Below are 57,671 nucleotides of genomic sequence, written 5' to 3'. Positions count from 1 at the left end.
TCTAGCAGTACTGGGCTTAGCCCCACGTACCTATCTTTTTTGCCCTTTGCACGTTCTATAAATATTTGCATTCTATCGCTATCTATATGTTTTATCTGTAAGGCAGCCACTTCGCTTACACGCAGGCCTGCACTGTAGGCGGTAAACAACATGGCTTTGTGCTTTTTATTGTCTAGCGCATTAAACAATTTTCCCAATTCATCTTCCCCTAAAACTTTGGGTAGCTGTAAGTGCTTCTTTGGTCTTGGCACTTCCCAAAAAAAACGTTCTTTGTTTAATACTTGTTCGTAGTAGAATTTTAGGGCGTTCATACGGCTATGTAAGGTGTTTTCGCTTAGCTGTAATGTGGTGTAGCAGTATTGCAAGTAGTCTTTTAGGCGTTGTATGCTTAGGGTATCGGCGGGGGTACTTTTTAGGGTATATAGCAGTTGCGCCATTTCGTTGGTATAGGTTTTTATGGTGCTTGTGCTATAGGCTTTTAATTGTAGGTGTTGCTGCATTTGGGGCAGTACGTGGGCATTTTTGGCATGTATTTTTAGTAGCACTGTGCTAGTAGCGGCTGGCTTTTGCTGTATTGGCTCTATGCTATTGGGGGCTGGTGATAGTGTGGTAAGTAAGCTAGCATCTATGGTTGCAATGGTTTTTACCGCTAGTTGTAGTGCATGGTAGGCTTGGTTGGTACAAGGTAAATACCAGCATTTGTGTGTTTGTGTCCATTTAGCCTCGGGCAATTGTTTTATAATGCTATTTAGTTGGGTATTTTTTGCGAAATAAATACCTATTACCATTTGTTCCTTATGCCATAATGGTTGCAATACAATGTGTAGCATACTTACTTTATTTAAAAACGAAAGCTATCATTTTTTAGCTGTCACTTCTTCCCCATCAATCCAATAGCCCTTTCCAATGCCGCTATTTCTACTTTTAGTTTCTCGTTTTCGGCTTTTAGGGCGGCTAGTTCGGTGCTTTGGTCTATAGGGGCTTGTGGTGGTAGTTCGGGTGGTAAGGTATTGGCTATGTTACGCAAAAAATTGTATTCTAGTTGTTCGCACACTGCCATTAGTGTATCTACCCTCATGGTGGGCTGTTTTAAATATTGCGTTACTGTGGTAATATTTACATTAGCTCGCCTTGCCCATGCCGCTAACGACAAACGATTATCATCTATATATTGCCTAAGCATCTTCCCTATATGTAGTGGTGGGGGCATCATTGTAAGTTTTGTATTATAAAGCCATGTAAAAACTATATTTTCCAGGGTAATATACCCATTATATTAGGTGTATTAAATAGAATAAACCAGTGTAACTAACCTAAACAATAGGTGTATCACACTGGTTTAATAGGTGTATCTAACCCTTTTAATAGATATTTTACACTAATTAAAACGGTGTATTTAACCTGTTTAATACTTATTTTATACTATTAAAATAGGCTATATACACCTGTTTATTAGGTATATATAGCCTGTAAAATAGGTTTTAATACCCCTATTTTGCATCCTGTGGCCTACCACCGCCATTGCCTTTGTAGCGGGCTTTTAGGTAGTCGTACTTAGCTTGTGCGCCCGGTACGCCTGCATCGGCTAGGCTAGCATACATTTCGTAAATTTTATTGGCTACCGTATAGCTTTCGGCGGCAGCTAGGCGCTGACTGCGTTTTAGCTTGTCTAACACCCCTTGTAGCCATGCGATTTCTGCATGTAGCTGTTTGTAAAACGTGTAATCCTTCACCATTTCGGGTACTTGTGCAGCGATATTGGGCGGCAGCATCGCCACACCTTCGGCATCGCAGGTAGTAATGGTGTCGTTTACAAATACATAGTTGTCTACATCAATACTTGGTATACCCTTTAGTTCCTCATCTGTTAAGGTTACCATTTTGGGATTAATCACAGCCGAGTAAGCGGCATGCTGCGCCGTTAAAGCAGCTTCATCGGTAGTTGAAAACGTAGTGCTGATGCGGTTTTGCAAAACATTTGCCATACAAAAATTGATTTTTTAATGAATAATTAGCGACTAAAATATAAAAATTAGCATAATTATCTATTAAGATAGTGTATTTTTTAGTTATAAATTAACAAATAGTTATGAAAAGCTAAAACGGGTGGATTTTGACTCACATGATAGCAATCGCTTTAAAAAGGAATAACAATAACAACTTAAATTAGCGTCGTAAGCAAAATTTTAAAGCGGGCTGATGGCTAATATTGTACTTTGCGCCCTTTGAAAAACTATCAACTGTTAGTTTTAAACCGTAACATTGCGAATGGCAGTGCTGCTGTAAAAGCGCAACCACCAACTAAGTTTATTGGCGTGTAACACCATGAGTGTGGCATAGCGGTACTACGTTGGTTTCATAAAAAATTGATACTTGTATGACAAAACAGAACAACACCAAAAAGGAACAAGCTTTAGAATACCACGCTCAAGGCAGGCCGGGTAAAATAGAAGTAATACCTACCAAAGAAGCCAAAACCCAACGTGACTTAAGTCTTGCTTACAGCCCGGGTGTGGCTTGGCCTTGTTTGGCTATTAAAGACAACCCCGATGATGTGTATAAATACACGGCGAAAGGCAATTTGGTAGCGGTAATAAGCAATGGTACGGCGGTATTGGGATTGGGCGATATAGGGCCAGAAGCGGGCAAGCCCGTGATGGAAGGCAAGGGTGTATTGTTTAAAATATTTGCAGATATAGATGTATTTGACATAGAGATAAATGAGAAAGACCCAGAGAAATTTGTACAAATAGTAAAAGCGCTAGAACCTACGTTTGGCGGCATTAACTTAGAAGATATTAAAAGCCCTGAATGCTTTTACATAGAGCGCGAACTAAAAGAGCGGATGAAAATCCCCGTGATGCACGATGACCAACATGGTACCGCCATCATTAGTGGTGCGGCATTGCTGAACGCATTGGATATTCAGAAGAAGAAAATAGGCAGTGCCAAATTTGTGATTAATGGCGCTGGTGCAGCCGCTATGGCTTGCGTGCAAATGTATATAGCGCTTGGCGCTAAGTACGAGAACTTCATTATGCTAGATAAAGAGGGACCACTGCACAAAGGCCGCACCGACCTTGATGAAGTGAAGCAAAAATTTGCCACAGAAAAAAGTGATTGGACACTTACCACCGCCATAAAAAATGCGGATGTATTTGTAGGACTAAGTGTAGGTAATGTGGTAACGGGCGAGATGATAAAAACCATGGCCAAAAACCCCATTGTATTTGCTATGGCCAACCCTGACCCAGAAATTACCTACGAAGAAGCGATCGCTGCTCGCAAAGACCTCATTATGGCAACGGGTAGAAGCGATTATCCTAATCAGGTAAACAATGTGCTTGGCTTCCCTTATATATTTAGAGGCGCATTAGATGTACGTGCAACTAAGATAAACGAAGCCATGAAACTAGCGGCCGTAAAGGCTTTGGCCGAACTAGCAAGAACGCCTGTGCCAGATATTGTGAACATGGCGTATAACCAAAAGAACTTGTGTTACGGGCCTACCTATATTATTCCAAAGCCGGTAGACCCCCGCCTACTAAGCACTGTAGCGCCTGCTGTAGCAAAAGCAGCCATCGAAAGCGGCGTAGCCCAAAAGCCGATTACCAATTGGGATGAATATATTGTAGAATTGAACAAACGTTTGGGCCTAGATAATCAGCTATTGCGTGTGATAGCAAGTAAGGCAAAACGTGACCCTAAACGTTTGGTATTTGCCGAAGCAGACAATGTGAAGATTTTAAAAGCTGCCAGCATACTGTATGAAGATGGTGTGGCCTACCCTATTTTGCTAGGTGACGTAAACAAGATAAAACGCATTGCTGACGAGAATGACATAGACATTCACGAAATGCAAATAATAGACCCACGAGTAGATGAGCAAGAAGAGAAACGTACTGCTTATGGTGAGCTGTTTTTTGCGAAGCGCCAACGTAGAGGTTTTAATGCGTACGAAAGCTTTAAAATGATGCAAGAGCGTAACTACTACGGCTGTATGATGGTAGAAACAGGCGATGCAGATGCCATGATTAGTGGCCTTACAAGAAACTATGCTGAAGCAATAAGACCAGCCCTACACATAATAGGTACAGAAGAGGGTGTGAAAAAGATAGCAGGTATGTATTTATTGATTACCAAGAAAGGGCCTATCTTCTTAGCGGATACTACGGTAAACTTTAACCCCACTGCAGAAGAACTAGCAGATATTGCACAAATGGTAGCGAAGGAAGTACGCAGCTTTAATATTACGCCACGCATTGCCATGCTTAGCTATAGCAACTTTGGTAGTAGCGATGGTGCAGAAGCCAAACTTGTAGCCAAAGCAACCGCTATTTTAAAACAACGGAATCCATCGTTAATAGTAGATGGTGAGATGCAAGGTAGCCTTGCGTTTAACAACGATGTGCTGAAAGAAAACTATCCTTTTAGCGAGCTGGTAGACCAAGATGTGAACGTATTGATTTTCCCGAATTTGACAGCAGGTAACTTGGCGTATCACTTACTAAAAGAGCTTGGCGGTGCAGAAGCCATTGGCCCAATTTTGCTAGGCATGAAAAAGCCTGTACATGTATTGCAGCTAGGTAGTAGTGTGCGCAATATTGTAAACATGGCATTGGTAGCGGTGGTAGATGCACAATCTAAAACCAAGCTAGATACAGAAGTAGAAGTAGCCAAAACCAGTTGGTGGAAAAGCTTGAAAAAGAAGCATAAGATGTAGGGGTGATTTATGATTTGTGGTTTTGAAACACAGAGCAAGGAAGCAAAGAAGGAATTAGTTACTGTTAATTTAAACCACAGAGCAAAGAAGCAAGGAAGGAATTAATTGCTATTTACAAGTTGCAGGTTGCAAGAAATAAAATACAAAGGAAACAAGATTCAGGTTAATTTGCTTGAATCTTGTTCTTTTAAAAATAGCCTACACCAGTAACCAGTTACTGGTAACTTGAAACTAGTAACCTGCAACTTGAAACTTGCATCTGTTCTCTCTAAAACTCGTTTCTTTGTAGCAATAACTTTAGTACATGAAATTTTTTACCCATTTAGGTGCTTACTTTTTAATGTTGAAGGGCATGTTTACCAAGCCTGAAAATTTAAAAATGTACTGGAAAGAATTTATGCACCAATGCGTAGAAATTGGCGTAGGCGCATTGCCAATTGTGGTAATTATATCCTTGTTTTTAGGTGCGGTAACCACAGTACAAACGGCTTATCAATTAGTAACTCCACTAGTACCACTTTCAACCATCGCTCAAATTGTAAGAGATAGTATGATTTTAGAACTATCGCCTACGGTATTAAGTATTGTGCTAGCTGGTGTGGTAGGCAGTAAAATAGCAAGTGAACTAGGCAATATGCGTATAAGCGAACAAATAGATGCCTTAGAAATTATGGGTATTAATACCAAAAGTTATTTGGTACTGCCCAAGTTATTGGCTAGTTTGGTAGTAATACCAGCGTTGATAGTGATTTCAGCGGTGTTGGGTATTTGGGGCGGAAGAATGGCAGGTAATTTTACAGGTATTTTAGCCCCAGATATTTATGACATTGGATTGCGTCAAAACTTAAATCTTTTCAACATACAATTTGCCATGTACAAGGCTTATACATTTGCCTTTATCGTCAGCAGTATACCAGCTTATTATGGCTACCATGTAAAAGGCGGCTCCCTAGAAATTGGTCGCTCTAGTACAAGTGCAGTAGTGGTAAGTTGTATCTTAATTCTATTTGCTGATTACGTACTTGCTGCTTTATTGTTATAATTACAAGAATTATTTTGCTATAGAATGAGTGCTATCTAAACGCATAACCACATACTTCCCTAATACCTTTTCTCTTGTAGCTGGGTTTAAAAACTCTATGCTAAGTTGCGTTACGCCATAGCTTCTACCATTGTACAATATTTTGCTTGCAGGAAATTTAGCTGTAACTACTGCTACACTGTCTTTTGGAGTCAAAATAATATCGCTACTATCTAGCTGTGCAATACTTGTTTTTTGCTTAAAAATATGATTGCCATAAAAGTGTAGCGTATAATCGTTACCAGCACCATAAATGCTCACTTTATCTTTTGGTAATTGTTGTTTGGCAATGACATCAGCCACCGTATTACCAATTTGAAACTTGAGTAAGGTTGGGTAGAATGCTGAGTTTAAGAAGATATTGACACCAATAATGGTGAAAAATGCCACTTCAAGCAGTTTAGGAAAACCCGTTTTCTTCAAAGTTAGAATATACAGCATTGCTAGCAACCCAATTGCTGCCAAACAGCCTACATACTTTGGTATAGAGGCAAATGGGATAACCAATAATGCTACCAAAGCACCCCAAATAGCGGTGAAAATAACCACATGCAATACCGTTAATGCTTTACGCCAAATAACCAATTGGTCGGTATAAGTGAGTTTGTATAAAAACTTCGCCGTAATAATAGCAGCTAAAGGAAATACGATAAAAATATAGTGTGGCAACTGTGCCTGACTACGAGCTAGGATACAATAGGTAATTACAAAACCACCTGTACTTATCCATTCTTCATTGTGAGCGAGTTTAAAACGAGCTTGAACTAAACCAACCAAATCAAATACCAAGCCTATTAAAAAGAATAAAATCCAAGGTAAAAAACTCCACAGCATATTCTCAAACAAGAACGTGAAATACCCGTTTTCGTGGTAATAATTTTCACCTGTAAAGCGGCCAAAACTCTGCGTCCAATAGTAGAATTTCAAACCAGATTTGATAGGCACATTGTTAATCAATTTGCCCGGATGTAAATCAAATTGCTGGTACAAGCCCCAACTCATAGGCACTAAGGCCACAGCAACAATGAGTAAGCCCAATACATATTCAATTCTAAACATTTGCTTCCATTCTCTTCTTAAGATAAAATGTGGCACAAATGCAAAAGCAGGCACCATCAAAGCAATTGGCCCTTTGGTCATCATACCGCCTGCTATTGCTGCAAACGCTAAAAAGAAGTTTAACCAACTTTTTGTGCTGTACCATGCTGCCAATTGCCATAGGCTAAAAATTACCCAGCCCATTAACATGGTATCGGTTCTTACATCGTGGTTGATTAAAAACAAAGCCTGACAAGTAGCCAATACCAAGGCACTTAAAACGGCAATCTCTTCTTTGTAAAACAAGAACGCCAAACGATACGTACTATAAATAGCCAATACAGCAAACAAGAAAGATGGCAAACGATACGCCCAATCATGTATGCCAAATAGCTTCATGCTTAATGCAGATAGCCAAAATAACATCGGTGGTTTGTCTAAATAATCTTTACCCAAATCAAATACTTGCAAAAAGCTATGTCGCTCAAGCATTTCACGGCTAATAGAGGCGTATTGTGCAGCATCAATATTCATTAACGGCACGCAAAACATACCCAATAAATACGCAACAGCACACAGCGTTAATATAATAATTGACGAACGTTTTGCAATCATAAACTAGGTATTTGAGAACGCAGTTGCAAGCCACCTACGTTTCTATTAAACAATAATGCCACAAGATAACCAATGCCACAACCAAGCAAGCCACCACAGATAATATCCAACGGATAATGTACACCTACATATACCTGACCATAAGCAATGGTAGCGGCCCACACAAAAAATAGTTGGTGCCATTTGCCAATAAAAGGCTTGAGTGTTTGTGAGAAAAACATCGCGATAGCAAAATGATTGGTAGCGTGAGACGATGTGAAGCTATAACCGCCTGAACAACCATCTAGTAATAAACGCACTTGAAACTGCAATACCTCATCTCTACAAGGTCTTGGGCGTGCAAAAAAGCCTTTTACTAAAGTGCTACTTGTTTGGTCTGACACCAAAATCGTTAATACAGCAAACCACAACCAATACCAAGTTCGCTTACCGAAATTGACCATCATAAAAACGAGCATAAATACATAAAAAGGCACCCAAGTAATACTATCTCTGTACCAAGGATACACAAAATCTAAAAATGGGTTGGTAAATTTGGTATTGATTTTCAAGAAAAAATAGGTATCCCATTTTTTTATCCAATCGATAATGTTGAGTAAAATAGCATTGATTGATAACATCTTGTAAAAATAAAGTTTGCCTAACCACCTCGAATAAATTTTAAGCTTTTTTTTGCAGCACAAACACTTCAAATACTGTCATTTCTGTATATTAGCAAGATAAACCGCTTCTTATGAAATTTTTATTGTTGTCAGTACTAAGTTTTAGTTCAGTTATTGGCTTTGCACAGCAATCCCCCTCACTTAAATTAGCTAGAGAAAATCGCTTAAATAATTTATCGTTGAATAAACCGATTGATAATATGCCTTCGGCAAATATTGGGCCTAGTGGTCAGATGTTTTTATATAATAATGGCAATGGTTTAAACATTTACAAAAGCCAACCAGATGACATGCCTGTGGCAAAGCCCGATAGTAGCTATCTTGATAATATGATTGCAAAGCCAACAGCACCCAAAACAATGACAGACGTAATAAATAAGCTAAAAAACAATCGCTTTCAACCAAAAGGTAATGCTAAATACAACTTTGTATTACCAACATATAAAGACTCGCTTCCCTATATTGATTCTACCAATAAATTATTATTAAAACCTAAATTTTAATTATCCTATTTTCTTCGCCACGATAATCATTCGTGGCGATTTTTTCACATCGTAACTACCCAACTGGTAATCACCAAATACATGCTGTATTTGCATTTGCTGATATGCCAACATATCTGTGAAATCGCCTAAACTAAATTTGGCGACTTTCTCTGTAGAAATATGCTTTGGCGATAAATTAGTAGCATCGGTAACCTGTATTTGCTTAAAAAATTGGTGTTCGTCGTGCCACTTACTTACATGAAAAGTGATACCGTCTATTATTTTGGTGAAACTTTTTTGTAAATGATCTTCAGTGTAATGCACATTTAAATAATCAATTACAAATAAGCCTTCTGCTCGTAGGCTTTGTGCAATGGTTCTAAGTGCATTATTATGTTCACGCTCGGTTTTAAAATAACCAAAGCTCGTGAAGAAATTAAACGCAAAATCGAAATAGTTAATCCAAAAAGGCAAGCGCATGTCATGCTCATAAAAATGCAGATGTTCAGTTTCATCAAGCTTAGCAGCAGCAATTGAAGAGGCAGATAAATCAATACCTGTTACATCAAACCCCATATCGGCCAAAGCCTTGCTGTGCCTACCTTTACCGCAAGCCACATCAAGCATCTTCGCCCCTTTTTTAGGTTGTAAATATGCTATCAAGCGTTCTAAAAATGCTTGTGCTTCATCTTCATCTCTGTTATTATATAACAAATGATAATAAGGCGAATTGAACCAATCTTTATACCACGCATTTGCTCCCATAGCGCTAAGATAAGTGGTTATAAAATTAAGGGATCAATAATCCATTTTCTATTATGTTTGCATTCCCCTATCGTTGAATTTTAAATAGACTAACTATGGCATTAATTAAGAGTATTTCTGGTATCAGGGGCACTATTGGCGGCAAACCTGGCGATACGTTAAGCCCCCTCGATGTGGTACGTTTTACGGCAGCTTATGGTACTTGGTTGGCACAACAATCTAGCAATAAAACAGTGGTTATTGGGCGTGATGGCCGTATTAGCGGTGCATTAGTAGAGCGATTGGTAATTAGCATTTTAAATGCATTAGGTTTAAATGTTATCAATCTTGGTTTAAGTACTACACCTACGGTAGAAATGGCTGTTGTTTTTCATAAAGCCGCTGGCGGTATTATTTTAACTGCAAGCCATAACCCTAAAGAGTGGAATGCTTTAAAATTATTGAATCACAAAGGCGAGTTTATTAGTGGCGCGGAAGGCGCATTGATTTTGGAAACTGCTGCAAAAGACGATTACAATTTTGTTACAGTTGATAAATTAGGTACTTACACAGAAGATACCACCGCTTTAGATAAACATATTGAAGCTGTTATTAATTATCCATTGGTAGATGCGGCAGCCATAAAAGCAGCCAACTTCTCCGTAATTGTAGATGCGATTAATAGTAGTGGGGCTATTGCTGTTCCAGCTTTATTAAAGGCACTGGGCGTAGAAGCAATAACGGTTTTAAACGAGGCTATTACAGGCAATTTTGCGCACAATCCAGAACCTTTACCAGAAAACCTACGCGAACTATGCAACGAGGTAAACAAGCAAAAAGCCGATATTGGTATTGCTGTAGACCCCGATGTAGATAGATTGTGTTTTGTATGTGAAGATGGTAGTTTGTTTGGTGAAGAATATACGTTGGTAGCTGTGGCTGATTACGTTTTAAAACATCGCAAAGGCAATACAGTAAGCAATATGTCTTCTACAAGAGCCTTAAAAGATGTAACCATTAAACATGGTGGTGAATATACCCCAAGCGCGGTGGGCGAGGTAAATGTGGTAACCAAAATGAAGGCTGTAAATGCAGTAATTGGTGGTGAAGGCAACGGCGGCATTATCGTACCAGATTTACATTATGGTCGTGATGCTTTGATTGGTATTGCCTTGTTTTTAACCCACTTAGCCCATGAGAAAAAAAGTGTAAAGCAATTGCGTAATACTTATACCAATTACTTTATGAGTAAAAATAAAATTGAGCTAGAAGCTGGATTTGATATTAAAAAAATATTTACTCATATACAAAAGAAGTACAAAAACAATCCTATCAACACTGAAGATGGATTAAAGATTGAGTTTGATACCGATTGGGTGCACTTACGGACTAGCAATACAGAGCCAATAATTCGCATTTATGCCGAAAGCAATTTTGAAACTACAGCCGATAATATTGCTAAACGCATCATGCAGGATATTAGGGAAGCGATGTAATTAAATCACCATATAGGCACAAGGTCAATAGAAAATATTGGTAAGAAGTGTTTTAATGTAACCAACTTTAGTACTACTATTTAGCTTCGGTTGTGTCACTCACTTATACGCTTAGTTCGCTATTCAGCAATTAAAGCCCTATGAGTCTAGTGTGACTATCTGGTAGATTTATAACATACCTACGGTAAGTTTTTATATTTTTACTCACAATGCAACTGCATTACAAATTGGTTGTTATAAGTTGCGGTACATTTACCTAAAGTTTAAAAAACAGATGGCAATTCTAAAATTCAGGGCATATTTAGAGGAAGACGATTCGGTGTACAGAGACATAGTAATCAAGCACAAGCAAACTTTTGAAGACTTGCATTATGCCATTCTTAAAAGCTACGAATTCGACCATAAACACCAAGCTACGTTTTATCGCAGCAACGATAATTGGGTCCGTGGTCGCGAAATAAGCTTTGAAGTGTACAATAAAGAATATGTAGCGCCGCCACTCATCATGGCAGATACAATAATAAGTTCTGAAATTTTTGATACCAATCAAAAGTTCATATATGTATATGATTTTGCAAAAAACTGGACATTTCTGGTAGAACTCATTAATGTAAGCAAAGAAGAAAGCTCAAAAATTAGTTACCCAGCTTGTTCTAGAAAAGAAGGCATTGGCCCGCAACAGTACGGTACCAAGAGCTTGCTAGGCGATAAATTTGCCGATATTGAAGAAAAATACGATCTGAAAGATGGCCTTGATGATGGCTTTGGTACAGAAGGTGAGGAAAGTGATGCCTCAGAAGAAATAGATGAGGATAGCAGCCAAAGCACTGATAGCTTGTTTGAATAAAACAGCTACTTAAAATAGTAAAAGCGAAGCCAATGGCTTCGCTTTTTTTGGTTTATTTACCAGCAGTAGTGCTACTATTTAGCTTTTGTTGTGTCACTCACTTGTACGTTCATATCGCTTTGCAGCTTTTACCAAAGCGTATATTTAAAACCTACTGTGTGTTCTTTGTATCCTTAGTTGCTTTGTGTGAGATATTTACAATTTCCAATCTACAATTTCCTTTGCCCATTCTGTTCTGTAAGGTGTGGTTACACGAATATAATTATCGGTATAGCCTTCCATCATACCATTTTTATCAAAAGCTTCAAATAACACCTTACGTGTTTGACCAGCAAACTGTGCATTAAAATATTGTTGTTTCATGTAGCTCAAGTTGCGTAATGCTTTGTTACGGTCAAAACGCTTGTTATGCGGCACAATCGGTTTAATATCTAACGCAACTGTATTGGCGCGTTCAGAATACGTGAACACATGCAGATAAGTAATATCTAGACTATGCAAAAAGTCAAATGTCTCTTGAAAAGCAGCATCGGTTTCTCCAGGAAAACCCACAATCACATCTACTCCAATGGCACAATGTGGCATCAAAGTTTTAATTAGAGCCACACGTTCAGCGTACAATTCACGCTTGTAACGGCGGCGCATTAAGCCCAAAACGGTGTTACTACCGCTTTGTAAAGGAATATGAAAATGCGGCATAAACTTTTTGCTATCTGCCACAAAAGCAATCATCTCATTGGTCAATAAATTCGGCTCAATAGAGGATATTCTGTAGCGTTCTATACCTTCAACTTGATCTAGTGCTTTAATTAATTCGAAGAAATCTTCTTCGTGTTTGCCACCTTCTGGCCCCTTACCAAAGTCACCCAAATTAATGCCAGTCAATACAATTTCTTTAGTACCGCTAGCAGCAATTGCTTCTGCATTGTTAACTACATTGGCAATACTATCGCTGCGGCTTTTACCACGAGCCATAGGTATGGTGCAAAACGAGCAATTATAGTCGCAACCATCTTGAACTTTTAAAAAAGTTCTAGTTCTATCGTTCATAGAATAAGTAGCAGTAAAACCACTTACTTCTTCAATATCACAACTGCATATTTTAGCGCTGTCACCTTTTGTTAAATCTGCTAAATGCTGTACAATATTAAATTTCTCAGCAGCACCTAACACTAGGTCAACACCAGGTATTTCTGCTATTTCTTTAGGTTTTAATTGGGCATAACAACCTGTAATGACCACTAAACTTTCTGGCGATTTGCGTTGAATACGGCGCACCAAATGCCTACACTCTTTATCTGCATTATCGGTTACAGAACAAGTGTTAATCACATACACATCTGCCTGTTCTTCAAAAGATGTTTTTACGAACCCTTCAGTTTCTAACAAGCGAGAAATAGTGGATGTTTCAGAGAAATTTAGTTTGCAGCCCAATGTGTGAAAGGCTACCGTACGCTGCTTTTGCATTTGGCAAAGATAAATTGTCTGAACGAATGTCTGAACGGGGATTTTGTAGGATTATTTAGATTAAAGGGAACACAACCAAGGAGGTGACAAATTAATCTCAAAATTAGCTACATCCTACAAAATCTCCGTTCAGACGATAATCTACCTTGGCAATACATAACTTTTTACATCATCAGCAGTAATCGTTTTACCTGAAAGGATGATTAGGCGCTCTACCACATTGCGTAATTCACGAATATTACCTGTCCAATTGTGTTGCTGCAAAGCTTCCAAAGCGGGTTTTTCAATAACTTTTACTTGCTGACCATATTCAGTAGCAATGTCTTGTAAAAACTTATCTACTAATAAAGGTATATCTTCCCTGCGCTCATTTAAAGTAGGTACGTGAATTAAAATGACACCCAAGCGGTGGTACAAATCCATCCTGAAGTTTTTAGCTTCAACTTCTTCCAATAAGTTTTTATTGGTAGCAGCTACCACACGTACATCTACATTTATTTCTTTATCGCCACCTACGCGTGTAATTTTTGCTTCCTGTAAGGCACGTAACACTTTGGCTTGTGCAGAAAGGCTCATATCGCCTATTTCATCTAAAAACAAAGTGCCGCCATTAGCTTGCTCAAACTTACCAATACGCTGTTTTATAGCCGAAGTGAAAGAACCTTTTTCATGTCCAAACAATTCACTTTCAATGAGTTCGCTTGGTATGGCGGCGCAGTTTACTTCAACCAACGCATTACCACTTCTAGCACTTTTTTCGTGTAACCAACGAGCCACCAATTCTTTACCGCTACCATTCTCGCCTGTTACCAAAACCCTTGCTTCGGTTGGCGCCACTTTTTCTATTGTCGCTTTAATTTTTTTAATGACTTCGCTTTCGCCAATAATGTCTTGCACTTTACTCGCCTTGCGCTTCAACACTTTGGTTTCTTTTACCAAAGTATTTTTGTCCATTGCGTTGCGAATGGTAATTAATAAACGGTTTAAATCTGGTGGTTTTGAAATATAATCATATGCCCCTTTTTTAACAGCATCTACAGCAGTTTCAATATTACCATGACCGCTAATCATAATAATTGGTACATCAGGGTTGGCTTCCGTAGCTTTTTGCAAAAATTCAATGCCATCCAACTTAGGCATTTTAATATCGCACAACACCACATCAAAACTTGCGGCTAAAAACTTTTTCAAACCTTCTTCGCCGTCGGCCGCTTCTTCTACTTTATAGCCTTCATTACCTAAAATATCCTTTAATACATTACGTATTGCGCGTTCGTCATCTATAATTAAAATATTTGCCATAATTACCTTTGTATTTTGCTAAGATTAAAGAAGCTCTATTCTTTTATTTACCAATTAATGTTACACCCACCATAAAAATTGATAGCCGCTGCTGGATTGTAAAAGCGCTTGCCCACAGCATTAATATCGTTACCCAAACTATACAATTGATTTAGTAAATTATCACCACCGATATAAAACTGCATGGTTGCTTTTTTTAACTTCATATTAATGCCAGCTTTTGCTTGTAGCAAATTGTATGCCTCAGTGAAAACATCGTTCGCATCGGTAAGCGACAAAGCAGATGTGTAAGTGTCAGAAACATTAAAAAACAGGCCTTTTACCATGGCTATTTGTAAGCCATTTACCAAAATATGTTTGGGGACACCTGTTAATTGATTGCCAGAATAATTACTTGCCCCTTGCTGATAAGTTATAAACTTGTAAGGTTGATAGCTATAACTTTCGGTAAGTTGAATGGTTTTAAAAAAGTGAGCCCCATTACGCAGTAAATGATACTGCAACCACACTTCCACCCCATTTTGTTTGGTATCGCCTGCGTTTACAAAGTATTGTGTACCATCGGTATTATTCCGAGTAACTATGGCATTTTGTAGGCGAAAACGGTAATAATTAACATCAAATACTAATTTATTTTTTATAATACTACCTTTTAGACCTAATTCGACATTCCAGCCATCTTCGGGCTGTAAAGTGGTGTTGAATGAGCGACTAGAAGGTCTAATTTCGGCTAAAGAGGGCGGACTAAAGCCTTTAGACAAAGAAGCATACAAAGCAACTTGAGGCATGAACTGGTACAGAGCTGCCAAACGAGGCATCACCGCTACATCTGTGGTTTTCTTTGTGAAGGTTGGGTTAGCATCGGTTAAACGTTCATAGCGGTAGTTTTGGTTATTGGCACTAATACCTGCATTTACATTAAAATGTTTACCACTCATTTGAATTTGTGTAAAAGCAAACCATTGATTTATATAAACATTATCTTTAAACTGAACAGTATCTATTACACCACCACGATTTCCATAATCATCAATTTTAGAATGATTGGCCAATAATTCACCACCACTAAGCCACTGTAAGTTTAAATGGCCATACTGTTGTTGGTAAATCAACTTACCATTACCACCAAAATTGATTTCATTGCGTTTCTCATAATTCGTAATAAACGGATTTCTAAAATCTGTATGATGAAACACAATCCCCGCTTCGGTAGACCAATTTTGATTAATGGTATAAGTATAATGTAATCCAATAAAAAATGTATTATTATAGATGGTTGTTTGTTGCTGTACAGCACCTGGAATGCCATTGGCGGGCTGCCTTGCCAAGGTTGGGTCTTGCAGCATTTGAGCCAAAGTAATACCACCAGGTGTTTGATACATTTGCGCTGTATAAAAACTTATCAAGTCAAATTGTTGCTTATTTTTCTTAAAACTTGCTTCCCAAGTAATATTATCTTTTTGTGAGGCAGATTGCTGCCTATAACCATCACTTTGTTGATGACTTTGTATCAATTTAGAACTAAAATTTTGGCTTTGATATTCCCAGCTACTACCCTCTTGAAATAAACCAAAACTACCGCCTGTTGCATTTATGCAATAAGAATTTTTAGTCATACTAACAAAATCATTGTTTGACTGTAGTAAAACCACGCCACCTGTGTTTGCGCCATATAAGCTAGCAGCAGGCCCTTTAATAATTTCCAATGAAGATAATTGGGTGGCATCAATTAAATTAAAATAAGTATTGCCACTTCCATCTGTCATAGGCAATCCATTCCAATATATTTTTATATTTCTAACACCAAATGGTGATCTTAACAAACTTCCCCTAATACTTAATCGATAACTGCTAGGGCTACGTTCTTCCATTCGCACACCTGGGATGGTGTTGATTGCTGGCAAAAGATTAGTAGTACCAATATACGCCACTTCTTTTGTAGTAATTCTACCAACAGAAGCAGGTACATCTTTCCAATGTTTATTTAATCCAAAAGCATGAATACGTACTTCAGTTAATGTGTCTGTACTAATAACTAAGGAATCTGTTTGACTTTTACCAAATAAAACTTTAAATGATAAAAGCAAAATGAGTAAATATTTCTTCACTTTATAAATTTAACAAAGAATAAAAAAGGCAACAAATCACATGTACAAAAAAAATATTCGAATATTTATAAAATAATCTTGTGAAAAATTTGTTAACAACTGAAAAAAGTGTCTAAATTACAACACCAAGTCTAAATACCCCAAATTCATCATGACAACCCTAAACAAAACTGACATTTCTATCACAGAAGTTGTGTACGATTTGATGATGGTAAATGTAAACAGAGCATCGCTTTTAAAGAACTGCATCACTTATGTTATTAGAAATCAAGCGAACAAATTAATTAGAAAAGGTAACTTTTCGGGATACCACGTGCAATTGCGTATGACGCATCTTGAAGATGGCAAGTATGAGTTTGACATGTTTATTGAAGACAAACTTTACTTGAACATACCTTTTGAAAAAAGAACACTAGACAAAGGTCAGTTACTATTCAACTAAATTTCTACTCAGCTAGTCCAATAAAAAGCCCGAAATGTAATACACGTTTCGGGCTTTAAGACATTATTATATGGATGATTATTTACCAACCACCTCTTTTACTAATTTTACGGTTCTTGCAACATCTGGTATAGCTAATGCAGCTAGATTTGGTGCATAGTGCATTGGTGCATCTGCACTCGTAATTCTACGAATTGGTGCATCTAAATAATCAAACCCTTCTTTTTGAATACGGTAAGTAATTTCAGAACTTACAGAAGCGAAAGGCCATTGCTCTTCTACAATTACCAAACGATTGGTTTTCTTAACGCTTTCTAAAATACATTTCCAATCTAGAGGACGTATTGAACGTAGATCAATAACTTCAGCATTAATACCCTCTTTCTCTAATTCAGCAGCAGCTCCAAGTGCTACTTTCATCATTTTATTATACGATACGATAGTTACGTCTGTACCATATTTTTTGATATCAGCTTTACCAATTGGTATGTAGTATTCTTCTTCAGGTACTTCGCTTTTATCGCCATACATCACCTCACTTTCCATAAATATCACTGGATCTTTTTCGTAGCGAATAGCTTGCTTCAATAAACCTTTTGCGTCGTAACCATTTGATGGTGATACCACTTTAAGACCAGGAATATTTGCATATAATGCTTCAAAAGCAGTCGAGTGTTGTGCACCTAGTTGACCAGCACTACCATTAGGTCCTCGAAATACAATTGGGCAACCAATTTGTCCGCCGCTCATAGCAAGCATTTTAGAAGCTGTATTTAAGATTTGATCCAATGGCAACACGGCAAAATTCCATGTCATAAATTCAACAATTGGCAGTAAGCCATTTTGCGCAGCACCAACAGCAATAGCTGCAAAACCAAGTTCAGCAATTGGTGTATCTATCACACGTTTTGGACCAAATTCAGCTAGCATACCTTGACTTACCTTATAGGCGCCATTGTACTCAGCAACTTCTTCACCCATTAAAAACACTCTGTCATCTCTTCTCATCTCCTCACTCATGGCTTCTCGTAGAGCCTCTCTAAAAGCTATTGAACGCATGTATAGTCTTTTTAAAATTGAGTTGCAAAAATATAGGTTTGTGTAGTAAAAAAATCAACCAAAATTTTATTTATTACTGTATTTTCTACATTGGGTTATAACAAAATCCCCCAGATTTCTCCGAGGGATTTTAATATAACGTGTTTATAATCAGTTAAAACACATTGAAAGCGAAACTTGCATAATATAAACCACCTATTTGTGCATTACCAAAACCGTTGGTGTAATATCTGTTAAACATATTTGTTGCACCAATCTTTAAAATGGATTTTGTAGCAGGGAATTTATAGCTAATTTGACCATCGAAAGTAATAACTGATGGCAAATCACCTGCACCAAATGTACCTTCATAATAGAAGCTATCTTGCCATCTGTACACTAGGCTGAAACCTAAACGTTTGTCAGGGCCAAAACCAGTATTGCCAAAAGTAATATTAGTACGGTATTTTGGCGTGTTGAAGAAAGTAACAAAACCAGTTGGAATATCAGATATTTCATCGGAGTAGAAATTGGCGCCAATGGTGAAGTTTTGTGGCAATAAATAATCTAAAGACACCCCATAACCACGCGTTGTTACTTTACCAGTACTGTTAGTAGACACTTGGTATACTTTTGCAGCGCCGCCAACTATTTGATATACGTTTGTACCACCAATAAAGTTATCGTAGGAAGCTGTATAACCATATACATCTAATAGTAATTTTTTACCTATTAAGCCTTTATAACCAATTTCATATGAGGTAGCCGTTTCTGGTTTAAACTCCCCAAAAGTTGCTGGCGCATTGGTTCTTACATCATACACAGGCGCACTGCCGAATACATAATTCCTTAATTGTGGTAGACCTCCTAACAAGGTTGCGGCACCAACATTCAACTTAATCCATTGGTTTTGTGTAGATGGGAAACGATACGCTTGTTGGTAAGATACACGAATATTTTGGTTTTCGGCTACCTTAATCACAGCCGAAGCACGTGGTGTAAAGCGACCAGCAAAATTTTCGTTTTTATCGTAACGACCAGACACTGTTAATTTCAATACATCATTGAACACTTTTTGAGACAACTGACCATACACACCAGTTTCAGCAATTTTAATTTTACCAGCAGTATCAGCAAATAAGGTACCCTCTGAATTCAAGCGGTATTCTTTGTAATTACCACCTACTAAAAATTCTGTACCGCTTTTTGCTAGGCCTAAAGCATCGGTTAAATTGTATTGACCTTCATACATATATAATGAAGTTTTATCTACAAACAAACCACCGCCCTTAGAAATTGGTGTGCTAATAACTTGGTTGAAAATAGGGTTATCTAGCAAATTACCTGTTGGTCTACCAGCATCTGCAACAGCTCTTGCAGCTGCGTGTGCCATTGCATCAGACGCACCACCAAGTCTATTTGTTAAATAAGCTTGTGTGTATTGACCAAACCAAACGCTACTAGGCTTTACCTTCTCATTAAAATATTGTGTTGCCGCTGATGCATTATAACTATCACCTGCATCTTCTTGTGTAGTGTAGGCACGTACATACCAGTTTTTAGATTTTAGCTCAAATTTGTATTGACCAATTCTAAAGTTTTTTAATGAATATCTACCCAAACCTGTGTATACCGTATTACCAATACCATAGTTTGCAGCAATAGAAGCTTCTAGATTATCAGTTATTTTGTAATGTAACGCACCTGTTAATTTTACATTTACAGTTAAAGGACTTATCACATCTTTTTCATCATAACCTGTTCTTGAAACATTTTGCGTAGCAGGAATAGATGCAATAATATTTGCTAACGCAGGCTGATAAGGACCTGGGAATAAAGGGGCTACAGCGTTTTGTGCAAAAGTTTTGAATGTATTTAAACCAGCTGGAAATGCAGAGAAATTAGTTTCATCACCATACACGTTCACTCCATCATAAGCGGGATCGCTTCTATCGCCTGCAATTACTTGACCAGTCGTTCTATCACCACCAGCTGCAGTTTGGAAATTTCTTTTATCATTACCTACCCAATCTGTTGCTTGTGTAAAAGATGCACCAATTTTAAATGCCCATTTTTCAGATATTTTTTGCGCCCAACGCACGTTCCAATCATTGAAAGCTGCTGGATCTCTCTGTTTGCCATCAATATGGTTCACACCAGTTTTTATTTGAAAACTTAGACCTTGATATTTGAAAGGGTTTTTACTGTTAATTAGCAATGTACCATTCATACCGCCAGGGCCATATAACGCAGAACTAGCGCCCGCTAATAACTCTACATTGTCTACATCCAATTCAGTTAAACCAATAATGCTACCAACGGCAAAATTTAAACCTGGGGCTTGGTTATCCATACCATCCATAATTTGGTTTAAACGTAAATTACCACTACTGTTAAAACCACGTGTACTTATTGTTTTAAAGGTTAAACTAGAAGTAGTTACATCCACACCTTTCAAATTTCCAACAATATCGTAATAATTAGTGGCAGGTGACTGACGAATATTGGCACTACTAATTCTTTCGATAGAAACTGGTGATTCTAAAATACGCTCAGGCACTCTGGAAGCAGCTACTACAACTTCCTCACCAAGTACAAAATTTGTTTCTAAACCAACAGATACCGTAGAACCATCAAAAGCAACTTCTTTTGGGGCATAACCTACCGAACTAATAATTAGTGTAAAAGGTGGTTTTTGCGTGGTAGTAAATTTAAAATTACCCTTATCATCGGTAAAAGTACCTGCTGTGCCACCTTTAATAGTTACAGATACGGCTGATAATGCCTCCTTTGTTTTATTATTTGTGACACTACCAGACACGGTAGTTGAAGATTGTGCAAATGCAACTGTAGAGGTTAGGGTAAACAATACAAGTGCAACACATAAGCAATGTAGCTGTTTCATAATGGCAATTTTGTTAAGAAAAAGAAAACTAATTGATTAGCAAAGTAATAGTTGTTTAGCTAACCATAAAAAAAATATTTGTACACAAAAATAACAGCTTGTTAAGAAAAAAAAAAGCGCATTCGTAAAAGGCATTTTTTGAGGCATTACTTTTGACGCATGTCAGTATTTCAATTTCCGCAGCAAACCAACTATTACAAGGGTAAAGTACGCGATGTATATAGTATTGGTAACGATACATTAGTAATGATTGCCAGCAATCGCATCTCTGCTTTTGATGTTATATTACCAAGTCCAATACCTTATAAAGGACAAGTACTTAACCAAATAGCGGCTTATATGCTTGAAGCTACAAGGCATATTTGCCCCAATTGGTTACAAGCTACGCCTGCACCAAACGTAAGCATTGGTAAGCGTTGCGAACCTTTTAAAATAGAAATGGTGGTTCGTGGTAATCTGACTGGCCATGCTTGGCGCACTTACAATTCAGGCAACAGAACACTTTGCGGTGTTACCATGCCAGATGGCATGAAAGAAAATGATTTTTTTTCTATGCCTATCATTACGCCTAGTACCAAAGCTAGTGAGGGTCATGACGAGGATATTAGCAAAGAAGATATTATTGCACAAGGCTTGGCAAGCGAAGCTGATTGGGCTATTTTGGAAAAATATGCGTTGGCATTATTTGCCTTTGGCAAAGAATTAGCGGCTAAACAAGGCTTAATATTGGTAGATACCAAATATGAGTTTGGTAAAATAGGCGATACTATTTATTTGATGGATGAAATTCATACACCAGATAGTAGCCGTTATTTTTATGCAGAAGGTTTTGAGGAAAGACAAATAGCAGGCGAAAGACAAAAGCAATTAAGCAAAGAATTTGTGCGTGAGTGGCTGATTGCCAATAATTTTATGGGCAAAGAGGGGCAAACCGTGCCGCCTATGAGTGAAGAATGGATTGACACCATTAGCAAACGGTATATCGAGTTGTACGAAACCATTATCGGTAAAACTTTTGAACCGCAAGCTTTAAGTGATGAAGCAACCTATGAAGCAATTGTTGCAGCTTTAACTGAAGTAGAATAAGTTAAATAGTATTTTAAAACATATTTTCATAGAAATCCAAGGTATTGCAACCTTGGATTTTTTATTGAGTTAATTAACCATACCCACTACTTAGCTAAAAGTTTTAAATAAAAAGCTTAATAAAGAAGATGCCCTGGTGTCCTATTGTTGGTTTCATTATTTCATACAAGGCCTAATATTTTACTGAATAAACATATACAAACATCTAAAAAAAGAATATGAAGAATCAAATCTTATCATAATAAGTAATTATTTTTATAAAAAGCTACAAACCTCATAAGCCGGATTCTGTTTTAACACTATCATTTATCTACGATAAACATTACTGTTCACCTGTTGCTGCCTACCCTGATGCATCGAACGAGCCGCTCTCAAGCGCATCTATACGTGGCATTACAGTACCCAAGGTTTACCCACGCCTAGTATTACTACTAAGCGTTGTAGGCTCTTACCCTACATTTTCACCCTCATCTTAATAATTGCTCATTAAGACAGTTATTTTCTGTGGCACTTTCTCTTTTTGCTTGCGCAAAAGCCGGCTCTTCACCGGTAGGTTGCCCTATACTGTCCAGACTTTCCTTTCCAAAATGAATTGGAACGATAGTTCGGGTTTGTAGCGTGGCAAAGGTAACCAGTAAAACCATATTAGAAGTACCGTTAAACTATAGTAATGAATTTTATACTAATTAATAAAAATTAAATATGAATGCACTATTGCCGTTTCACGAAAAAAAACAAGTCATTCAGAGAAAAAAAGGTTCAAATTAAATAATTCTTGTAAATTTATTACGCCTTAAAGACCATTCGTGTACGCCTTAGTGCTACTCGAAATAAACCCAATCCAATTAATGACTAACGCATCCAATTATCTCATTCAAGCTTTTGACATAATACCTTTGCCTTGCATCATTATAGAGGTAAATACCTTAAACTACACGATTAAACATGTCAACAAAGCTTTTATATCAATTACCAATACTTTTAATGTAGAAGAATTTTCTGGCAAAAATTTAGACGCGATTTTCGTTAATACCGATCATGAACAAAACAGTGCAATTGTTGACATCAATAACGCCATAAATGCTACCATAACTACAAAACAAAGTCAAAAAATTGCTCATTTACAGCTAAATATCAATCATCAAACAAACGCAATAACCACTTGGTCGGTAGAGCATACACCAATGCTGGACGAAAAAGAGCAAGTTGCTGGCATATTATTATCATTTACGCATATCTCAAATACAGATTTGGTTGAACAACAAACGCTTCAACAATCCAAATCCAACTTACAAAACGAAGATCTGGCATCACAAACAGAAATAATTAATCGCATAAAAAATAACCAAGCAGCTATTATTAATAGCACTGATGATATTATTTTTTCTGTAGATAAAGACTTTAAGTTGGTAGCTATTAATACGTCCTATCAGCAATTATTATTAGCTATGACAGGTCGTCTAGAAAAGGAAGGTGATCAAGTACTTACGGGCAGATTAGGTAAAGAACTAACAGATAAATGGAAAAAATATTTTGAAAGGGCTTTTAATGGTGAAAAATATAGTATCCAAGAAGAAATATTTAATCCTTTCAAGTGCATTAAACAATATGGTCTTATCAACTTCAATCCTGTTTATAATACAAAGGGTGAAGTAGAAGCGGTAGCTTGTTTTGCAAAAGATATTACAGCTGCTACGGTTAGTTATCTAGAACTAGAGAAATCTAAAATTGAATTAGAAAAAATTTTCACCGCAAGCTTAGATGTAATTTGTGCGGTAGATGAAAATAATATCTTTATAAAAGTGAGCCCTGCCTCAAAAATTGTTTGGGGTTATGAACCAGAAGAAATGATAGGCCACTCCATATTTGAATTCATTCACCCCGATTATTTTGAAACCACGCAAATAGCTGTCAAAAAAATAAAAGAAAGCAATAGCACTATCAATTTCGAAAATCAATATATCCGAAAAGACGGAAGTATTGGCACCATAGAGTGGAATAGTAGTTGGGATGCAAAAGAGCAAATACGCTACGGTGTGGCAAGAGATATTACAGAAAAAAAGAAAATAGAACTGGCATTATTAGAAAGTAATTTGCGATATCATTATGTTACAAAAGCCACTTCAGATGCGATATACGATTGGAATCTAGAAGAAAACGCCGTTTTTGTTAGCGATATTTTTACGGAAGTTTTTGGTTGGAGTATCGAACAATGTAAAACACAAATCAGCGATTGGCCCAATTTCATTCATCCAGACGACCGTGATAAAATTGTAACAGGCATCCGAGCAGATATTGCTGGCAATGCCACAAAATGGCGTTACGAATACCGCTTTTTAAAAACCAATGGACAATTTGTACATGTTGTAGACAAAGCTTTTATTATTAGAAATGCTAATGGAAAAGTTGTGAGAATTGTAGGCGCTAAAAGAGATGTTACAAAACGTGTAGAAGAGCTATTACGATTAAAGCTATTAGAATCTGTTATTACCAATACCAACGATGCGGTGGTTATTAGCGAAGCGAAATCATTTGATGAAACAGGACCTCGGATTATTTATGTAAACGAAGCTTACACAAAACTTACAGGCTATTCTCAAAATGAAATCATTGGGAAAACACCTCGAATTTTACAAGGCCCAAAAACAGATGTAAAAGAACTTGCACGCTTAAAACGTCATATCGAAAGAGCAGAGCCCTGCGAAGTCACTTTGGTTAACTATAAAAAAACAGGAGAAGAATATTGGGTAAACTTTACCATCAATCCTGTCACAAACAAACATGGTAAAGTAACGCATTGGGTATCGCTTCAGCACGATGTAACAGATAAAAAACAGCAAGAAATAAATATGATGAAAGCAATCATTAAAACGCAAGAAGATGAGCGTTATGAAATTGGTGGCGAGTTGCACGACAATGTTTGTCAAATACTCACCAGCAGTCAAATAAGTTTAAAAATGCTGAAAAAATATTTGCCAGTTAATGACCAATATCGCTTAAACGAAGGGCTAGAATATATTGCACTAGCCACACATGAAATTAGAAATTTATCTCACCGACTTGCCCCAGCATTTTTTATTGATACCACCATAGAAGAAGCATTTACCAATTTGATACGCTCGTTTAATATAGAACAAAAATACTATGTATTGATAGATTTTGATGAAGCTTTTAAACAACAACCAGCCAGACGAGATTTTCAATTAAATATCTACAGAATTTTGCAAGAACAACTTAAGAATATTTTAAAACATGCACATGCAACAATTATTAAAGTAAAAGGCAAGGTTGAAAATAATGTATTAACATTAACCGTTACAGATAATGGCGTGGGCTTTAATATCAATCAAGTAAAAAATGGTATTGGCTTAGCCAATATGAAACGCAGAGTAGAATTGTTTTCAGGAAAATTTAACATACAAACTGCCACTGGCTTGGGCTGTATACTTACCGTTGAAATACCAATCAAAGAAATTATTTAATAATTAAAAAATATCTCGGTAGCCCCATAGCCAAAGCGGCCGTCATATTGGTTTACAAAGCTTTTTACCTCACGTTTGGTTTTTAAAATATCATGGATTTCATCTTTTAATTTACCTTTCCCTACACCGTGAATCACAATTAAACTTGCTTGTCGATGCGCCACAGCAAGGTCGTACCATTTTTCAAATTCTTTTAACTGAATGGTAATAATCTCAAAATTACTCAGTTGCTCCCAATTATTGTTTAATTTTTCTATATGTAAATCTATTACACTCCTTGCTGGTTCAAGGTTTTGGCGAATTTGGCTGGCCTGATAGACTTTGTAACCTTTGGCTACAAGACTACTCATTTCAAATTTATCTTCTTCAAAAGCCTTTTCTGGATAGTCGTCAAATAGCTTGTACGAAACGGTTGGTTCGTTATTGTCCTTCATTTGTTCTATTCGCTGAAACAGTTGTTTTGGTTTAATTTTTACGGCTGTTTCAAAGTGTTCGGCTTTCTTTTTTTCAGGCACAAGTAATGAAAAGTCGATATGAAAACTCGGGCTATCATTAACATCTTCAAATTGTATATCATGCAGGTAAAAATCGTGAAAAGGCATTACCTGATTTTGCAAGGCAAAATTACTTTGCCCCAAAAACTGTTGGTCGTATGTAAACTGATAACCCTTGTCGGTTTTATTTACCAAATATACTTTTAGCGATTCTACCACTTCATCATTAAAATCATCTAGCGAAAACTTTGGTATCAACGCTAGCCACACACCTTCTGATACTTTAATAGCGTTTGGCAGGGGCTTTTCGGCAGGAATACTATCCACAAATACTTTGGCTTTTTTGGGCACCTCCACCACCTTTTTTTTGCTAAAACGATAGAAATAGGGAAAATCAATTTGATCCATATAAGCAGGAAATTTCACCCCACGCACTTCAATCATTACCATTTTATCGTTCATGATGTCTACTACCCTACCCTCTTCATTACTATGTAATACGATAATTTCATCTCCTATTTGGTACTTCATAATCTTTGCTACTTTTTGCTTTACTAAGCGGCAAAGGTAATTGATGATAGGCGTGATTGTATTGAATCACATATTTCATTTATCAGTTTGTAAAAAATAGTATTAAACAGAATGTTCACAGCAATGTTACTTAGTGCGATACCAATGCAAATAGACCTTATTTTTGTTGCGCATTGATGTTTTTCTTACAAATTACTGGTTACAGATTATGAAGAAGATTGAATTGGAAATTGTAGCACTATCACACAGCATTACCCAAACACACTCCTACGCTGTAGTGCTTGGTGAGGTAAATGGGTTACGTCGCTTACCAATAGTAATAGGCGGTTTTGAAGCACAAGCTATTGCTGTGGCTTTAGAACACATGCAACCAAGCCGTCCATTAACGCATGATTTAATGAAAAACTTCATGAATGCATTTAATGTAGAGTTGCAAGAAATAGTGATAAGCGATTTACAAGAAGGAATTTTTTACTCAAAATTGGTATGCTATACCGAAAACGATACTGTAGAAATTGATAGCCGTACGAGTGATGCTTTAGCACTTGCTGTGCGTTTTGCCTGCCCAGTATATACATATGAACATATTTTAGAAAGTGCTGGTATTTTGATGGAAGATAGTAGCGGTAAAAAGAAAAAAGGGGAAGCAGTTGGTGTAGAAGAAAGTGGCGCTGGCAGAGAAGATTTAAGTACGATGAGTATTGATGATTTACAAAACTTATTAAATGAAGTTTTAGAAAACGAAGATTATATCAAAGCCATTGCTATTAGAGACGAGATTAATAAAAGGAAATAGTAACCGCTGATTTTCTATGATTCGATGATTTTTATGATTTAGTAACTAATTCTGAGGTTTCTAATAATCCTTAAAATCATACAAAATTCCATTTCAGACATTATGGTTGCTTTTCCAAATTGTAAAATAAATCTTGGCCTCAATATTATTCGTAAGCGTAGCGATGGCTACCACGATTTGGAAGCCGTCTTTTATCCCGTACCGTTAACAGATGCGTTAGAAATAGTAAGAGACGATGTCTCTAGTTTCAAGCTTCAAGATAAAAGTACCACAAAGCCCTCAACGGTCGACCGTAGACCATTGACCGTTGACTTCACCTCTACAGGCCTACCAATTAACGGCGCAGAAAGTGATAATTTGTGTGTAAAAGCTTATCAACTGCTTCTGCGAGATTTTCCCGACTTGCCCGCCATAAAAATGCACTTACATAAAGTGATACCAATGGGTGCAGGTTTGGGTGGAGGTAGCGCTGATGGCGCTTTTGCTCTGCAATTATTAAATAATAAATTTCAGTTACAACTAACACCCGAGCAATTAATTATTTATGCCTTAGAACTAGGCAGTGATTGCCCTTTTTTCATCATTAATCAACCTTGTTTTGCCACAAACAGAGGCGAAAACATGCAGCCAATCCATTTAGATTTATCTACTTACCAGTTGGTGCTTGTCAATCCGCAAATCCATATCGGTACTGGTTGGGCTTTTAGCAATATCACACCGCAAATACCTGCAATATCTATTCAAACAGTAATTCAGCAGCCTGTTGCAACCTGGAAAGATACCTTGATAAACGACTTTCAAAAACCTGCTATACAACAATATCCTGCTATTGGGGAAGCGATTGCGGAACTATACCAACAAGGCGCTGTGTATAGCGCCATGACAGGTAGTGGTAGTACTGTATTTGGTTTGTTCACAAAAGATACAAAGCCACAACTCTCATTTCCTAAAAATTATTTTATACACAGTACTTTACTGTAAATTGAACTTTATATTCGTATAATACGAATCGCCAAAAAGAATGAAATCTTTGAAAAGAATAATACAGGTAACCTACTCAATTTATGCCTTTCTGATATTCATCTGCATCATGTTGGTGGCATTACCGTTGGTGTTGCTTAGTTTATTAGGCGGTAAAATAGCAGGTGGCAATCTCATCTATCGTATTTGCAAACTATGGGCTAAGATTTGGTACTTTTTAATTGGCATGACACACCAAGATATTTTTGAAGCCCCTCATGACAGATCTCGTCAATACATATTTGTAGCTAATCATATTTCTTATATGGATATACCACCTGTAGTCATTACCTTAAAACAGGCTTACAGGGTTTTGGGCAAATATGAAATGGTAAAATATCCAATCTTTGGTTGGATATACAGAGCCGCGGTTATTTTAGTAGATAGACGTAGTCCAGAAATGCGTGCCAAGAGCTTTAGAGCTTTAAAAGCGGCCTTGTCACGTGGCATTTCTATTTTTATTTTCCCAGAAGGTACATTTAACGAAACGGGAAAGCCTTTAAAAACATTTTTTGATGGTGCTTTTCGTTTAGCCATAGAAACAAAAACCCCCATAAAACCCTTATTATTTGTAGATACAAACGAAAGATTTAATCAATATGATATGTTTGGTCTAACACCAGGCATGAATAGAGTGGTGTACCTTCAAGAAATACCAGTAAATAGCTTTACCAAAGCTGATGTACAAAAGCTAAAGCAAATTACCTACAATGCCATGGAAGCGGGCTTACTAAAGTATAGAAACGGCTAATATTATTTCAACTTCATTTGTGCAAAATATGGATGCGCTGGATTTACAATCAGTTCTTGTCTGTAAGGGTGAATTAATACATCCATATCTTCTAAAGGTATCGCACCAAGTAGTAACTCATTATCGCCTGGTAACACCATTGCATCTACCACACAACGTCTATTTTTAAAACGTACCTCAATAGGCCCAACCACATCGTACTCTACTATTCTACCATCAGCTAATTGCCCTTTACGCTTTTCAACTACCGATAATTGCAACTGCGCCTGCACATTCTCATTAATACACATATATACACTGCCAGTATTAACTAGCATGTTTACGGTAATGCGCTTTACTTCTTCTTCACCAATAATTTGACGTCTTGCCATTTCTAAGTCACCTGCATTTATTAAGGTTATTTCTGCATAAATAACACCCATAACCAAAAACTTTTTGTAGCCAAATATACTTTAAATCTACTTTGCAATAACTTGAATAACGTTACTATTTACTTATCAAACTAGCAGCAAAGCGAATACCTTTTTCATCTGTAACTACTTTCTGCATTAATATTCTTAGTTTTTCTGGTATACTCTCAACTTCCTCGGCAGATAATGGCTTAATAATTTCAAAAAATTCATCCTCATCGTCGTAATAGCCAAACACCAAATGGTACTGATTATTGGGATGTAAACGAATAGAGATTTCCTTATCTTCTTCGTATTGGTGCATAGAAATAGCAGCCCATTGGTCTTGGTCTTGGTAATCAAAGCGAATTTCTACGTGACTTTCCCCAAGTATTTCTGTTAATAAACGTTCTATTAAATCTGCTGAATGATTTTGTACTAATGCTTCAAATGTCATAATTACTGCTTATAAATAGCTGCGAAGTTAATTGCTAATCATCATTAAAATGATCGGCATGATACACATGATTAATTGCGAAGACAATAAGGTTTCAATCTATCTTAGCACCTAATTAAATGGCAACACCTAACAACAATACGAGCAATCTTTTTGGCGCATCTACAAGCGTTGGGGGAAATTTGTATTGCGAAGTCATTATTCCACTCGCATTACCCATCACTTATACATGGGCCGTGCCAGAACATTTGGTAAAAGCCATCGCAATAGGTGTACGTGTAGAAGTTGATTTGCGGAATAAAAAATATGCAGGTATTCTAAAATCCATCTCGCTACAAAAGCCTGCTGCCTTTGAGCCCAAAGAGCTATTGAATGTTTTAGATGATGAACCTTTAGTATACGATAATCAGTTGAAACTGTGGCAATGGATAAGCCAATATTATATGTGCAGCGAAGGTGAAGTGATGCAGGCTGCAATACCTAGTAACTTGAAATTATCTAGTGAAAGCATTTTAATTTGGAACGAAGAATGTGGCTACGATTTAAACGATGGCACACCATTTACCGACGAAGAATTTATCGTAGCACAAGCCCTTGAAGTAAAAAAAGAATTGCGCCTAAGTGAGGTGCAACAACTACTCGATTCATCGCATGTTTACCCCATTATTAAGAAATTAATAGACAAACAAATTTGCTATGTATGGGAAGAATTGAGGGATAAATACAAGACGAAGACCGAGACTTACATTTACCTACACCCTACCTACAATAACGATGAAGCGCTTAGTGAATTGCTAAATAATTTTGGCAAAGCACCCAAGCAAATGGAACTATTGCTTGCTTATTTACACTTAATAAAAACAGAAGGGGAAGTAACCCAACCAGTATTACTAAAAAAAAGTAATGCCTCTGCTGCACAACTGAAAAGTTTGCTAGAAAAAGGCATATTAATAGCAGAGAAAAAAGCCACGGATCGCATTAAAGCTTTACCCAAAGACATCACCGTAAATTTTGACTTATCTGCTGCGCAACAAACGGCTTACAATGAAGTACTTACAGCACTTGCAGAGAAAAACGTATGTCTATTACATGGTGTAACTGCTAGTGGTAAAACACAGATTTATGTAAAGCTAATAGAGCAATACATGCAACAAGGCAAGCAAGTTTTATACATGCTGCCAGAGATAGCGTTAACCTCACAAATCATCCGCAGATTGCAGGTGCATTTTGGTGGCAATATTGCTATTTACCACTCCAAATTTAACCCCAACGAGCGGGTAGAAATATGGAATAAAGTAAAAAAGGGGCAAATAAAAGTGGTGCTTGGTGCAAGAAGCAGTTTGTTTCTGCCATTCTCAAATTTGGGCTTGATAGTAGTAGATGAAGAACACGATGCTAGCTTTAAACAACAAGACCCTGCACCACGCTATCATGCACGTGATGCGGCGGTTTACTACGCTAGTTTGTTTAATGCCAAAGTGTTGCTCGGCAGCGCTACACCTTCTATTGAAAGCTATTACAATTGTATGCAAAACAAGTATAGTTTGGTAACCTTGACAGAGCGTTTTGGCAATGTAGATTTACCCACCATCAACTTGGTGGATTTAAAAAAGCTAGCTACAAAAGATAAAAATAAAATAGCCCTTTCACCACAAATGCTAAGTGCTGTTGAGTTGTCTTTAAGCCAGCAGAAGCAAGTAATATTGTTTCAAAACAGGCGTGGTTACAGCCCTTACATGATATGCAATAATTGTGGTTGGATACCGCAGTGCCAGCATTGTGATGTTACACTCACTTACCATAAAGCCAAGAACAAATTAAGCTGCCATTACTGCGGCACAACTTACCCAGTATTGCATACTTGTGCCGCCTGTGGTAGTCATAATTTTATACAAAAGAATTTTGGTACAGAAAAGCTTGAAGAACTAGTGGCAGAAGCTTTTCCGAATGCCAAAGTAGCCCGGATGGATTTAGATACCGTAAAAGGTAAAAACGACCATGACACCATGATCAAACTATTTGAACAGCAACGCATAGATATATTGGTGGGCACACAAATGGTGGTAAAGGGTTTAGACTTTGAACACGTCAACCTAGTAGGCATTATAGATGGTGATGGCATTTTAAACTTTACCGATTTTAGGGTAAATGAACGTGCTTTTCAGTTGATGGAACAAGTGAGTGGCAGGGCTGGCAGAAAAGATGGCAAAGGCAATGTGTTAATTCAGGTGAGTAATGTGCAGCACCCTGTGCTAGGTTATGTGCAAGCGCACAATTACCAAGCCTTGTATCAGTTTGAAATTGAGGGTAGGCACAACTATCAGTACCCACCTTTTTACAGAATGATACAGTTGACGTTAAAGCATAGAGATAGCTATGTAGCCGAAGAAGCCGCCAATATTTTACTGAAAGGATTAGAGGTAAACTTTAAACCCTACCTCAACGGCCCGGCACAGCCACCTGTAGATAGAATACGCAACCAATACTTGTGGGAAATACTGATTAAACTACCCAAAAGTGCCCAACTGATTAACCAATGCAAACGTGAAATACAACAGCAAATAGCCATTATAAAAAGTGAGCGCAAATATGCGAGTGTAGCTGTGGTGATAGATGTGGATCCGGTGTAAAGAATGCCATGCGAACCCGATAGCTATCGGGTCACTGACTTCGTAAGCTTTATGCAGTGAGCCTCAGGCTCAAAAGAACATAGTAACTACGAAGTCAGAGACTTCGTAGAGCAGGATAATGTTTTTAACCACTTACACACTTAATTGGATACTCCCAAGTAATCATCTTAACAACTATAGTACCACTGTAGCACTGCCGACTGACTGTAACTTTATGGCGCCCAACTGCCACTTTGTGCCGCTAAGCTTCAACTTTAGTACGCGCAACTGCCACTTTGTACCGCTAAGCTTCAACTTTGGTGTAACCAACTACCAATTTACTAGGTTTAATGGCAACTTTAAGCCGCCTAATTACAACTCTGCTCCGCCCAAATGCAACTTTGATAAAATTGATTGCAACTGAACTGCAACAGACTTCCCATTTATATATCCCAACTACTGCTTTGCTTGTTTTCCTGCCGTTGTTGTATCCTTGCCAACAACAAATAATGCTGTTGGTGAAAGCAACACCAACAGCGGCGAAATGCGTGTTAATAAGAGTTGCATTTGAATGTTATTTCTGTACATTCTCATTCATACATTATACTCTCTTGCATCAGGGATAGCAACGGAAATACTTTTTGCGCCGCAGGTGCAAAAAGCTTACTGTGAATAGCCCGACCCGCTAAAGAATGTAACGCAATAGTCTATTAACATAAACTCCCATCTCTCTGCTTTTTACTAAAACACTGGGTGGTAAAATTGGCTCGCCCAAAAAACCTTTGTATATTGACCCTCAATACAAAACTTAACAGCATGAGAAAATTATGGATAGCCCTTGTGGCTCTAGTTCCTGCACTTGCACAAGCGCAACAATTTGATAAGCCAGTAGCGGCAATTAACGATTCGGTCATTGCTTGGCGCAGGCATTTTCACCAATTTCCTGAACTATCCAACAGAGAGTACAATACAGGGGCATATATCGCTGCTTACCTTACTAAGCTTGGTTTAGAAGTTAAATATCCTTTTGCCAAAACAGGTGTAGTGGCCATTTTAAAAGGCGGAAAGCCCGGGCCTGTCGTTGCACTGCGCGCAGATATTGACGCTTTGCCAGTAGTAGAGCGTGTAAATATACCATTTGCGTCTAAAGTAACTAGCGAGTATGCTGGACAGAAAGTGGGCGTGATGCATGCTTGTGGTCATGATTCGCACACATCTATCTTGATGGGTACAGCAACGGTTTTGAAACAAATGCAGAAAGATGTAGCGGGTACGGTAGTATTTATGTTTCAGCCAGCTGAAGAAGGCGCACCGGGCACTGAAGAAGGTGGCGCACCATTGATGATCAAAGAAGGCGCAATGGATAACCCAAAAGTAGAAGCAGTGTTTGGTTTGCACATCAATTCGCAAACAGAAATCGGCACCATCAAATATAAATCTGGTGCTACTATGGCTTCAAGCGATTGGTTTACCGTAAAAGTAAAAGGCAAGCAGAGCCATGGTTCTCAACCTTGGAGCGGTATTGATCCTATTGTAGTGGCATCACAAATAATAACTGGCTTTCAAACCATCGTTAGCCGACAAGAAGAGCTAACAAAAGCCCCAGTAGTGATTACTGTTGGTATCATAAAAAGTGGCGTAAGAAGCAATATTATCCCAGAAGAATTACTCATGGAAGGAACTATCAGAACGCTTGATAGTAAAATGCAAAAAGACGTACACGAGCGCATGACACTAACAGCTACCAAAATAGCCGAAGCGAGTGGGGCAACGGCTGAAGTAAGTATTGATACCAAAACATTGGTTACCTATAATAATCCAGCATTGGTAAAAATGATGTTGCCTAGCTTAGAAGCAGTTGCTGGTAAGGATAAAGTAGTTGAAAGTGATTGGACAACTGGTGCTGAAGACTTTAGTTTTTATGGCGAAAAAGCCCCAGCATTTTTCTTCTTTTTAGGTGGTATGCCTAAAGGTGGTGATCCTTTGAAAGCCGCCCCACACCACACACCCGATTTTTACATAGACGATAGTATGCTTGGTGTAGGCGTAAAAGCTTTTTGCCAATTAGTGTTTGATTATGCAAAGCTGAAGAAGTAGGGATTTGTGATTGAAATGATTTGAATGAATTAAATGATTTTGATTGTATTTTAAATATATATAGCCGCTTTAATTTTTGAAGCGGCTATTTTATTATAGTCATTCAATCATTCAAATCATTACTAATCAACGGTAGTTTCTTCCCACACTTTTACGAGTTCTACTAGCATGGTTACAGCAAGTTGCATGTCTCTTACACCAATCCACTCGTGCTTGCTATGTATGGCTTGCATACCAGTAAACAAATTAGGGCAAGGTAAACCCATAAAACTCAATCGGCTACCATCTGTACCGCCACGTATTGGTTCTTTTACAGGCTGTAGCCCTATGCGTTTGTAAGCAGCTTCTGCATTGGCAATTACTTGAGGATATTGGTCTAGCACTTCTTTCATATTACGGTATTGCTCTTGTACCTCAAATTGCATGGTTGCTTTAGGATATTTTACCACCACAGTTTCTGCTATCGCTTTTAACTTGTCTTCATATATTTTCAAATTAGCCGTTTCAAAGTCGCGAATAATAAACTGCACACTTGCTTTCTCTGCTAACCCATTCATAGCTACTGGATGCACAAAACCTTGTCTATGCGAAGTCGTTTCAGGGCTCCATTCTGTTGCTGGTAATGCAGCCACTATTTCGCTCACTATTTTTAATGCGTTTACCAAGGTATTTTTTGCATAGCCAGGATGTGCTATTACACCATTAACTGTAATAGTTACGCCATCGGCACTAAAGGTTTCATCTTCCAATGTGCCTAATTCGCCACCATCTAAGGTATACCCAAAATCTGCCCCAAGTTTTTGCATATCTAGCTTGGCTGTGCCTTGCCCTACTTCTTCATCCGGGGTGAATAAAATTTTAATCGTACCATGCTTTACTTCGGGGTGTAACATCAAATAATTACATAAATCCATTATTTCTGCCACGCCAGCTTTATCGTCGCTACCAAGTAAGGTAAGCCCACTTGCCGTGATGATATCATGACCAATATGCTGTTGGAGATATTTGTATTTGGTAGGGCTAATTATTTGTGTCGCATCATCGGGAAGTACTATCTCTTCACCTTGATAGTTTTGGTGCAGAATGGGTATTACGTTGGTACCACTGCAATCTGGCGCTGTATCTACATGGCTACAAAAGCAAATAACAGGTACTTTTTTAGGGGTGTTACCAGGTATGGTTGCATATACATAACCGTATTCATCTGTATGCGCATCTTCAATGCCCATCGCTAATAATTCTTCTGCTAGAAGCTTTGATAGATCTTTTTGTTTTTCGGTAGTAGGATGGGTATTACTATCAGGATTACTTTGTGTATCAATTTTTATATACTTTATAAATCTTTCAGCCACAGTAAAGTTGTATTGTTGCAACATAATCGTATTTTTAAGCGCAATTTATAACTCTATAATGGAAACACCCTTAAACAACCGACCAACTATTGAAAATGGCTTTTTGAGAGCCATCTTATACTTAATTACAGGTTTTGTATTATGTGGTATGGTGCAATTGATGTATTCAACAAGTGCAGATGTAGTGACATACAACGAGGTTAACAATCCACAAACAATTCTAGACATTTTAAAATCTTATTTTGTTATTAAAATAGGCTTGGTACTTGTTGCGTTCCTATTTATGGTTTTGGTAAATAGAGAACTAATTCGTCACCTCGGATTTAGGTGGGAAGGCAGTAGCGCTTTTGCTGGTTTTTTAGTAGGATTCTTTATTATCACAATTGGTACAGTGGTATTACTTTTTACTAAAAATATTTATTTCACCGATATTGGTACAGAAGATACAGATATTTTTTACGCCACATTGCTTTGTATAGTAGTTGCCTTTATTGAAGAAATATCGATTAGAGGTTATTTTCTAAAAAACCTCATGCAAAGCATGAACAAATGGGTGGCTTTAGTATTTGCATCATTGGTATTTGCCCTTTTGCACTTAGATAATACTGATATCACCCTTATTGCTTTTGTGAATATTTTTATTGCTGGTATTTTATTAGGAATTAATTATGTATATACCAAAAATCTTTGGTTCAGCATCTTGCTACATTTTAGCTGGAACTTTTTCCAAGGCCCAATATTTGGTTATAAAGTCAGTGGCATGTCGATGGGCAAAAGTTTTATAAAACAAATTGCACAAGGTTCCGATATGATTAGTGGTGGCGATTTTGGCTACGAGGGTTCCGTAATATGTACTATTTTACAAGTAATTTTAATCGTTGGATTAATTTGGTACTATCAAAAAAAATATGCTACCAAAAAAGTGGCAGAAAATCAAGAAAATGATTTTCTTGCTGCTTAAAAATAATCATACAAAAACGCCACTAAAATTGATTTAGTGGCGTTTTTTATTTACTAATTAAATACACTACTAGTAAGCTCTCGCAAATAATACACGTTGTGTAGATGGATGGCTCGTAAAAATACACTTACCTTCTTCTAACGGATTATCTAAAGGAATACAGCGAATGGTAGCCTTCGTTAATTCTTTAATTTTCTCTTCTGTTTCTGGTGTACCATCCCAATGAGCAGCAATAAAACCAGTTTTACTATCTAGCAATTCTACAAATTCATCCCAATCATTGGCAGGTGTAATATGCTCGTTTCTATAGGCTAAAGCTTTGTTAAACATATGCAATTGAATTTCATCAAGCAGCGTTTTGATATAGTAAGCGATATTATCCATACCAACCGTCATCTTTGCTTTGGTGTCTCTTCTTGCTAGTTCCACCACATTGTTTTCTAAATCTCTCGCACCAATTGCTAATCGGACCGGCACACCCTGCATCTCATATTGCGCAAATTTCCAACCTGGGCGGCTATTATCACTGTCATCGTATTTTACACGAATACCCAAATCTTTTAATTGCTGCATAATACCATGTACTTTATGGCTTATCATGGCTTTTTGTTCATCCCCTTTATAAATTGGCACAATTACAACTTGCAATGGCGCAATTTTAGGTGGTAACACCAAACCGTCGTCATCACTGTGCGCCATAACCAACCCGCCTATTAATCGTGTACTTACCCCCCAACTTGTACCCCATACATAGTCTAATTTATTTTCTTTATCGCTAAACTTCACATCAAATGCTTTGGCAAAATTTTGCCCTAAAAAATGCGATGTGCCGGCTTGTAATGCTTTGCCATCTTGCATTAAGGCTTCTATACAAAAAGTTTCTTCGGCACCTGCAAAGCGTTCATTAGGCGATTTTATGCCTTTTATCACGGGCAAAGCCATATAGTTTTCTGCAAAATCGGCATATACATGCAACATTTTTTCTGCTTCTACCATCGCTTCCTCTTTAGTAGCATGAGCGGTATGCCCTTCCTGCCACAAAAACTCTGCAGTACGTAAAAATAAACGCGTCCGCATTTCCCATCTTACCACATTCGCCCATTGGTTTACTAGTATTGGTAAGTCTCTATACGATTGTATCCAGCCTTTATAAGTACTCCAAATAATCGCTTCACTCGTAGGGCGAACCACCAATTCTTCTTCCAATTTCGCCTCAGGATCTACCATTAATTTCCCTTTATGATTGGGGTCAGCCTTTAAGCGATAATGCGTTACTACAGCACATTCTTTCGCAAAACCTTCCGCATTTTTTTCTTCTGCTTCAAACAAACTTTTAGGTACAAACAGTGGAAAATAGGCGTTTTGGTGCCCAGTATCCTTAAACATTCTGTCTAACACATCTCGCATATTTTCCCAAAGACCAAACCCATAAGGTTTTATCACCATGCAACCACGTACAGCACTATAATCGGCGAGCCCACCTTTTATTACCAAATCATTATACCATTGAGAATAATCTTGTGCCCTAGACGTAATTTCTTTGCTCATTAATTCTTTGTGTTTTTCTTAACTAAATTATTTTTTCAACAAACGTTGTATGGCAAAATATTTGTAAATTTAATACGAAAAATACGTTGCCGCCGTAAAAGTAGTAACTTCACATTATCTATAAGCTAAAAACTGCAGGTTATGAAAAGTGGATTTTTATTTCTCGCCTTTGCTTCAGCAGTATTATTTACTGGCTGTGCCGCCATATATCAAACCCAACAAACACCAGACGACGTCTATTTTTCGCCTGCAAAAGTAGCACCAGAGGTAAAAGAAGTCGCTAAAAATACCAATACTAACGATCATTACGAAGAATATATTAGCAGCAGTGACGATAGATATTTACGCATGAAAGTGGCCAATAGAAATCGTTGGGATGCTTTAGATGATTATAGCTATTGGAACGATAGTCGGTTCGATTATTATGGCTACAGCTATAGTAATAATTATTACGGCTATGGCTATAACAGCTATAATTATTGGAACAATTGGGCAATATATCCAAGCTATAGTTGGGGTTTCTCCAATTTTTATGGTTTGGGTTATAATCCATATTATTTTGGGTACACCAGCTATTATAATCCTTATTACAGTATCTATGGGGGCTATTACAATCCTTATTATTGGGGCAATAATGTAGTGGTGCACAACAATTATGGGCCTCGCAGATATTCAAGTGGTAGCAACCTATCCGCTTTTGGAAACAGCAATTACAATAATGCTAATACGCCAACGCGTAACAACAATAATAGTTCATCCTTTGGTGGCTTGGTTCGTAGGGTAATTGCACCACCTACAGGCAGCCCTTCGGGCACACCATCTAACACTGTAGATAGACCTGCAAGAACCTTTACACCTTCAACAACACCAACATCAAACACGGGTGGTTCAAGCGGTGGATTTGGTAGCACAGGTAGTAGCAGTAGTGCACCTCGTAGGCCGAGAGGTTAATATGGCTGAACCATCATTCATGAGATTAAATGATTTTATGATTCTTCTTCATAAAAATTAGCCTAACAATAATTGTTATCCACCATTGATAGCTTGATACTTGCATCTTGCTACTTGTAATCTTATATTATTTATCATGAAAAAATATGTCATCATCATCGCATTTTTCACCAGCTTAGTCAGTTATGCACAAACACCAGATGATGCTTTAAAATTATCTTGGCACACAAGTAATGGTACTGCTAGAAATATAGCTATTGGTGGTGTGATGGGCAGCTTAGGCGGTGATATTACGGCTGCAAATAGTAATCCAGCTGGCTTAGGCTTGTATAAAACCAACGAATTTGTGTTTAGCCCTGGTGCTTTTATATTTAATAATAAATACAACTATCGAGGTACCGATACCAGCAATATTAAAGGTAACTTTAGCTATGGCCCTATTGGCTTTGTGTTTGGCACACCAAGTAAGTATACCTCTAGTGCATGGACAAGCACTGCATTTTCTATTTCTGTTAACCAAATGGCGAGCTACAATAACCACACGCAATATAGAGGTTTTAATAATTATAGCTCCTTCTCTGAGCAATATTTAGAAGAACTTGTGCGTGATCAAGCAGACACAACAGCAGCCGCAGGTAACTATATTTTTGGTTCATCATTAGCCTATAGAACCTACTTAATTGACACGATTAGAGGTGCCAACGGTAGTGTGGCTGGCTATCAAAGTTTGGTGCCTATTTCAACTGGCATTAATCAATACTATGATGCTGCTACCAAAGGGGGCTACCACGAAATTGCCCTAGGTTTAGCTGGCAATATAGAAGACAAACTCTATGTAGGTGGAAGCTTAATCATTCCTGTAGTAAGCTATCGACGAGACTTCGTTTATAAGGAAACTGATGCTACAAACAATCCATATAACCAGTTTGCAAGTTTTACATATAGCGAGCAATTTCAGTCTAATGGTGTAGGTATTGGCGCCAAAATAGGCATCATTTATAAACCACAAAATTCATGGCGACTTGGCTTTGCGTTTCACACACCACAATCCATTTCATTTACCGATAGAATTCGCAGTCAAATGACTACCAATACAGAAAGCTATGCTGGTACTATTACAGAAACAAGTGATAACCTAAACAACGGTAATGCTGGTGAGAGAAAATACAGAGTAATCACCCCCTACAAAATGATTGGTAGCCTCAGCTATGTATTTAAAGAAAACGCTGACGTAAGAAAACAACGAGGTTTTATTAGTGCCGATGTTGAATTTGTAAATTATCGTGGCGCAAGATTTAGCGTACAAAATGCTGACGATTATAGCCGCACTAGCTATTTAAACCAAGTAAACGATGGTGTAAAAAATTATTACAAAGGTAACTTCAACTTCAAAGTTGGCGGTGAGCTGAAGTTTAATGTGTTTGCGCTTAGACTTGGTGGTGCTTACTTTGGTAGCCCTTATGCCGATGATAAATTACAAGTTAGTAAAACATTGTTAACTGGTGGTATTGGCTATCGCAATAAAGGGATGTTTATTGATTTAGGCTATGCACACACTTTTTTGAACGACGTGAATTTTCCATACAGATTAAATGATGTTGCCAATACTTATGCTGTCCAAACTGGTAGCACTAACAATATTGTTGTAACGCTTGGCTTTAAGTGGTAAATTTGAATTTCACACAAAGCTAAAAAGTTAATTAATAATACAAAGAGAACGGTTCGCCAAGGCAAACCCTTCTCTTTGTATTTCATGTAACTCCTAAAATTCGTGGCATTTTGAGTTACAAATATTTACCAGTATAACTAGTTTTTACCTTTTTCAAATCTTTAGGAACACCTGCAAAAACCAATGTACCGCCTGCATCTCCAGCTTCTGGCCCAAGGTCGATGACCCAATCGGCACTTTTAATAACATCGGTATTGTGTTCGATAATTAATAATGAGTGCCCTTGTTCAATTAAGGCATTAAAAGAAGCAAGTAATTTTTTAATATCATGAAAATGCAAACCAGTAGTTGGTTCATCAAAAATAAATAAAATATGGCCTATCCCTTTTCCTTTACCTAAAAACGAGGCTAGCTTTACACGTTGCGCTTCACCACCACTTAAGGTATTTGAGCTTTGACCAAGTTTTACATAACCCAAACCTACATCTTGCAGTGGCTGTATGGCTTTGGCTAAATTTTTCTCCTCTTTAAAAAAGTCTATTGCTTCATCTACACTCATTTCAAGCACATCATAAATACTTTTACCTTGGTAAGTAACTTCAATCACTTCTTCCTTAAAACGTTTACCGCCGCATACTTCGCAGGTTAAATGTACATCGGCTAGAAACTGCATTTCTACAATTTGTTCACCTTCACCTTTGCAAGCATCGCACCGCCCCCCGTCTACGTTAAACGAGAAATGCTTAGGCATAAAACCGCGAATTTTACTGAGCGGTTGTTTAGCATAGAGGTCTCTAATTTCATCGTAAGCTTTTATATAAGTTATTGGGTTACTTCGTGATGATTTACCAATCGGATTTTGGTCAATCATTTCTATCTGAGCAATATAATCCACATCCCCAGTAATAGCCTTATGTAACCCTACTTTCTCCGCCGCTTCGCCTTTTAATTTTTGTAATGCAGGATACAAAATTTGCTTTACCAAAGTCGTTTTACCACTACCACTTACCCCTGTTACAACTGTTAAAATATCTAAAGGAAACTGAACAGTAATATCTTTCAAATTATTTTGCCTAGCACCTTCAATGGTGATGCTTCTTTGCCACTTACGCAAGCTTTTAGGGGCATCAATGGTTAGCTCGCCTTTCAGGTATTTACCAGTCAAACTTTTAGGATTGGCTATTAATTCTTGGTAATTACCTGCTGCCACCACTTCGCCACCTAAATGCGATGCAAAAGGTCCCATATCAATCACATAATCTGCTTCCCGCATCATCATTTCATCATGTTCAACCACTACCACCGTATTGCCTAAGGCTTTTAAAGATTGTAATACGCCTATTAACTTTTCAGTATCTCTCGAATGCAACCCAATTGAAGGTTCGTCGAGAATGTACAATGAGTTGGTTAAATTGCTACCCAAACTTCTTGTGAGTTGTATACGCTGACTTTCGCCACCACTTAAACTATTGGCTAGGCGATTTAAGGTTAAATAACCCAAGCCCACCTCAATTAAGGTTTGAAGACGCTGATGTATTTCTATCAAAATACGTTTGCTAACGCTTTGGTCATGTTCACTTAATTGTATTTTATCAAACCAAACTTTCAAATCTTTTACCTGCATCTCACACAATTCACCAATATGTTTTTTGTGCACTTTTACATACAAAGCTTCTTTGCGTAAGCGATAGCCTTCACAATCAGGACATTTGGTTCTGCCTCTATACCTACTGAGCAACACACGATATTGTACTTTATACAAATTGGCTTCCACTTCTTTAAAAAAATCATCAATGCCTTGCACATATTTGGCACCTTTCCAAAGCAATCGGTACTGCTCTTTGGTTAAGTCAATAATGGGCTTGTGAATAGGGAAATCAATAGCTGACGCACTACGAATAAAAGCTGTTTTCCACTCACTTAATTTTTCACCGCGCCAAGGCGCAACAGCACCCTCATAAACACTTAATCGCTTATCAGGTATCACCAAATCTTCATCTATCCCAAGCACTTGGCTAAAACCTTCGCAGGTAGGACAAGCACCATAGGGATTATTAAATGAGAATAAATTAGGTACAGGTTCCTCAAATTGTAAGCCATCTAATTCAAACTTATTGCTATAATGCAGAGGTTTGGAGCCATCAACTTCTAGATACATTTCACCCTCCCCTTCATAGAAAGCAGTGCCAATAGAATCGCTCAAGCGGTGCAAATCGTCCTCATCAAAATCTTTGGTAACAATTCTATCTACAAGAACAAACGCCCCTTTGCTCCCGCTCTTTGATTTAGGTGGCTGTAAAGTTTCAGCTAATTCATTATCACTTAATTCTAACAATTCTTCTATTCGTTTAGGTTCTAAAGCCCCACCTTTGGAGGGGTTTGGGGTGGCTAGTCTACTAAAACCCTTTGCCATCAATATATTCAGCTCTTCTTTCGCCTCTCTTTTGGCATGTTGTTTAAACGGCACGATAATCACCACTTTACTACCATGTGGTAATGCTTGTATATCTTTTACCACATCGTTTACATCATCTTTCTTTACTTCTTTGCCGCTAATTGGTGAAATAGTATGACCCGCTCTTGCATACAACAAACGGAGATAATCATAAATCTCTGTCATGCTACCAACCGTACTTCGAGGGGTTCTTGTAATAACTTTTTGCTCAATGGCGATTGCCGGACAAAGCCCTTTGATATAATCAACCTCAGGCTTTACCATTCTAGCCATAAACTGTCGCGCATAAGCACTTAAGCTTTCAGCATAACGTCTTTGGCCTTCGGCAAATAAAGTATCAATAGTTAAAGAAGATTTGCCACTACCACTAACACCTGTAACTACAATAAATTGGTTACGAGGAAACTCAACAGTAACGTTCTTAAGATTGTGTGTTCTTGCACCTTTTACAAGAATATTATTATTGGAAGTCTCTAATATGTCGACTTGTTCTTGAACTTGCTTCGTGTTGCTTTTTTTTGCCATTCTATGCTTTGTTAGCTGTTGTGCAGATGAACTCAAAATTAAAGATTTATAACCGCAGTTAGTAACTAGATAAGTAACATTAGTACAGGGCATTTGTTTGTATAAGTCCAAATACAACTTTAAGAAAATAAGCAACGATCTATTATAGATGAGCAAAAAAATATGAATAAAGTAGGTACAACAAAAAGCCCAACATAAAATTTATGTTGGGCTATGTATGTAAAAGAAAGTAAGTCTTATTCAGCACTTGTTTCTTCAGCAGCCGGTGCTTCAGGCGCTTCTGCAACCGGTGTTGCTTCAACTGCTTCTGTAGCTTCAACGGCTTTTTTTGGTGCACGACCACGACGTGTTTTCTTAGCTGGTTCAGCAGCAGTGGTAGCAGTTTTTCCGTAAATATCGTTGAAGTCAACAAGTTCAATCATTGCCTTTTCAGCGTTATCGCCTGGACGGATACCCAATTTGATAATACGTGTGTAGCCACCTGGACGATCAGCGATTTTTGGACCAACCACTGTAAACAATTCTTTTACAGCCGCTTTGTTTTGTAAATGTGCAAATGCCAATCTGTGATTGTGTGTAATAACAGCAGCACTTTCTGTTTTCTTAGTTTTAGTTAACAATGGCTCTACATAAGTACGTAATGCTTTTGCTTTTGCTAAAGTAGTTACAATACGTTTGTGTGTGATTAACTGAGCGGCTAAGTTGTTTAACAAAGCTACTCTGTGTGCCTTCTTGCGGCCTAAGTTGTTGATTTTGTCTCCGTGACGCATGACTATTTGTTTTAAGCCTCACACCGTGTCAGGATTTGTGAGGTTGCTTCTAATTACTAAGAGATAACTAGAAAGCGGTTATAAAAATGAATGACCTTAATGCACCCTTTAAGGGAGCTAAGGACTAATTATCTAAATTATCTAAACCTAGTTTTTGTAAATCCATACCAAAACTCAATCCTCTTTCAAGCAAAACTTGCTCAATTTCAGATAATGATTTTTGACCGAAGTTTCTGAATTTCATCAAGTCTTCTTGCTCATACTGAACTAAAGAACTCAAAGAATCAATTTTCGCAGCTTTCAAGCAGTTAAAAGCACGTACTGACAAATCTAAATCTTCAAGCGGTGTTTTTAATACCTTACGTAATTGCAAGATTTGCTCATCTACCACATCATCTTTCTTCTCTTCTTTATTATCGAAAGTGATATTCTCATCAGTGATAATCATTAAATGTTGAATCAAGATGCGAGACGCTTGCTTTACAGCATCTTCTGGATGAATGGTACCGTCGGTAGCAACATCTAAAACCAATTTTTCGTAGTCAGTTCTTTGTTCCACACGATAGTTCTCGATCAAATACTTCACATTTTTAATAGGTGTGTGAATTGAATCGATTGCGATATAACCAAAAACACTATCTTTTATTTTATTCTCCTCAGCTGGCACATAACCACGACCTTTAGCCACAGTTAGTTCAATATCCAACTTAGAAGTAGTATCCATTACACAAATAACTAAATCAGGATTCATTACTTGGAAACTTTGAGAAGCTTCGCCAATCATACCTGCAGTAAATTCTGTGCGACCTTTAATAGAAAGCGTGATTTTTTCAGATGAAATATCACTGTCCACGATCTTCTTAAAACGAACTTGCTTTAAGTTTAAGATGATTTCTGTAACGTCTTCTGTAACGCCTCTCATTGTTGCAAACTCATGATCAACGCCTTCAATTTTTATACCAGTGATAGCATAACCTTCAAGACTATTTAGCAAAACTCTGCGCAAAGCATTACCGATTGTTAAGCCATAACCTGGCTCAAGCGGACGGAATTCAAATTGACCGTCGAAATCAGATACTTTCTGTAATACAATTTTGTCCGGCTTTTGGAAGCTTAATATGGCCATATTAAAACTTGTTTTTTATTTTACCTTAAACCTGTTGTGCAGATTTAAGAATGTATGAGTATGATTTGAAAAAATTCGTAAGTCGCTAGTCGTAATCCTGTAAACCAAATATTGATTCAACCCAATTACCAACTTAATAGCTATTATTTACTATACAATTCCACAATCAATTGTTCCTTAATGTTTTCAGGAACTGATTCTCTTTCAGGATATGTAATGAAAGTACCTTTTAGTTCAGTTTCATTCCAATCAACCCAGCTAAATTTAGGATTTTTACCACGTGTTTTGCTAGTGATAGACGTGTTAACCGCGCTTTTGTTTTTGTAAGAAATGATATCACCTGGTTTACAAGAATAAGAAGGCACATTCATCACATCGCCATTTACAGTGATATGTTTGTGCGCTACCAATTGTCTTGCTTCAGGACGGCTAGCAGCCAAACCTAAACGGAAAACAGTATTGTCTAAACGCGCTTCTAACAATTTGATTAAGTTTTCACCAGTTACACCCTTAATACGAGATGCTTCTTCAAAAGTTTTACGAAACTGACGCTCTAATAAACCGTAAGTGTATTTTGCTTTTTGTTTTTCTCTCAACTGTAAAGCGTACTCACCAAGTGTTTTACGTTTACGAGTTGCACCATGCTGACCTGGAGGGTTGCTGTTTTTGGTTAACCATTTACCGTTGCCCAAAATTGGCTCACCGTAAATTCTAGAGATTTTGGTCTTAGGACCAGTGTAACGTGCCATGTGTAATTAAAATTGAATTGATTTTTTAGTGAATGGTGATCGATTGTTAAAAAATCAAAAAACTAAATCGCTCACCCAATTATTATAATTTTGAAATCACAGTAACGCCATTTCAAATAGATTATACTCTTCTTTGTTTTGGAGGGCGACAACCATTGTGAGGCATAGGTGTAACGTCTTTAATAGAAGTTACTTCAATACCGTTTTGAGCGATAGAACGGATTGCTCCTTCACGACCAGAACCTGGCCCTTTCACAAATACATCTACTCTTTTTAAACCTGCGTCTAATGCAACTTTAGCGGCATCAGCAGCAGCCATTTGTGCAGCATAGGGAGTGTTCTTTTTAGAACCGCGGAAACCCATTTTACCAGCAGATGACCAAGAAATTACTTGACCAGATTTGTTTGTAAATGCAACGATAATGTTGTTAAAAGTTGCACTAATTCTAACTTCGCCTGCAGCATCAACTTTCACGATGCGTTTTTTGGCTGCGGCTTTAGCACTGTTCTGTGCTTTTGATGGTTTTGCCATTTTGTTTTGTTTGAGGTAATCTTTAAAATAAAATAGTCCCTACTTTCTTTGCCAATTGCAAGAATATCTGGCGACTTTGGTAACTATAAAAAAAGCAGGAATTCCAAGCCCGATGGTTGGACTTGGAATTCCTGACTCTTAGTTATTATTTCTTAGCGGCTTTCTTTTTACCAGCAACAGTTTTACGTTTACCCTTACGAGTACGGCTGTTGGTTTTTGTACGCTGACCACGTACTGGAAGACCTTTACGGTGACGCAGACCACGATAGCAAGCGATATCTAATAAACGTTTGATGTTCATTTGAGTTTCACTACGTAAGGCACCTTCAACTTTAAATTCAGCATTAATCAAATTACGAATAGCAGTTTGCTCATCGTCATTCCACTGATTAACCTTTTTATTAAGATCAATACCTGCTGCAGTTAAAATTTGTTGTGCTCTACTACGACCAATACCATAAATATAGGTAAGTCCAATTTCGCCTCTTTTATTTTTTGGTAAGTCTATACCGGCAATACGCGCCATAATTATTTATTTCTTGTTTGTGATTTACTATGTCTGATTTGCTTAATTCAAACCTGAGATTTTACCCTTGACGTTGTTTAAAGCGAGGGTTCTTTTTGTTAATTACATAAAGCTTGCCTTTACGCTTAACAATCTTACAATCTGCACTACGCTTTTTAATAGCTGCTCTAACTTTCATTGTAGTTTATTTATCCTATTTGCTAAAAGCCTTTGCCATTGGGCTACAGGCTGATTTTACTTATTTATACCTGAAAATAATTCTGCCTCTACTTAAGTCATAAGGACTCATTTCTACACCTACTTTATCGCCAGGTAATATTCTGATGTAGTGCATCCTCATTTTACCTGAGATAGTAGCCAATATTTCGTGACCATTCTCTAACTTAACCTTGAACATGGCATTACTTAATGCTTCAAGTATCTTACCGTCCTGTTTAATGAGTGCTTGTTTAGACATATTTTTTTTCGGGCTGCGAAGATAGAGAGATTGAACTGAAATAAGAAAAATTAGTGGAAAATTTTTAAAATATTGTGGATAATAAATCGTTTCGAGCTTGCGACAAACCCAAAAATGTGCAAAAAGCCAGCCATAAAGCTGTAAAATCGCAAAAAAAATCCTGCTTTTTCAAGCAGGACGCAAAATTATTTATTTCAGGTACTATAATGCGATTTGTTTTTCAGCCATCATTCTCCGCAAATTAATTAATCCATAGCGCATTCTACCCAAAGAAGTATTGATACTACTATTAGTTACATCTGCAATTTCTTTAAAACTCATACCAGCAAAATGCCTTAATACAATCACCTCTCTTTGTTCTTCAGGCAATAAATCTAACATTCTTCGTATTTTTTCATGGCTTTGGCTTTGCACCATTTTAGTATCAGCCGCATCGCCTACCGAACCTATAAGTTCAAAAACGTCTCGCTCGTCGCTTGCCACAAAGTGCGTACGTTTTATTTTCCTAAAATAATCCACACACAAATTGTGCGCAATTCTAAGTGCCCAAGGCAAAAACTTTCCTTCTTCGTTGTAGCGATTGCCACGAAGTGTATCTATTATTTTAATAAATACTTCTTGAAAAAGGTCCTCAGCCAAGTACTTATCCTTTACTAAAAAAAGGATGGAGGAATAAATTTTGTCTTTGTAACGGTACACCAATACTTCAAGGGCATTGATATCGCCATTTTGGAATACGTTAATTAATTGCGTATCCGTTGCCTGGGCAAACATCTTCATAAGGTCGGTTTTTTAAAAAATTAAGTTAAAAAAATCGATAGGATAGTTGGATACTGTCATGCATCCATTGTACGTGATTGCATTTCTAACGTAATATTAACGACCTTATTTTAACTTATTGATTTTTAGACCACTTTGTGAAAAAATATCAATGAACCTTTTAGGTTGTTCACAATAATAAAGAGGCATTATTTGGGAAATAGTATAACGCAGCAATGGTAATTTTATTTTGTACCATTTTTACACGAGCAAATAAGCTGCTGACAATCAACACTTTTTTTGCTGTATATTAATAATAAATTATTGCCCACAAAGACAATATCGAGATAGAGATATCCGTATGTTTATTTGGCTAATTATTGACAACCAGCAAGTTCATAGAAACTTTGATATATACAATCTATCAGCAGTGAAACAGCTTTGTTAAAAGATGAGGTAGATAGTTGAAATTTTGTGATAATCAATATTTTACACAATTACTATTGTCAGATTTTTATTTGCATGTGATAGTAGCTGTAAGGTTTTCTCTGCTAATCATAATCTTCGCTTACGGCATCTCAAAGTAAAGATAAAGCAGCTATTTCATCTGCCCCACACTACATGTTACTTAATATTAGTAGTCCATTTCTATTCCCTTACTAGTCACAAGCACTACTACGCAAATATGCGTCTGCTGTTATTACAACACCTACCCTCACAGAATTGAGATGAATGTACTACACAACTTACTTTCAAAAAATGGTTGTAACTGCATTACCCCGCCATTGCTGATTTTCGGGATGTCGTAATCGAACATCCCGAGTAACGGATTGTACAAAAAATATGTCATTTGACACGCAGCCTAATCGGCGGCCGTTTACCCCCAAGTAAATTTGCATGAATCCAAAAGGCGGCCGTTTACCCCCAAGTAAATCTGCATGAACCTAATCGGCGGCCGTCAACCTCCAAGTAAATCTACATGAACCTAATCGGCAGCCGTCTACCTCCAATTAAATCTGCATGAACCTGATCGGCAACCGTTTAATAGCTATACTTTGGAAAAAATAGGTGTTGGTGGTAGTAGCAAACACCACTTTTGGTTGAGTTTTTTATTAAAATATGAAGTCTCGCTTTTCAGGCTGTTTTATAAAGTACCACCCCTAGCATTCAAATTTATGCCGCGATACTTAATCTATCTATCATAAGCACCATCTTAGTATGCTTTGCGTAGCATATCGGCAAATTCATTGGCCAAAGGGCTATCTTCTATGTCTCTTGCGGCTTTTTCTACATCATAATCAAAGCGTATAAATTCTACAGTAACAGAATCCTTGTTGGTTCTACTGCTATTGTCATGAATAGTAAGTACAACATAACCCCCTTGCGGGTTGCCGTCTTTGGGCTTTCCTACCGAGCCTGTATTGATGGCATGCAGATAAGTCGTTTGCCCACTTATTTCGTTTGTAAGTATTCTATGATAAGGCTTGTGAGAATGCCCAAAACATAATATATCAGCTTTTGCCTTGGCAAATACTTCTATAAATTCTGCTTCATCTTTATCTGCCAATAAATATTCATCATTACTAGTTGGGCTACCATGTACCAATAGAATAGTGAGTAATTGCCCTTGCAACTTAAATTCTAAACGTATATGCGCCGGCAAAGTGGCTAAATAGGTTTTTTCGCTATCACCTATTAAACCATAGGCATAATTTTTACCGCCTTCAGCTAGTTGTTCAGTTGTCAGCTTTGCCACTTTTGCATCATGGTTGCCCGCTATGGTGGCAATGCCTCTTTTACGTATTGCGTTAATTACTTCATTTGGATAAAGGTGGTAGCCTACCAAGTCGCCAAGACAATAAATGGCATCTGGCTGTTGTGCATCTATACTCTGTAAGGCTTTTTCAAATGCATACAGGTTTGCATGCATATCTGAGAATAATACAATTTTCATGATAATGATTGTTGAAATGCCTTTGCGCTAGCTTTCGGCATAGGTTTTTTATGGACTTGTGTCAAGGATTTGGCTATGCTTTGGTTTTCTGTAAGTTAAACAAATGCAAAGCTTTAAGCGCATTGTGGTTTTATATTATACCATGGCAGGTACTGTATCATATTTTTTTCTAAACCAAAAAGCAAGATTGACCAAGGCAATTAAAGCTGGCACTTCTACCAATGGTCCAATCACACCTGCAAAGGCTTCGCCGCTATTAATGCCAAATACACCAATGGCTACGGCAATGGCCAATTCAAAATTGTTACCAGTAGCTGTAAAGGCAATGGCAGTAGAACGTGCATAATCGGCACCAAAATATTTTCCTATAAAAAAGCTTACTACAAACATGATAGCGAAATAGATTACCAATGGGATGGCAATTCGCACGACGTCTAATGGTATTTGCACAATTAATTGCCCTTTTAAACTAAACATGACCACTATTGTAAACAATAAAGCTATTAAGGTGATGGGCGAAATAATAGGTAGAAATTTGTTTTGAAACCAATCCTCGCCTTTTAGTTTTATTAGGCTGTATCGGCTAATAACACCAGCCGCAAATGGAATCCCTAAATAGATGCCTACACTTTTTGCAATCGCTACAATGGTAATATTTACCACCAATCCTTTAATACCAAATAGGGGTGGTAATACGGTAATAAACAAATAGGCATACACACTGTATAGCAATACCTGAAAGATACTGTTTAAGGCAATGAGTCCTGCAGCATACTCTCGGTTGCCTTCAGCTAGTTCGTTCCAAACCACTACCATAGCGATGCATCTTGCTAGACCTATCAATATTAAACCAATCATATATTCAGGATAGCCTTGTAAAAAAACAATAGCTAGTATAAACATCAATATTGGGCCGATTATCCAATTGAGAAACAGCGATGCACCCAATACTTTTACATTGGTAAACACTTCCCCCATTTTTTCGTAGCGCACTTTTGCCAAAGGCGGATACATCATCAGTATTAAGCCAATTGCCAAAGGAATATTGGTAGTACCACTAGAAAATGAGTTGATAAAAGTTGAAGAAGATGGGAAAAAATACCCCAACCCTACGCCAATGGCCATCGCAATAAAAATCCAAAGGGTTAAAAATCTATCTAAGAAACCTAGCTTTTTTCTTTCCACTACTGGAGCACAATTTTGAGTTGACATATATTTTTTTTTAAGTTGATAGTCCAATAATGGTACTGCGTCTTTCCATGATGATATTGTCTTTCCACACGCCATTAAGACAACCAATTTTTTCGCGATAACCTATTTCTCTAAAGCCGCATCGCAAATGCAGTTGAATGCTACTGGTATTGTCTTTAAAAATCCCCGATTGCAAGGTCCAAATACCGTTGTCTTCACTCTCTTTTATCGCTGCTTGCAATAAATATTTACCTATACCCTTACCTCTTTGCATTGCAGCCACATAAATACTGAGCTCTGCCACACCTTTATATACTGGTCTGGCACTTACAGGCGATAAAGCCACCCAACCTACTAGCGCATGATCTACCATGGCTGCCAACCTACAAAAAGGCAAATGCCCCTTATCCCATTCTTGCCATGTAGGTGCTTCAGTTTGAAAAGTGGCTTGGCCTGTTGCAATGCCTTGCAAATAGATGGCGGCTACCTGTGGATAATGATTGGGGGTAATTGTTATGATATGCATGTGTTACTATTAACAGCAGCCACTACCTGGTGTGCAACCGCTTTCTTTCGCAGTTTGTAATTGGTTAAGCGTAACTTTCTGCTTCGATGGCGGTATTCCACAGCTATCTTGTGCCAAGCAAGCAGTCTGTTTTGGTACTAATACAAAGTTGTCACCATTATAATGCAAGCCATATTTGCTGATAGTTTCAGTCTGATACTCCACCTCTATTTCTAAATCACCTATCCCCAATCTTTGCTCAGATAGTGAAATAATATGCAATAGCTTTTGTGGCTTTAGGCGATGATCAAAGTCGTTGGCATCCCATAACTGAAAATTTACCACACGTTCAAGCCTTTCTGTGCCGCCACAATCAATAAAATGCTTGGTTACCAAACCCACTTCTGTTACGTGAAAATGTTCTGGTACCATCTCGCCACTTGGCAATGTAAAATGTACCGCTGTTGTGTTTTGCAGGTGCTTCTTAATCTCGGACAGTTTCATAGTCTCTATGTTTTATAGTGGCATTTATCGTTAAATACCGATGAATATAATCAAAAAAATTAGCAACAAGTCGTATTGATCGCTTGCAGACTTTCAAAAAGTTCAGCAAAAGCCATTTTTGCAAGCGCCCACTCTTTATCATCTATGCAGTAGCAAACTTTGGTGCCATCAATATCACCTTTTATCAATCCTGCTTCTTTTAATTCTTTCAAATGCTGGGAAACCGTGCTTTGCGATAATGGCAATTCGTCTACAATATCGCCACAAATACAGGCTTGTTTTTTAATAAGCAACTTTAGAATAGCAATACGCGCTGGATGGGATAAAGCTTTGGCGTAGCGCGCAATACGATTATCCTTCACTGAAAATTCTTCTGCTTTTGTAACACCCATAGCGTTGATTTATCGCAAAATAACGATTAAGCAATTAAGCAGACAAATAAATTTTTCGGATACATAAAATCCGCATCACTGTTTTACCATCGTTATGGGTCTTTAGGGCTAACGGTTATCAAATTAGTTGTTGCATAATGTATGGTCGGATGTCAGACTAGTTATAGCCTACGGGAACAAAACAGCGTTATTTTAATGATGTAATATATAGACAAGTAGAATGGCAGGCTGTGATAACAAATTATTATTCTTATGTTAATATTGGGTTAGTCAATTAAGGCAATGATAGCTTGACATTTGCTTTTTCCAATAACATCTTTAAATACATTTCAGGTGAAATCGCAAAAACTTATCGCTGCCTTGGTTAGTTGTCTTTTTGTATTAACAACAATCGCACAACAAAACCCAAAAATTACTGCAAGGGACAACCAAAATAAAAGAACGCAGGTAGATAGCGCTTGGAGGCATTTTACGGTAGGTGACCAATTATTCGCTAATAGTAACTTATTCAATCCTGCGGGTCAAAGCTTGGGTATGGAAAAAGGGACCAGGGTATTAAACCTTGGCCTAGCAAAACAAAACAAGTTTTTGGTGGTGAAGAAAAACAATGGATTGGCGGTTGTAAATGCCGAAAGTTTTACCGTGGTAAGCCAGCTACCTTACGAAAAAAATGAAGGCGGCAGCATGTACGGGCTTACAGTAGATGCCGATGACTCTACTGTTTATTTTACAGGGGCTAAGAAAAACCTATATATAGGCAATATTAACAATGCGGGCGCAATCACACTTCGTAAAAAAATAGATGTATCTGTTGGTGATAAAACCACCACACCCTTGGGCATCGGATTATGTGACAATCATATAGCTTTAGTGGCCCTTGCCATACCCAACGAAGTAGCCGTGGTGGATATTGCTGCAGGCAAAATAATAGGTCGTATACCAGTTAGCGTTTGCCCTTATGCAATTGTAATCAGCAAAAACCAAAAATTGGCCTTCGTCAGTAATTTTGGAGGCCCACATCCAAAAAAAGGCGACAGAACAGAAAAATCGGCAGGAACAGAGGTGGCGGTAGATGAACGCTCGATAGCCCTACGCGGCTCGGTTACCGTTATTGATATTGCAGCCAAAAAGACTGTAGCAGAAATTAGTACCCGCATACATCCAGAATCGATGGTATTATCCCCCGACGGCAACCTATTATATGTGAGCGACGAGAGTGGTGACGGCATCAGCGTGATAGACACCAAAACGTTGACAGTTGTAAATACCTTTAACACCAAACCAGATGCAGCCTTACCATATGGCAGCCTCACTACGGCATTGGCTTTTAGCCCAGACGGCAAAGTATTGTACACCGCCAATGCAGGTAACAACGCCATTGCATTGATTGACCCCAAACACCCGCAAAATGGTCCTTATGGCTTTTTAGCTGCGGGTGGTTTCCCAGGCGCTGTTTGTACGGATGGACACCAGATATTCATAGGTAATGTAACCCCGCTGAAGCAAGGGGCTTTACAAAAAGTAGCTATCCCACAAAACAAAGCCCAGTTGGATGCCTATTCGGCTACTGCCAAAAAAGGTTTCCATTTTATTGATATGTTAAGGGCACAAACTCAGGCTAATGCGAAAGCAAGTCCTACCCCAGTTCCTGCGGCTACTGGCGAACCTTCGCCAATAAAACACGTGGTGTATATTATCAGAGAAAACAAAAAATTTGACCAAGAGCTAGGCGATATAGGTATGGGCAATTGCGACCCCAAGCTGGTACAATTTGGTGATAGCGTAACACCTAACGCACATAGCCTAGCAAAGCAATTTGTACTGCTTGACAACTATTACTGCAATGGCGTCAACTCTAGCGACGGTCACCAATGGGCCATACAAGGTATTACCACCCCCTACCACGAAAAAGATTTCTCTGCTGGGCGTTGCGCCTACGATTTTGGTACAGACCCATTGTGTTATGCTGGCTGTGGATTTATTTGGGATCACCTGATACGTAAAGGCATTTCTTTCAGAAATTTTGGCGAAACCGATTTGGCAGAAGTAACACCGGGCAAAACCTGGACTAATATTTATGATGCTTGGAAATCAAACAGCGACTCTGTTTGGTACAAATGTGCTTATCAATTAGGTAATCTAGAAAAATACAGCGATTTGCGTTTTCCTGGCTGGAATTTAACCATTACCGACCAAGTAAGAGCTGATAGATTTATCAACGCCCTGCATGAATATGAAGCCAAGGGTAGCCTACCAGAATTTATGATCATTTATTTGCCGAACGACCACACCAGCGGCTATGGTGATGGCATTCCTACCCCACGCGCTTATGTTGCCGACAACGATCTGGCCACTGGCAGAGTAATAGAAGCACTTACCAAAAGCCCATTTTGGAAAGACATGGCTGTATTTGTAAACGAAGACGACCCGCAAAGTGGTACCGACCATGTAGACGCCCACAGAAGTGTGTGTTATATTGCAAGTCCTTATGCCAAACGTCACCTATTGCTGAGCAAATTTTACAACCAATCATCTGTGCTACATACCATCTGCCAAATATTTGGTGTACAACCCATGAACCAATTGGTAGCAATGGCACCTTTAATGACCGACTGCTTTGTAAATACACCAGATTTTACAGGCTATACCGCCCTTAAGCCTGGGGTGGCTGTCAATGAAATGAACCCACCAAAAAATAAATTAAGCAAAACAACCGCACTATTAGCGCCCCTAACACAGCGCATAGATTTTTCGAAACCAGACCTGATTGACAGTGATGCCCTATTGTTCAGCAAGTATATGTGGTCTACTATTTATGGGGATAGGCCTTTCCCCATAAAATATTTTGGCGTACAGCCCAAAAAACTAAAAGCACTCGGCTTACAACTCTCGGACCAGAATAAAGCTGGAGATGACTAGGAGGCTGATTAATTCAAATAATTTTGTATTATTAACACCTCTAACTTTCATTTTTCGTTAGATGCCTTGTTGCTATCAAACACTACCTATTGATAAAAAGTGCAAATAATAAAGTATGCGCGGTATTGACTGTATATGTTATAGTAGAATGCCATAATTTGAAGATACAATATTTCACATTATAACTTCAGACATATCTTTTGCCTGCGCTTCGGCATGCCGTAAACGACTATTGTGAAGTTCGAAGAGACAAAAAATCGATCTATTGGAACGCTTGTTCGTGAAATAAACTAACTTTTTTGGTCTATTGTAAATAAAACCATTGATGCAACTGCTTTTACCGAGATGATATTGTACTAACCATGCCTTATTGAGATGCTGATAAAACCATTTGTAAGAGCAGAGACCAAGGCGATGTTGAAGCAAAAAGAGTTGTTTGATGCATCCAATGAAAACAGCGTTTTTCAAAATCTGAGCGTCAAGTGACATAATATGATACGTATTTAATTTTTACAACTAAATACGTATCATGTCTACAACAGTAAAACAACTATCGCTGATCATTGAATTTCAAAAGTTTATTACCGCCTCTAAATCAGGTCGCCGTTTAATGCCTTCTGGTAAAAAAGTGCGAGCAGGTACTATTGAACAATACCAATGTGTGCTTTTATTATTAGTACAGTTTCAGCAATTGCAACCAAACCCCTTGCGAATTTTGCTATTAACAAAAAATTCATTGCGTGTACTGCAAAAAGAAAAGCTTTACTGGTGTCGCTTCTTTAAACAGTTTTCCGCCTTTTTGTACAAGCAGAAAAACTGTTACGACCAATACACCAATTCTGTGTTCAAAATTTTAAAAGCGTTCTTTAATTATCTGCTTAAAGACAAATGCTTACCTGTAGGCGTATTTCATTGTCAGTTCAGAATTCCCACCGAACATACCAATCCTGTTGTGCTATCGCCTGCCCAATTAAAATTTCTTATTACGGATACGCATTTTGAATCATCCTTACCAGCCAGTCTGCAACGCACGAAAGATATTGTTGTTTTCGGCTGCACTGTTGGTTTGCGCTATCAAGATTTAATGCGCTTGAAAAAACAACATATTCAGTTTGCAGAAGATGGTGTGTATATTGTATTGCATACACAAAAAACAGGTAC

48 protein-coding genes and 1 other RNA gene (2 of these 49 running past the window's edge) are annotated in these 57,671 nt (G+C 37.8%); 18 read left to right on the top strand and 31 right to left on the bottom strand.

The window, feature by feature from the left end; translation table 11 throughout:
• The 3 genes from ACFOW1_RS02145 to ACFOW1_RS02135 form a co-directional block, all read right to left on the bottom strand.
• Positions 1-830, bottom strand: partial view of a tyrosine-type recombinase/integrase gene (locus ACFOW1_RS02145; protein ID WP_379011999.1) — the 5' portion only. 343 nt of this gene lie to the left of the window's left edge; the window shows 830 of its 1,173 coding nt (coding positions 1-830); it begins with the start codon at positions 828-830; its stop codon lies beyond the left edge, outside the window.
• Positions 831-871: 41 nt separating this feature from the next.
• Positions 872-1,183 carry a helix-turn-helix domain-containing protein gene (locus ACFOW1_RS02140; protein ID WP_379011997.1) on the bottom strand — a complete coding sequence of 104 codons (312 nt, stop codon included), beginning with the start codon at positions 1,181-1,183 and terminating at the stop codon, positions 872-874.
• 307 nt (positions 1,184-1,490) lie between these two features.
• Positions 1,491-1,985, bottom strand: coding sequence for a hypothetical protein (locus ACFOW1_RS02135; RefSeq protein ID WP_379011995.1), 495 nt, complete (start codon positions 1,983-1,985; stop codon positions 1,491-1,493).
• Between the two features lie 392 nt (positions 1,986-2,377).
• Between ACFOW1_RS02135 and ACFOW1_RS02130 the strand changes: the two genes are divergently transcribed.
• Together ACFOW1_RS02130 and ACFOW1_RS02125 are read left to right on the top strand one after the other, a co-directional pair.
• Positions 2,378-4,723, top strand: coding sequence for an NADP-dependent malic enzyme (locus ACFOW1_RS02130; RefSeq protein ID WP_379011994.1), 2,346 nt, complete (start codon positions 2,378-2,380; stop codon positions 4,721-4,723).
• A 304-nt stretch (positions 4,724-5,027) separates the two neighbouring features.
• Positions 5,028-5,765, top strand: coding sequence for an MlaE family ABC transporter permease (locus ACFOW1_RS02125; protein WP_379011992.1), 738 nt, complete (start codon positions 5,028-5,030; stop codon positions 5,763-5,765).
• 9 nt (positions 5,766-5,774) lie between these two features.
• On the opposite strand, the gene ACFOW1_RS02120 is transcribed toward ACFOW1_RS02125, so the two are convergent.
• Positions 5,775-7,457, bottom strand: coding sequence for an ArnT family glycosyltransferase (locus tag ACFOW1_RS02120; RefSeq protein WP_379011991.1), 1,683 nt, complete (start codon positions 7,455-7,457; stop codon positions 5,775-5,777).
• Positions 7,454-8,077: a phosphatase PAP2 family protein gene (locus tag ACFOW1_RS02115; protein ID WP_379011989.1), complete on the bottom strand. Its 624-nt coding sequence runs from the start codon at positions 8,075-8,077 to the stop codon at positions 7,454-7,456. The genes ACFOW1_RS02120 and ACFOW1_RS02115 overlap by 4 nt, the downstream gene beginning before the upstream one ends.
• 113 nt (positions 8,078-8,190) lie before the next feature.
• Between ACFOW1_RS02115 and ACFOW1_RS02110 the strand changes: the two genes are divergently transcribed.
• Positions 8,191-8,622: a hypothetical protein gene (locus tag ACFOW1_RS02110; protein WP_379011987.1), complete on the top strand. Its 432-nt coding sequence runs from the start codon at positions 8,191-8,193 to the stop codon at positions 8,620-8,622.
• Here the strand turns inward: ACFOW1_RS02110 and ACFOW1_RS02105 are convergent, their stop codons facing one another.
• Positions 8,623-9,369, bottom strand: coding sequence for a class I SAM-dependent methyltransferase (locus ACFOW1_RS02105; protein WP_379011984.1), 747 nt, complete (start codon positions 9,367-9,369; stop codon positions 8,623-8,625).
• Positions 9,370-9,464: 95 nt separating this feature from the next.
• Between ACFOW1_RS02105 and glmM the strand changes: the two genes are divergently transcribed.
• A complete protein-coding gene (gene glmM / locus ACFOW1_RS02100; protein ID WP_379011983.1) occupies positions 9,465-10,844 on the top strand; it encodes a phosphoglucosamine mutase in 1,380 nt (459 codons plus the stop codon).
• Between the two features lie 274 nt (positions 10,845-11,118).
• Positions 11,119-11,691, top strand: coding sequence for an IS1096 element passenger TnpR family protein (locus tag ACFOW1_RS02095; protein WP_379011982.1), 573 nt, complete (start codon positions 11,119-11,121; stop codon positions 11,689-11,691).
• Between the two features lie 195 nt (positions 11,692-11,886).
• Here ACFOW1_RS02095 and mtaB read toward each other — a convergent pair whose 3' ends face one another.
• The 3 genes from mtaB to ACFOW1_RS02080 form a co-directional block, all read right to left on the bottom strand.
• Positions 11,887-13,158, bottom strand: coding sequence for a tRNA (N(6)-L-threonylcarbamoyladenosine(37)-C(2))-methylthiotransferase MtaB (gene mtaB, locus ACFOW1_RS02090; RefSeq protein WP_379011980.1), 1,272 nt, complete (start codon positions 13,156-13,158; stop codon positions 11,887-11,889).
• 141 nt (positions 13,159-13,299) lie between these two features.
• Positions 13,300-14,460, bottom strand: a complete 1,161-nt coding sequence (locus ACFOW1_RS02085; RefSeq protein WP_379011978.1) for a sigma-54-dependent transcriptional regulator — start codon at positions 14,458-14,460, stop codon at positions 13,300-13,302.
• A 47-nt stretch (positions 14,461-14,507) separates the two neighbouring features.
• Positions 14,508-16,568 carry a TonB-dependent receptor gene (locus tag ACFOW1_RS02080; protein WP_379011975.1) on the bottom strand — a complete coding sequence of 687 codons (2,061 nt, stop codon included), beginning with the start codon at positions 16,566-16,568 and terminating at the stop codon, positions 14,508-14,510.
• 151 nt (positions 16,569-16,719) lie between these two features.
• Here ACFOW1_RS02080 and ACFOW1_RS02075 point away from each other — a divergent pair, with 151 nt between their 5' ends.
• Positions 16,720-17,010: a hypothetical protein gene (locus tag ACFOW1_RS02075; protein ID WP_379011973.1), complete on the top strand. Its 291-nt coding sequence runs from the start codon at positions 16,720-16,722 to the stop codon at positions 17,008-17,010.
• A gap of 78 nt (positions 17,011-17,088) precedes the next feature.
• Here ACFOW1_RS02075 and ACFOW1_RS02070 read toward each other — a convergent pair whose 3' ends face one another.
• Together ACFOW1_RS02070 and ACFOW1_RS02065 are read right to left on the bottom strand one after the other, a co-directional pair.
• A complete protein-coding gene (locus tag ACFOW1_RS02070; protein ID WP_379011971.1) occupies positions 17,089-18,069 on the bottom strand; it encodes a pyruvate dehydrogenase complex E1 component subunit beta in 981 nt (326 codons plus the stop codon).
• A gap of 154 nt (positions 18,070-18,223) precedes the next feature.
• On the bottom strand, positions 18,224-20,953 hold the full coding sequence (locus ACFOW1_RS02065) for a TonB-dependent receptor (protein ID WP_379011969.1): 2,730 nt from the start codon (positions 20,951-20,953) through the stop codon (positions 18,224-18,226).
• 159 nt (positions 20,954-21,112) lie between these two features.
• Between ACFOW1_RS02065 and ACFOW1_RS02060 the strand changes: the two genes are divergently transcribed.
• Positions 21,113-22,039: a phosphoribosylaminoimidazolesuccinocarboxamide synthase gene (locus tag ACFOW1_RS02060; RefSeq protein WP_379011966.1), complete on the top strand. Its 927-nt coding sequence runs from the start codon at positions 21,113-21,115 to the stop codon at positions 22,037-22,039.
• A 261-nt stretch (positions 22,040-22,300) separates the two neighbouring features.
• On the opposite strand, the gene rnpB is transcribed toward ACFOW1_RS02060, so the two are convergent.
• An RNA gene (gene rnpB / locus ACFOW1_RS02055) (RNase P RNA component class A) lies at positions 22,301-22,656 on the bottom strand.
• A gap of 231 nt (positions 22,657-22,887) precedes the next feature.
• On the opposite strand from rnpB, the gene ACFOW1_RS02050 reads away from it, so the two are divergent.
• On the top strand, positions 22,888-25,521 hold the full coding sequence (locus tag ACFOW1_RS02050) for a sensor histidine kinase (RefSeq protein WP_379011965.1): 2,634 nt from the start codon (positions 22,888-22,890) through the stop codon (positions 25,519-25,521).
• Here ACFOW1_RS02050 and ACFOW1_RS02045 read toward each other — a convergent pair.
• The gene (locus tag ACFOW1_RS02045) at positions 25,518-26,546 is read right to left on the bottom strand and encodes a Smr/MutS family protein (RefSeq protein WP_379011963.1); all 1,029 of its coding nucleotides are present in this window, start codon (positions 26,544-26,546) and stop codon (positions 25,518-25,520) included. The two genes, ACFOW1_RS02050 and ACFOW1_RS02045, sit on opposite strands and share 4 nt — an antisense overlap.
• A 208-nt stretch (positions 26,547-26,754) precedes the next feature.
• Between ACFOW1_RS02045 and ACFOW1_RS02040 the strand changes: the two genes are divergently transcribed.
• From ACFOW1_RS02040 to ACFOW1_RS02030, 3 genes are all read left to right on the top strand, one after another.
• Positions 26,755-27,342 (top strand): bifunctional nuclease family protein, encoded by a 588-nt coding sequence (locus ACFOW1_RS02040; protein ID WP_379011962.1) that lies wholly within the window; start codon positions 26,755-26,757, stop codon positions 27,340-27,342.
• 102 nt (positions 27,343-27,444) lie between these two features.
• Positions 27,445-28,323: a 4-(cytidine 5'-diphospho)-2-C-methyl-D-erythritol kinase gene (locus ACFOW1_RS02035; RefSeq protein ID WP_379011960.1), complete on the top strand. Its 879-nt coding sequence runs from the start codon at positions 27,445-27,447 to the stop codon at positions 28,321-28,323.
• 40 nt (positions 28,324-28,363) lie between these two features.
• On the top strand, positions 28,364-29,113 hold the full coding sequence (locus tag ACFOW1_RS02030; RefSeq protein WP_379011958.1) for a lysophospholipid acyltransferase family protein: 750 nt from the start codon (positions 28,364-28,366) through the stop codon (positions 29,111-29,113).
• Positions 29,114-29,115: 2 nt separating this feature from the next.
• Here ACFOW1_RS02030 and ACFOW1_RS02025 read toward each other — a convergent pair whose 3' ends face one another.
• On the bottom strand, positions 29,116-29,535 hold the full coding sequence (locus ACFOW1_RS02025) for an aspartyl protease family protein (protein ID WP_379011956.1): 420 nt from the start codon (positions 29,533-29,535) through the stop codon (positions 29,116-29,118).
• Positions 29,536-29,599: 64 nt separating this feature from the next.
• Positions 29,600-29,959: a hypothetical protein gene (locus tag ACFOW1_RS02020; RefSeq protein WP_379011955.1), complete on the bottom strand. Its 360-nt coding sequence runs from the start codon at positions 29,957-29,959 to the stop codon at positions 29,600-29,602.
• 119 nt (positions 29,960-30,078) lie between these two features.
• Between ACFOW1_RS02020 and priA the strand changes: the two genes are divergently transcribed.
• A complete protein-coding gene (gene priA, locus ACFOW1_RS02015; protein ID WP_379011954.1) occupies positions 30,079-32,589 on the top strand; it encodes a replication restart helicase PriA in 2,511 nt (836 codons plus the stop codon).
• 795 nt (positions 32,590-33,384) lie between these two features.
• Positions 33,385-34,665, top strand: coding sequence for an amidohydrolase (locus ACFOW1_RS02010; protein ID WP_379011952.1), 1,281 nt, complete (start codon positions 33,385-33,387; stop codon positions 34,663-34,665).
• 122 nt (positions 34,666-34,787) lie between these two features.
• Here the strand turns inward: ACFOW1_RS02010 and pepT are convergent, their stop codons facing one another.
• A complete protein-coding gene (gene pepT, locus ACFOW1_RS02005) occupies positions 34,788-36,041 on the bottom strand; it encodes a peptidase T (RefSeq protein WP_379011950.1) in 1,254 nt (417 codons plus the stop codon).
• A gap of 34 nt (positions 36,042-36,075) precedes the next feature.
• On the opposite strand from pepT, the gene ACFOW1_RS02000 reads away from it, so the two are divergent.
• Positions 36,076-36,978, top strand: coding sequence for a CPBP family intramembrane glutamic endopeptidase (locus tag ACFOW1_RS02000; RefSeq protein ID WP_379011948.1), 903 nt, complete (start codon positions 36,076-36,078; stop codon positions 36,976-36,978).
• Between the two features lie 69 nt (positions 36,979-37,047).
• Here ACFOW1_RS02000 and proS read toward each other — a convergent pair whose 3' ends face one another.
• A complete protein-coding gene (gene proS / locus ACFOW1_RS01995) occupies positions 37,048-38,526 on the bottom strand; it encodes a proline--tRNA ligase (RefSeq protein WP_379011946.1) in 1,479 nt (492 codons plus the stop codon).
• Positions 38,527-38,667: 141 nt separating this feature from the next.
• Between proS and ACFOW1_RS01990 the strand changes: the two genes are divergently transcribed.
• Together ACFOW1_RS01990 and ACFOW1_RS01985 are read left to right on the top strand one after the other, a co-directional pair.
• On the top strand, positions 38,668-39,477 hold the full coding sequence (locus tag ACFOW1_RS01990; protein ID WP_379011944.1) for a hypothetical protein: 810 nt from the start codon (positions 38,668-38,670) through the stop codon (positions 39,475-39,477).
• A gap of 136 nt (positions 39,478-39,613) precedes the next feature.
• A complete protein-coding gene (locus ACFOW1_RS01985; RefSeq protein ID WP_379011942.1) occupies positions 39,614-41,146 on the top strand; it encodes an OmpP1/FadL family transporter in 1,533 nt (510 codons plus the stop codon).
• 115 nt (positions 41,147-41,261) lie between these two features.
• Here ACFOW1_RS01985 and uvrA read toward each other — a convergent pair whose 3' ends face one another.
• From uvrA to ACFOW1_RS01915, 14 genes are all read right to left on the bottom strand, one after another.
• On the bottom strand, positions 41,262-44,126 hold the full coding sequence (gene uvrA, locus ACFOW1_RS01980) for an excinuclease ABC subunit UvrA (RefSeq protein WP_379011940.1): 2,865 nt from the start codon (positions 44,124-44,126) through the stop codon (positions 41,262-41,264).
• A 236-nt stretch (positions 44,127-44,362) separates the two neighbouring features.
• Complete coding sequence (rplQ, locus tag ACFOW1_RS01975; RefSeq protein ID WP_379011939.1) at positions 44,363-44,896, bottom strand: 50S ribosomal protein L17; 534 nt, start codon at positions 44,894-44,896, stop codon at positions 44,363-44,365.
• A 124-nt stretch (positions 44,897-45,020) separates the two neighbouring features.
• Positions 45,021-46,022 (bottom strand): DNA-directed RNA polymerase subunit alpha, encoded by a 1,002-nt coding sequence (locus ACFOW1_RS01970; protein WP_379011937.1) that lies wholly within the window; start codon positions 46,020-46,022, stop codon positions 45,021-45,023.
• Positions 46,023-46,165: 143 nt separating this feature from the next.
• Positions 46,166-46,771 carry a 30S ribosomal protein S4 gene (gene rpsD, locus ACFOW1_RS01965; protein ID WP_379011935.1) on the bottom strand — a complete coding sequence of 202 codons (606 nt, stop codon included), beginning with the start codon at positions 46,769-46,771 and terminating at the stop codon, positions 46,166-46,168.
• 121 nt (positions 46,772-46,892) lie between these two features.
• Positions 46,893-47,303, bottom strand: coding sequence for a 30S ribosomal protein S11 (rpsK, locus tag ACFOW1_RS01960; protein WP_379011933.1), 411 nt, complete (start codon positions 47,301-47,303; stop codon positions 46,893-46,895).
• Positions 47,304-47,448: 145 nt separating this feature from the next.
• Complete coding sequence (gene rpsM, locus ACFOW1_RS01955; RefSeq protein WP_379011931.1) at positions 47,449-47,829, bottom strand: 30S ribosomal protein S13; 381 nt, start codon at positions 47,827-47,829, stop codon at positions 47,449-47,451.
• A 61-nt stretch (positions 47,830-47,890) separates the two neighbouring features.
• Entirely contained in the window at positions 47,891-48,007 is a 117-nt protein-coding gene (gene ykgO, locus ACFOW1_RS01950) for a type B 50S ribosomal protein L36 (protein ID WP_379011929.1), read from the bottom strand.
• A gap of 60 nt (positions 48,008-48,067) precedes the next feature.
• Positions 48,068-48,286: a translation initiation factor IF-1 gene (infA, locus tag ACFOW1_RS01945; protein WP_379011928.1), complete on the bottom strand. Its 219-nt coding sequence runs from the start codon at positions 48,284-48,286 to the stop codon at positions 48,068-48,070.
• 201 nt (positions 48,287-48,487) lie between these two features.
• Positions 48,488-49,066 (bottom strand): sigma-70 family RNA polymerase sigma factor, encoded by a 579-nt coding sequence (locus ACFOW1_RS01940; RefSeq protein WP_379011925.1) that lies wholly within the window; start codon positions 49,064-49,066, stop codon positions 48,488-48,490.
• A gap of 1,192 nt (positions 49,067-50,258) precedes the next feature.
• A complete protein-coding gene (locus ACFOW1_RS01935) occupies positions 50,259-50,999 on the bottom strand; it encodes a metallophosphoesterase family protein (protein WP_379011923.1) in 741 nt (246 codons plus the stop codon).
• A gap of 135 nt (positions 51,000-51,134) precedes the next feature.
• On the bottom strand, positions 51,135-52,211 hold the full coding sequence (gene arsB / locus ACFOW1_RS01930; RefSeq protein ID WP_379011921.1) for an ACR3 family arsenite efflux transporter: 1,077 nt from the start codon (positions 52,209-52,211) through the stop codon (positions 51,135-51,137).
• Between the two features lie 10 nt (positions 52,212-52,221).
• Positions 52,222-52,716, bottom strand: coding sequence for a GNAT family N-acetyltransferase (locus ACFOW1_RS01925; protein WP_379011919.1), 495 nt, complete (start codon positions 52,714-52,716; stop codon positions 52,222-52,224).
• A 9-nt stretch (positions 52,717-52,725) separates the two neighbouring features.
• Entirely contained in the window at positions 52,726-53,199 is a 474-nt protein-coding gene (locus ACFOW1_RS01920; protein ID WP_379011918.1) for a DUF6428 family protein, read from the bottom strand.
• Between the two features lie 59 nt (positions 53,200-53,258).
• Positions 53,259-53,591, bottom strand: coding sequence for an ArsR/SmtB family transcription factor (locus tag ACFOW1_RS01915; RefSeq protein WP_379011916.1), 333 nt, complete (start codon positions 53,589-53,591; stop codon positions 53,259-53,261).
• Between the two features lie 333 nt (positions 53,592-53,924).
• On the opposite strand from ACFOW1_RS01915, the gene ACFOW1_RS01910 reads away from it, so the two are divergent.
• Positions 53,925-56,510, top strand: a complete 2,586-nt coding sequence (locus ACFOW1_RS01910) for a bifunctional YncE family protein/alkaline phosphatase family protein (protein ID WP_379011914.1) — start codon at positions 53,925-53,927, stop codon at positions 56,508-56,510.
• A gap of 529 nt (positions 56,511-57,039) precedes the next feature.
• Positions 57,040-57,671, top strand: the 5' portion of a protein-coding gene (locus ACFOW1_RS01905; RefSeq protein WP_379011912.1) for a tyrosine-type recombinase/integrase. 436 nt of this gene lie beyond the right edge of the window; only the first 632 of its 1,068 coding nucleotides appear in the window; its start codon is at positions 57,040-57,042; its stop codon lies beyond the right edge, outside the window.

The sequence above is a fragment of the Parasediminibacterium paludis genome (assembly GCF_042651445.1).
Taxonomy (GTDB): Bacteria; Bacteroidota; Bacteroidia; order Chitinophagales; family Chitinophagaceae; genus Parasediminibacterium; species Parasediminibacterium paludis.
Note: the sequence above shows the minus strand (reverse complement) of the source record. Positions and strands in the feature narration are given on the sequence as shown.

What these genes read in the sequence shown, in the direction of transcription:
- priA (WP_379011954.1), top strand. Translation starts at nt 30,079, where the DNA reads ATGGCAACACCTAACAACAATACGAGCAATCTTTTTGGCGCATCTACA.
- ACFOW1_RS02000 (WP_379011948.1), top strand. Translation starts at nt 36,076, where the DNA reads ATGGAAACACCCTTAAACAACCGACCAACTATTGAAAATGGCTTTTTG.
- ACFOW1_RS02010 (WP_379011952.1), top strand. Translation starts at nt 33,385, where the DNA reads ATGAGAAAATTATGGATAGCCCTTGTGGCTCTAGTTCCTGCACTTGCA.
- ACFOW1_RS02120 (WP_379011991.1), bottom strand. Translation starts at nt 7,457, where the DNA reads ATGATTGCAAAACGTTCGTCAATTATTATATTAACGCTGTGTGCTGTT.
- infA (WP_379011928.1), bottom strand. Translation starts at nt 48,286, where the DNA reads ATGTCTAAACAAGCACTCATTAAACAGGACGGTAAGATACTTGAAGCA.
- ACFOW1_RS01940 (WP_379011925.1), bottom strand. Translation starts at nt 49,066, where the DNA reads ATGAAGATGTTTGCCCAGGCAACGGATACGCAATTAATTAACGTATTC.
- ACFOW1_RS02045 (WP_379011963.1), bottom strand. Translation starts at nt 26,546, where the DNA reads ATGAAGTACCAAATAGGAGATGAAATTATCGTATTACATAGTAATGAA.
- ACFOW1_RS02075 (WP_379011973.1), top strand. Translation starts at nt 16,720, where the DNA reads ATGACAACCCTAAACAAAACTGACATTTCTATCACAGAAGTTGTGTAC.
- glmM (WP_379011983.1), top strand. Translation starts at nt 9,465, where the DNA reads ATGGCATTAATTAAGAGTATTTCTGGTATCAGGGGCACTATTGGCGGC.
- arsB (WP_379011921.1), bottom strand. Translation starts at nt 52,211, where the DNA reads ATGTCAACTCAAAATTGTGCTCCAGTAGTGGAAAGAAAAAAGCTAGGT.
- ACFOW1_RS02035 (WP_379011960.1), top strand. Translation starts at nt 27,445, where the DNA reads ATGGTTGCTTTTCCAAATTGTAAAATAAATCTTGGCCTCAATATTATT.
- rpsD (WP_379011935.1), bottom strand. Translation starts at nt 46,771, where the DNA reads ATGGCACGTTACACTGGTCCTAAGACCAAAATCTCTAGAATTTACGGT.
- rpsM (WP_379011931.1), bottom strand. Translation starts at nt 47,829, where the DNA reads ATGGCGCGTATTGCCGGTATAGACTTACCAAAAAATAAAAGAGGCGAA.
- ACFOW1_RS02025 (WP_379011956.1), bottom strand. Translation starts at nt 29,535, where the DNA reads ATGGGTGTTATTTATGCAGAAATAACCTTAATAAATGCAGGTGACTTA.
- ACFOW1_RS02125 (WP_379011992.1), top strand. Translation starts at nt 5,028, where the DNA reads ATGAAATTTTTTACCCATTTAGGTGCTTACTTTTTAATGTTGAAGGGC.
- ACFOW1_RS01990 (WP_379011944.1), top strand. Translation starts at nt 38,668, where the DNA reads ATGAAAAGTGGATTTTTATTTCTCGCCTTTGCTTCAGCAGTATTATTT.
- rplQ (WP_379011939.1), bottom strand. Translation starts at nt 44,896, where the DNA reads ATGCGTCACGGAGACAAAATCAACAACTTAGGCCGCAAGAAGGCACAC.
- ACFOW1_RS02060 (WP_379011966.1), top strand. Translation starts at nt 21,113, where the DNA reads ATGTCAGTATTTCAATTTCCGCAGCAAACCAACTATTACAAGGGTAAA.
- ACFOW1_RS01935 (WP_379011923.1), bottom strand. Translation starts at nt 50,999, where the DNA reads ATGAAAATTGTATTATTCTCAGATATGCATGCAAACCTGTATGCATTT.
- mtaB (WP_379011980.1), bottom strand. Translation starts at nt 13,158, where the DNA reads ATGCAAAAGCAGCGTACGGTAGCCTTTCACACATTGGGCTGCAAACTA.
- ACFOW1_RS02070 (WP_379011971.1), bottom strand. Translation starts at nt 18,069, where the DNA reads ATGCGTTCAATAGCTTTTAGAGAGGCTCTACGAGAAGCCATGAGTGAG.
- ACFOW1_RS01925 (WP_379011919.1), bottom strand. Translation starts at nt 52,716, where the DNA reads ATGCATATCATAACAATTACCCCCAATCATTATCCACAGGTAGCCGCC.
- ACFOW1_RS02140 (WP_379011997.1), bottom strand. Translation starts at nt 1,183, where the DNA reads ATGCTTAGGCAATATATAGATGATAATCGTTTGTCGTTAGCGGCATGG.
- ACFOW1_RS01985 (WP_379011942.1), top strand. Translation starts at nt 39,614, where the DNA reads ATGAAAAAATATGTCATCATCATCGCATTTTTCACCAGCTTAGTCAGT.
- pepT (WP_379011950.1), bottom strand. Translation starts at nt 36,041, where the DNA reads ATGTTGCAACAATACAACTTTACTGTGGCTGAAAGATTTATAAAGTAT.
- ykgO (WP_379011929.1), bottom strand. Translation starts at nt 48,007, where the DNA reads ATGAAAGTTAGAGCAGCTATTAAAAAGCGTAGTGCAGATTGTAAGATT.
- ACFOW1_RS02110 (WP_379011987.1), top strand. Translation starts at nt 8,191, where the DNA reads ATGAAATTTTTATTGTTGTCAGTACTAAGTTTTAGTTCAGTTATTGGC.
- ACFOW1_RS02030 (WP_379011958.1), top strand. Translation starts at nt 28,364, where the DNA reads ATGAAATCTTTGAAAAGAATAATACAGGTAACCTACTCAATTTATGCC.
- ACFOW1_RS02115 (WP_379011989.1), bottom strand. Translation starts at nt 8,077, where the DNA reads ATGTTATCAATCAATGCTATTTTACTCAACATTATCGATTGGATAAAA.
- ACFOW1_RS02065 (WP_379011969.1), bottom strand. Translation starts at nt 20,953, where the DNA reads ATGAAACAGCTACATTGCTTATGTGTTGCACTTGTATTGTTTACCCTA.
- ACFOW1_RS02050 (WP_379011965.1), top strand. Translation starts at nt 22,888, where the DNA reads ATGACTAACGCATCCAATTATCTCATTCAAGCTTTTGACATAATACCT.
- ACFOW1_RS02130 (WP_379011994.1), top strand. Translation starts at nt 2,378, where the DNA reads ATGACAAAACAGAACAACACCAAAAAGGAACAAGCTTTAGAATACCAC.
- ACFOW1_RS01915 (WP_379011916.1), bottom strand. Translation starts at nt 53,591, where the DNA reads ATGGGTGTTACAAAAGCAGAAGAATTTTCAGTGAAGGATAATCGTATT.
- ACFOW1_RS02095 (WP_379011982.1), top strand. Translation starts at nt 11,119, where the DNA reads ATGGCAATTCTAAAATTCAGGGCATATTTAGAGGAAGACGATTCGGTG.
- ACFOW1_RS01920 (WP_379011918.1), bottom strand. Translation starts at nt 53,199, where the DNA reads ATGAAACTGTCCGAGATTAAGAAGCACCTGCAAAACACAACAGCGGTA.
- ACFOW1_RS02135 (WP_379011995.1), bottom strand. Translation starts at nt 1,985, where the DNA reads ATGGCAAATGTTTTGCAAAACCGCATCAGCACTACGTTTTCAACTACC.
- ACFOW1_RS02040 (WP_379011962.1), top strand. Translation starts at nt 26,755, where the DNA reads ATGAAGAAGATTGAATTGGAAATTGTAGCACTATCACACAGCATTACC.
- ACFOW1_RS02105 (WP_379011984.1), bottom strand. Translation starts at nt 9,369, where the DNA reads ATGGGAGCAAATGCGTGGTATAAAGATTGGTTCAATTCGCCTTATTAT.
- ACFOW1_RS02020 (WP_379011955.1), bottom strand. Translation starts at nt 29,959, where the DNA reads ATGACATTTGAAGCATTAGTACAAAATCATTCAGCAGATTTAATAGAA.
- proS (WP_379011946.1), bottom strand. Translation starts at nt 38,526, where the DNA reads ATGAGCAAAGAAATTACGTCTAGGGCACAAGATTATTCTCAATGGTAT.
- ACFOW1_RS02085 (WP_379011978.1), bottom strand. Translation starts at nt 14,460, where the DNA reads ATGGCAAATATTTTAATTATAGATGACGAACGCGCAATACGTAATGTA.
- ACFOW1_RS01970 (WP_379011937.1), bottom strand. Translation starts at nt 46,022, where the DNA reads ATGGCCATATTAAGCTTCCAAAAGCCGGACAAAATTGTATTACAGAAA.
- uvrA (WP_379011940.1), bottom strand. Translation starts at nt 44,126, where the DNA reads ATGGCAAAAAAAAGCAACACGAAGCAAGTTCAAGAACAAGTCGACATA.
- rpsK (WP_379011933.1), bottom strand. Translation starts at nt 47,303, where the DNA reads ATGGCAAAACCATCAAAAGCACAGAACAGTGCTAAAGCCGCAGCCAAA.